Annotated in this window: 35 protein-coding genes, 9 tRNA genes and 1 pseudogene; 28 read left to right on the top strand and 17 right to left on the bottom strand. The window is 38.1% G+C overall.

Annotated features, from left to right (window positions below):
* The first annotated feature begins 347 nt into the window (after positions 1-347).
* Complete coding sequence (locus tag I6F49_RS16780) at positions 348-4,253, top strand: YobI family P-loop NTPase (RefSeq protein WP_197181386.1); 3,906 nt, start codon at positions 348-350, stop codon at positions 4,251-4,253.
* 63 nt (positions 4,254-4,316) lie between these two features.
* Here I6F49_RS16780 and I6F49_RS16775 read toward each other — a convergent pair.
* Positions 4,317-4,499: pseudogene (locus I6F49_RS16775) on the bottom strand (hypothetical protein); the annotation flags it as partial.
* A gap of 214 nt (positions 4,500-4,713) precedes the next feature.
* On the opposite strand from I6F49_RS16775, the gene I6F49_RS16770 reads away from it, so the two are divergent.
* The 3 genes from I6F49_RS16770 to I6F49_RS16760 all read left to right on the top strand — a co-directional run bounded on the left by I6F49_RS16770 (position 4,714) and on the right by I6F49_RS16760 (position 6,335).
* Complete coding sequence (locus I6F49_RS16770; RefSeq protein WP_197181385.1) at positions 4,714-5,220, top strand: DUF3087 domain-containing protein; 507 nt, start codon at positions 4,714-4,716, stop codon at positions 5,218-5,220.
* Between the two features lie 56 nt (positions 5,221-5,276).
* Positions 5,277-5,726, top strand: coding sequence for a low molecular weight protein-tyrosine-phosphatase (locus I6F49_RS16765; RefSeq protein WP_165727237.1), 450 nt, complete (start codon positions 5,277-5,279; stop codon positions 5,724-5,726).
* 99 nt (positions 5,727-5,825) lie between these two features.
* Positions 5,826-6,335, top strand: coding sequence for a hypothetical protein (locus I6F49_RS16760; RefSeq protein ID WP_197181384.1), 510 nt, complete (start codon positions 5,826-5,828; stop codon positions 6,333-6,335).
* A 57-nt stretch (positions 6,336-6,392) separates the two neighbouring features.
* Here the strand turns inward: I6F49_RS16760 and I6F49_RS16755 are convergent, their stop codons facing one another.
* The 3 genes from I6F49_RS16755 to I6F49_RS16745 all read right to left on the bottom strand — a co-directional run bounded on the left by I6F49_RS16755 (position 6,393) and on the right by I6F49_RS16745 (position 10,220).
* The gene (locus I6F49_RS16755) at positions 6,393-7,766 is read right to left on the bottom strand and encodes an IS4 family transposase (protein ID WP_197181383.1); all 1,374 of its coding nucleotides are present in this window, start codon (positions 7,764-7,766) and stop codon (positions 6,393-6,395) included.
* 132 nt (positions 7,767-7,898) lie between these two features.
* Positions 7,899-9,014 carry an energy transducer TonB gene (locus I6F49_RS16750; protein WP_197181382.1) on the bottom strand — a complete coding sequence of 372 codons (1,116 nt, stop codon included), beginning with the start codon at positions 9,012-9,014 and terminating at the stop codon, positions 7,899-7,901.
* 93 nt (positions 9,015-9,107) lie between these two features.
* The gene (locus tag I6F49_RS16745) at positions 9,108-10,220 is read right to left on the bottom strand and encodes a TonB family protein (RefSeq protein ID WP_197181381.1); all 1,113 of its coding nucleotides are present in this window, start codon (positions 10,218-10,220) and stop codon (positions 9,108-9,110) included.
* Between the two features lie 251 nt (positions 10,221-10,471).
* Between I6F49_RS16745 and I6F49_RS16740 the strand changes: the two genes are divergently transcribed.
* The 6 genes from I6F49_RS16740 (at position 10,472) to csrA (ending at position 16,544) form a co-directional block, all read left to right on the top strand.
* The gene (locus I6F49_RS16740) at positions 10,472-11,095 is read left to right on the top strand and encodes a GTP cyclohydrolase II (protein WP_024594512.1); all 624 of its coding nucleotides are present in this window, start codon (positions 10,472-10,474) and stop codon (positions 11,093-11,095) included.
* Positions 11,096-11,176: 81 nt separating this feature from the next.
* The gene (locus I6F49_RS16735) at positions 11,177-11,965 is read left to right on the top strand and encodes a BPSS1780 family membrane protein (RefSeq protein WP_024600767.1); all 789 of its coding nucleotides are present in this window, start codon (positions 11,177-11,179) and stop codon (positions 11,963-11,965) included.
* Positions 11,965-12,417 (top strand): regulatory protein RecX, encoded by a 453-nt coding sequence (locus I6F49_RS16730; protein ID WP_007583805.1) that lies wholly within the window; start codon positions 11,965-11,967, stop codon positions 12,415-12,417. Before I6F49_RS16735 ends, I6F49_RS16730 begins: the two co-directional genes overlap by 1 nt.
* 19 nt (positions 12,418-12,436) lie before the next feature.
* A complete protein-coding gene (alaS, locus tag I6F49_RS16725) occupies positions 12,437-15,037 on the top strand; it encodes an alanine--tRNA ligase (RefSeq protein WP_165727242.1) in 2,601 nt (866 codons plus the stop codon).
* Between the two features lie 6 nt (positions 15,038-15,043).
* Entirely contained in the window at positions 15,044-16,261 is a 1,218-nt protein-coding gene (locus tag I6F49_RS16720; RefSeq protein ID WP_165727243.1) for an aspartate kinase, read from the top strand.
* Between the two features lie 91 nt (positions 16,262-16,352).
* A complete protein-coding gene (csrA, locus tag I6F49_RS16715) occupies positions 16,353-16,544 on the top strand; it encodes a carbon storage regulator CsrA (RefSeq protein ID WP_004587515.1) in 192 nt (63 codons plus the stop codon).
* Between the two features lie 50 nt (positions 16,545-16,594).
* Here the strand turns inward: csrA and I6F49_RS16710 are convergent, their stop codons facing one another.
* The 3 genes from I6F49_RS16710 to I6F49_RS16700 form a co-directional block, all read right to left on the bottom strand.
* Positions 16,595-17,062: a YcxB family protein gene (locus tag I6F49_RS16710; protein WP_165727244.1), complete on the bottom strand. Its 468-nt coding sequence runs from the start codon at positions 17,060-17,062 to the stop codon at positions 16,595-16,597.
* Between the two features lie 132 nt (positions 17,063-17,194).
* A complete protein-coding gene (locus I6F49_RS16705; RefSeq protein ID WP_007378921.1) occupies positions 17,195-17,386 on the bottom strand; it encodes a hypothetical protein in 192 nt (63 codons plus the stop codon).
* Positions 17,387-17,444: 58 nt separating this feature from the next.
* Complete coding sequence (locus I6F49_RS16700) at positions 17,445-17,618, bottom strand: DUF1328 domain-containing protein (protein WP_002961939.1); 174 nt, start codon at positions 17,616-17,618, stop codon at positions 17,445-17,447.
* Between the two features lie 519 nt (positions 17,619-18,137).
* Between I6F49_RS16700 and I6F49_RS16695 the strand changes: the two genes are divergently transcribed.
* From I6F49_RS16695 to I6F49_RS16675, 5 genes are all read left to right on the top strand, one after another.
* Positions 18,138-18,380 (top strand): OadG family protein, encoded by a 243-nt coding sequence (locus tag I6F49_RS16695; protein WP_007583814.1) that lies wholly within the window; start codon positions 18,138-18,140, stop codon positions 18,378-18,380.
* 11 nt (positions 18,381-18,391) lie between these two features.
* Positions 18,392-20,173, top strand: coding sequence for a sodium-extruding oxaloacetate decarboxylase subunit alpha (gene oadA / locus I6F49_RS16690; protein ID WP_197181380.1), 1,782 nt, complete (start codon positions 18,392-18,394; stop codon positions 20,171-20,173).
* A 14-nt stretch (positions 20,174-20,187) separates the two neighbouring features.
* Positions 20,188-21,318 carry a sodium ion-translocating decarboxylase subunit beta gene (locus tag I6F49_RS16685; protein WP_007378925.1) on the top strand — a complete coding sequence of 377 codons (1,131 nt, stop codon included), beginning with the start codon at positions 20,188-20,190 and terminating at the stop codon, positions 21,316-21,318.
* 126 nt (positions 21,319-21,444) lie between these two features.
* A complete protein-coding gene (locus I6F49_RS16680) occupies positions 21,445-22,416 on the top strand; it encodes an aldo/keto reductase (protein ID WP_197181379.1) in 972 nt (323 codons plus the stop codon).
* A gap of 13 nt (positions 22,417-22,429) precedes the next feature.
* Positions 22,430-22,606, top strand: coding sequence for a hypothetical protein (locus I6F49_RS16675; RefSeq protein ID WP_197159772.1), 177 nt, complete (start codon positions 22,430-22,432; stop codon positions 22,604-22,606).
* Positions 22,607-22,696: 90 nt separating this feature from the next.
* Here I6F49_RS16675 and I6F49_RS16670 read toward each other — a convergent pair whose 3' ends face one another.
* Positions 22,697-24,010, bottom strand: coding sequence for a peptidoglycan DD-metalloendopeptidase family protein (locus I6F49_RS16670; protein WP_149593972.1), 1,314 nt, complete (start codon positions 24,008-24,010; stop codon positions 22,697-22,699).
* Between the two features lie 334 nt (positions 24,011-24,344).
* On the opposite strand from I6F49_RS16670, the gene tyrS reads away from it, so the two are divergent.
* A complete protein-coding gene (gene tyrS, locus I6F49_RS16665; RefSeq protein ID WP_197181378.1) occupies positions 24,345-25,544 on the top strand; it encodes a tyrosine--tRNA ligase in 1,200 nt (399 codons plus the stop codon).
* A 94-nt stretch (positions 25,545-25,638) separates the two neighbouring features.
* Here the strand turns inward: tyrS and I6F49_RS16660 are convergent, their stop codons facing one another.
* The 4 genes from I6F49_RS16660 to folE2 form a co-directional block, all read right to left on the bottom strand.
* A complete protein-coding gene (locus I6F49_RS16660) occupies positions 25,639-26,583 on the bottom strand; it encodes a cobalamin biosynthesis protein CobD/CbiB (protein WP_197181377.1) in 945 nt (314 codons plus the stop codon).
* Positions 26,584-27,291, bottom strand: a complete 708-nt coding sequence (mtnN, locus tag I6F49_RS16655; RefSeq protein ID WP_024607949.1) for a 5'-methylthioadenosine/S-adenosylhomocysteine nucleosidase — start codon at positions 27,289-27,291, stop codon at positions 26,584-26,586.
* Positions 27,292-27,412: 121 nt separating this feature from the next.
* Positions 27,413-28,009: a DUF2726 domain-containing protein gene (locus I6F49_RS16650; RefSeq protein WP_197181376.1), complete on the bottom strand. Its 597-nt coding sequence runs from the start codon at positions 28,007-28,009 to the stop codon at positions 27,413-27,415.
* Between the two features lie 116 nt (positions 28,010-28,125).
* Positions 28,126-29,046 carry a GTP cyclohydrolase FolE2 gene (gene folE2, locus I6F49_RS16645; RefSeq protein ID WP_197181375.1) on the bottom strand — a complete coding sequence of 307 codons (921 nt, stop codon included), beginning with the start codon at positions 29,044-29,046 and terminating at the stop codon, positions 28,126-28,128.
* Positions 29,047-29,278: 232 nt separating this feature from the next.
* Between folE2 and arcB the strand changes: the two genes are divergently transcribed.
* Entirely contained in the window at positions 29,279-31,597 is a 2,319-nt protein-coding gene (gene arcB, locus I6F49_RS16640; protein ID WP_197181374.1) for an aerobic respiration two-component sensor histidine kinase ArcB, read from the top strand.
* A 16-nt stretch (positions 31,598-31,613) separates the two neighbouring features.
* Here the strand turns inward: arcB and arcA are convergent, their stop codons facing one another.
* From arcA to trmB, 4 genes are all read right to left on the bottom strand, one after another.
* Complete coding sequence (gene arcA / locus I6F49_RS16635) at positions 31,614-32,330, bottom strand: two-component system response regulator ArcA (protein WP_002962549.1); 717 nt, start codon at positions 32,328-32,330, stop codon at positions 31,614-31,616.
* A gap of 491 nt (positions 32,331-32,821) precedes the next feature.
* Positions 32,822-34,426 (bottom strand): sensor histidine kinase, encoded by a 1,605-nt coding sequence (locus I6F49_RS16630; protein WP_197181373.1) that lies wholly within the window; start codon positions 34,424-34,426, stop codon positions 32,822-32,824.
* A gap of 151 nt (positions 34,427-34,577) precedes the next feature.
* Positions 34,578-35,603: a methyltransferase gene (locus I6F49_RS16625; RefSeq protein ID WP_197181372.1), complete on the bottom strand. Its 1,026-nt coding sequence runs from the start codon at positions 35,601-35,603 to the stop codon at positions 34,578-34,580.
* 65 nt (positions 35,604-35,668) lie between these two features.
* Positions 35,669-36,394, bottom strand: a complete 726-nt coding sequence (gene trmB / locus I6F49_RS16620; RefSeq protein ID WP_197181371.1) for a tRNA (guanosine(46)-N7)-methyltransferase TrmB — start codon at positions 36,392-36,394, stop codon at positions 35,669-35,671.
* A gap of 161 nt (positions 36,395-36,555) precedes the next feature.
* On the opposite strand from trmB, the gene mutY reads away from it, so the two are divergent.
* Positions 36,556-37,617 carry an A/G-specific adenine glycosylase gene (gene mutY, locus I6F49_RS16615; RefSeq protein ID WP_197181370.1) on the top strand — a complete coding sequence of 354 codons (1,062 nt, stop codon included), beginning with the start codon at positions 36,556-36,558 and terminating at the stop codon, positions 37,615-37,617.
* 35 nt (positions 37,618-37,652) lie between these two features.
* Positions 37,653-37,925 (top strand): oxidative damage protection protein, encoded by a 273-nt coding sequence (locus tag I6F49_RS16610; RefSeq protein WP_166419311.1) that lies wholly within the window; start codon positions 37,653-37,655, stop codon positions 37,923-37,925.
* Positions 37,926-37,984: 59 nt separating this feature from the next.
* Here the strand turns inward: I6F49_RS16610 and I6F49_RS16605 are convergent, their stop codons facing one another.
* Entirely contained in the window at positions 37,985-40,768 is a 2,784-nt protein-coding gene (locus tag I6F49_RS16605; protein ID WP_197181369.1) for a hybrid sensor histidine kinase/response regulator, read from the bottom strand.
* 338 nt (positions 40,769-41,106) lie between these two features.
* Between I6F49_RS16605 and I6F49_RS16600 the strand changes: the two genes are divergently transcribed.
* From I6F49_RS16600 to I6F49_RS16560, 9 genes are all read left to right on the top strand, one after another.
* Positions 41,107-41,182 (top strand) — tRNA-Phe (locus I6F49_RS16600).
* A gap of 71 nt (positions 41,183-41,253) precedes the next feature.
* Positions 41,254-41,329 (top strand) — tRNA-Thr (locus I6F49_RS16595).
* A 67-nt stretch (positions 41,330-41,396) separates the two neighbouring features.
* Positions 41,397-41,472: transfer RNA gene (locus I6F49_RS16590), tRNA-Phe, on the top strand.
* A gap of 71 nt (positions 41,473-41,543) precedes the next feature.
* Positions 41,544-41,619, top strand: a tRNA-Thr gene (locus I6F49_RS16585).
* 67 nt (positions 41,620-41,686) lie between these two features.
* Positions 41,687-41,762, top strand: a tRNA-Phe gene (locus I6F49_RS16580).
* Between the two features lie 59 nt (positions 41,763-41,821).
* Positions 41,822-41,897 (top strand) — tRNA-Thr (locus I6F49_RS16575).
* A gap of 45 nt (positions 41,898-41,942) precedes the next feature.
* Positions 41,943-42,018 (top strand) — tRNA-Thr (locus I6F49_RS16570).
* Positions 42,019-42,069: 51 nt separating this feature from the next.
* A tRNA-Phe gene (locus tag I6F49_RS16565) sits at positions 42,070-42,145 on the top strand.
* Positions 42,146-42,247: 102 nt separating this feature from the next.
* A tRNA-Thr gene (locus I6F49_RS16560) sits at positions 42,248-42,323 on the top strand.
* Positions 42,324-42,469 lie beyond the last annotated feature (146 nt).

The raw sequence follows: 42,469 nt of genomic DNA, 5'->3' as shown, positions 1-42,469 counted from the left end.
GGAAGTCAGGGCTCAATCTACGTCACAGCATTTTCACACTCTGGTTGGGTACGAGCTCACTGTCTTCCCGATGTGACAAGTGCTAGCTAAACACTCATCAAGAAGAGATACAAGGTTGGGTTGAGTAACACGAAACCCAACGGATCGCCAATGCAATGAGCACACCTAAAGCTAGTTATATGTAGTGTTTTTGTAGGCGCTTAGCTTGCTGGCGCGTCGGGCTAACTTATTTTTTCTTTCCAAACAATATGTTATTAACTTAATTATATGGCTGATAGTTTTGTTATATTAAAAACTGAGATATGCTAGCTTAAAATTTTTAAGCTATTTTAAAAGGATTTTATACGATGATTGTTGAAGATATTTCAGCTGAAAAAAAGAGTGATGGATATACGCCATATTTTCTCAGCGCAACAGACGAAGCTGAAATTGATAAAGATGTATCGAATGTTTTTGACCAAGTAATTGCATCAGATAAAGCATACAATATAGCGATAACAGGGCCATATTCATCTGGAAAATCTAGCTTTGTAAGCTCATATAAAAAGAATAATACTGAGTTTTCTGATTCGTCAATTGATGTTTCACTAGCTTCTTTTCAGGTTGATGAAATGGTGGTTGGGGAAGAAGCTCTAAATAAGCCAGATGTGTTTGCAAATATAGAAAAAAGTATTATTCAACAAATTATTTATAAAGTGCCTTCTTCAACAATTCCAAAATCTCGCTTTAGTAAATTAGCTACTTCCAAAGATACTACCAAGTGGAAGAGCTACATATTTGCTTCGCTTTGGCTTCTGTCTATTTTTTATATTTTTAATCCAAAAAGTTATATTTTTATTGATCCTATTAGGCCAATACTTGGGAAATATTTAGAGTTTTTTAACATTGGTTTATCCTTAGTTATGCTTGTAGGTTGCCTGCTTGGTATTGCATTTATATTTAAGTATTTAAAGAGTACCCTACCACTTTCTAAAATCAGCTATTTAAACCCGACCAGTGCAGAAATCAGTTTTTTTTCAGAATCGGACTCTGTATTAAATAGGACCCTTGATGAACTGGTGTATTTCTTTTCTAGTTCACAATACAATAAAGTGATATTTGAGGATTTAGAAAGGTTAAATAAGCCTGAGATTTTTACAAAACTACGTGAAATAAACATCATTTTAAATAATAGTGATGCAGTCAGAGAGAAGCATAAAAAAGGGGTTAAGTTTATTTATGTAACTAAAGACGATTGCTTTTCAGCTACAGAAAGAACTAAATTCTTCGATTTTATTCTACCCATAATTCCGATTATTCATTCAAATAACTCATATGATAAAATTCTTGAATTAATTTCTACAATTAAAAATGAAAAACTTTCTCGAAGATTTTTAAGGGATGTTACTGTTTTTATTGCAGATATGAGGGTTTTGCAAAACATAGTTAACGAATTTTACTTTTACAGAAAGCTAGTTAGTCATGATCAAAGTTTATCTGACGATAACTTATTTTCGCTAGTTCTATCTAAAAACATGTTCCCCAATGAATTTGAGCTTCTTCAGCAAAATAGTGGGAATATATTTTCTGCTTTTGATACATCAAAAATAAAAAAAGAAGTAGTTGAATGTAAAAAAGCAATTATTCGTGAGTGCGAAGAAAAAATTGAAAAAATTCAAAATGCGATAAAATTTACTGAAGATGAGTATGAAGCGCTCATAAGATGGAAGCTTCAAATAATTACAAGGCAATACCCTGGACTGCGTGGTTGGAAATTTGGACAAGAGACTATTAATAGTAACGATTATGATTCTGTTTTAGTCAGTTTGCGAGAAGGTCTTGAACTAAAATTGTCTGACTATGGCACACTAGTATCATTAGCTGAAAATGATGAATATTTGGAGATCCAAAGTTACTTAGAAAAGCTAAAGATGCTAGATGAGCCGAATGAAAAAGTTGAGCAACTTAATCGTAAAATAAATGAAATTTCAATATTAATAAGCAAAGTTGAGAGTGCTTCACTCAAGGAAATGTGTTCTCTTTTTGAGGAGGAAAGAGAAAATCTTACAGGTTATAAATCAGATCATATTATTCACTACTTGTTGCGTGAAGGATATATCTATGAGGACTATCAAAAATATATTTCAATATTTTATGAAGGTGAATTAACTCGAAATGACTTTAACTTTAGAAACAATATTGTTTATGGGAAGAGGCCTAATTTTGAATATTCATTAAACAATCCTGCAGGCATTGTTGAATTACTAGATGAAAATAGCTTTTCGCAAACCGCTATTCTGAACTTTGATCTTTTTGAATATTTAATCTCCGAAAAACACTCATTTTTAAACCAAATCTGCATCATATTAGATAACAATCCTAAGCTTCTTATTGAGTTTATCGATAAGTTAGAAAGTAGTAAGTTTATTGATATATCATCAATGCTCGAAATTTTAGTATCCAATAGGCTTAATTTTTTAGAGTTAAGTAAGAGTTATACCGATAAGTTTGGGCAGTGGTGCTTTAAATTATGTAAGAGTAAAGGTTTTTCTAATGTAGATTTTAATCATTATCTTTTTTTGGCGAATCATTTAAATGAAAATACCAAAATTGTTGTAGAAATAGCAGGCGAATCAAAGAGGCTGAGAGAAGTAATTCTGGAAAATATATTTTCTCTTGACCCTTTGTTTGAGTATGTCGAATTTGATCATAAAAACGATGAGCAGATTGAAGTTTATACAACTATGTTTAAAGCTAGGTGCATAAGAGTTAACTCAGATAGCTTACATAGTTATTTTAAATGTGTTTATAAAAGAGAGAAATTTTCTTTAGCTTTTATCCTCAAAGCTGAAGATGAACTGCTAAGCGTAGGTATCGCTGATACTGATATACTTCAGCTTTTAGTTGTAAAGTATTGGATAGAGACCATTAAAGAGGGTATCGAGGACGAGAACTCAATAATTCACATGCTAAAGTCTGATATTGCCTTCGAAATAAAAAAGCAGTTAATAAGCAGTATACCTTTTCAACTTACACATATAACTAGCTCTAAACTAGATGAAACCACTCATTTGGAATTATCAAAACAAGATAAAGTTATACCTACTATTGAAAATTTAGTCACTATATTCGCTTATTTTGATCATGATAGTGAGTACTTTGAAGATTTTAGTATAGAAGCCGATAGGGTGGTTTCAGCTAATCTTGAAGATTTACTTTCAGAGGTCAAAATATTGAGTAATGATGATGGAAATGACAAGCTACTTTTTGATTTCACAGGTATTATTTTGTTTAATATTGGAAAGCAATATACATTCCAGTCATTAGTTCATCCTCTGAGTAAGCATATAGACGGTTATGATTTAGATAATCTAACCGATCAGAAGTATGAGTATTTAATTAAAGAACGTTTAGTAATTTACTCTGATAAACTTAAAAGTGAACTTGAGGAAGATAGGCCTGAACTTCTTCCGTTACTAATTTCGTACAATAAAGATGAGTTTTTAGAAACAAATCAGTTTTACGATCTTAGTGATGAAACGCTTTGCTCTATTGCTAAATTAGAGGTTCTTAGCAATGCTGAAATATTGACTATTTTTGAAGGCTTAAGTGAAAGTAGTTTCTTTTCTTCTGATGAATTAGCTTCTTGTTTTGCTGATTTGTTAGTTATTCAGCCTTCTGATAAGGTATCTGATAAGTTGTTTGGGCACTTAGTTGAGTATGTAGAACCTAAATCAGATAAAGGTCAGGACTTAATTCGTGCAATGCATAATAAGTTCGATCCCATTTATCTAGTAGAATATATGACTTTTGATTGTATTCCTTTTTTCTCACTAGAAGACAGAATCCATATTTTTGAAAGTGGTGAAGTGAGCGATGAAAACAAGTTATCGGCAATTGCTAGTTTAAGTGATGAAGAGTTTAAGAGCCCTTTAATAGATACTATTTATTTAAGCTCTTTAGCTTGTGAAATGAAGTTTGATGGAGTTAAAGAAGTTAACATAATTAAGTTAGCTTCAAAACTAAATGACGACTCTGATTTAATTACATTTTTAACTTATCAAATAGACCTATTATCTGAGGATGGAGTAAAAGAAATCTGTGGTTTCTCTACAGAGCAGATTGCAAAAATTAATATAGCTAAAACTCACTTTGAATTACCTAATACAAAAGAATACGATCTCTTTTCTTCATTGATGACAGACAAAAAATTGGTTAAGAGAAAAAAAATCACTAAAACAGATAAAATTAGAGTTGATTTAAATAACTCATAAATAGCATGTACTCGGTGGTAATTTTTATTTAAATTACCACCAACCTCAACTGGACCAAACCATCTAAGCCCCACACTGCCTAATCCCAGCTCGCGCATGTTTAAGCGCAATAATCTGCCCCTTACCGTTATGCGCCATAGCGAGCATATCACCGGTATTTAGACCACTTTCAACTGCGTGTTTACCCTTTAAATCACTTAACAGTGAATGCTTAATTTGCACTAGCACCTCAAGATTACAGCTGGAAGCTGCGCAGTTGATGTTTTAATAAATACTGGGTTGTTAGGTACTTCAAGTGTGTGCATAAGCCGCTCCTAATTTTATTGAGCACAACAATTAGGGTGTTTTCAAAGCTATAACGGGTGGCAAATCAAAAAGGGGTGAAATAATTTTATAAAAAATGTGGGGTTTAGTTACAATAGCCATTCGCAAATATTAAAACTTACATTTTTAGGCTGTTATGCAACTCATTGAAATAAATAAAGCGCGTTACCGTAAACATTTAAACCGTGTTATTGCAGGGTGTGGTATTGGTTTAGCTGTAGGCAGCTTGGCTATATCGCAAACGCTAATTGCTTTATTTCCTGATGAAAGTGGTAGCCATTTTCATTGGAACTTAATAGGTGTTGCTATTACTAGCGTTGGGCTTGCGTGGTTACTTAATAAATACCGTACACATAGTTTTATGACAGAAGTTGTTTATGTGTGGGAGCTTAAAAAAGCACTTAATAAAATAACCCGCAAAATGGCTAAGTTAAAAGCAGCAGGGCGCGAGGGTAATGCCGATGCGTTATTAGCGATTCATTATAGTTACGCAGGCTCTCGGTTATTGTGGCAGCTAGACGATAATCTAATCACCATGGACGATTTAGCCATTAAACAAGCTGAGCTTGAATCTGTTGCAACGCAACATAATGTAACGCTTAACGTTGAAGATTACGAAGAAAGTATTTTAAAACAGTTTTAAAACAGTTTTAAAACAGTTTTAAAACATAGGTTTTTAAATTAGTTAGAGGAGCCTTAATGAAAAAAATACTCATAGTGTGTTTAGGTAATATTTGCCGCTCGCCAACCGCAGAAGCGGTATTAAAAGCCCGAGCTAAAAAACTAGGCGTTAACGTTAAAGTTGATTCGGCAGGGACTATTGGTTACCACGAAGGTAAAACGCCTGATAGCCGCTCAATGGCAGCAGGCGAAAAACGTGGTTATAGCTTTAAAGGTATTTGTTCACGTAAAGTACGCAGTAGCGACTTTACTGAGTTTGATTTGATTTTAGCGGCCGATACGCAAAACTTAGCTGATTTAAAAGCCCAGTGCCCTGAGCATTTACGCTACAAGCTGGCGCTATTTTTAGAATATGGCGAGCAAACCCAAAGCGCTATTCCTGATCCTTATTACGGCGGCGATGATGGCTTTGAAAATGTGCTCGATTTAATTGAAGCGGCTAGCGATAAAATACTCGCTAAAATTTAATCCCTATTTTATTACTAAAGCTAAATTTAACGAGCTTTTTGTCGTATTGCACAGTGTCCCTAAAGTAAGTACATTTTATGCTTACTCAAAGGGAACTTTATGAAAATAAAAATATTACTACTCACTTTATCTATCGCTTCTTGTTCTACTTTTGCTAACGATGTTAGTTTTTCGATTGGGGGTGGCTATCCTTACTTAGTTATTCCTGAAGTGTCTTTATCGGCTAACGACGGCACACAGCGCTGGTATGCAAACTACAAAATAGGCCTTGATGATGGATTTTCAGCAGGTTTTGAACAAGCGGTAAGTGATAATAAAAAACATGCTTTTGGCGCGCTTGTAGGTGCAATTGGCGCAAGAGATACAGACCAAGAGTGTGAAAGTTCAACAAATGATGTAGCAACTGACTTTGCTAATACGCTAGGTTGTGTAATTGGCGGTATTTTTGATGATGAAACAACAAACGGCATAGGGCTTACTTATAGCTATAACTTTAACGGGTTGAATAGTGCCGGTTTTAGATTAGAGCTAGATGTGGGCTATGGCAAAACAAGCGACAGCAACGAAGAAAGAGCTGATGGCGGTATTAGCGTAAGTTACGAATTTTAACTACGTGAGTTTTGTATTAGTTAGTTTAAAAAAAAGGCGCATAAAGCTGTCTCTTGATCACAAGTCTGGCTCAAGAGATTTTGCTAAATCGTAGCCTTCCAGGATGGCTTGTAACTTAAGCCATCCTTGCCATAACACTTTCACAGATGCACGCCCTGTGCGCTTGGTATCTTTCCAGCCTCCTAACTTTGCCAGTTCCTGATACGCCCATGACATATTTGGAGCAGTTTCAGGCAATGGTGTTTTTATTCTCTTTAACCACAATAACTTCCATGCTTTGGGAGATAACAGTTGTTCACAACTTGGAGAATCAGGCTGCTCATTGGTGAACTTTAGTTGCAATATTCGCGTCGCAATAAAGCCATTAATCGTCACCAATCTTTCCATGTTACCTTGGCTTTGAAGGCGTAAACTTTCGATATCCGTACCATCACTTTTCCAGACTTTATGGTATTCCTCTACAAGCCAACGGTGCTCATAGTAGGTGATGATAGCTAAGGCGTCTTCTTTGCTGGTGACTGGTTCACTGGTTAATAGGTGCCAGCTTAAGCCGTTCTTAGCGTTTCCTCGCTCTGCACAGCCGACATAGTAAACTGGGAGGGAGTGTCCTTTCTTATTGTAAGGCGCTTTGAGTGTCACTGGCGCATAGGTGATATCCAGTGTTGCGCTTCGGGCTTTTCTTCCTCCTTTTTGTGCAATGTGGATGTGTTTGGTGCCTGCACTCATCAGCTCGCTTGCAAACGCATAGAGCTTATCCTCACCTTCTTCAATATGACGACTTTGCATCGAGCGTACGACGAATCGTTGCTGCTCGGTTAGTTTATACTGCAAGTATTCGTAGATGTCCGCTTCGCGGTCACACACCGATATCACGTTCGCCATTTGTCCTTGCAGCCGCTCTGCCATCGCTCGTGACGCTGACTCCCACTTGTAACTTTCTTTTTCTTCGTAAGAAGTCGTCGCGTGTTTTTCTCTTTTTCCAATCGTGTTGATATCACGACTCCAGCGAGACTGTTCAATTAATCCCACAACTTGCTTTGTGTCTGGCGCAAACAGTAATACGCTATGAGCTAACAAGCCTCGTTGTTTTGCTCCTCGTCCGACATGACCCAAATCATCTCGAATGGAGGAATGTTTATAAACTAGTGTGGTCGTGTCTTCTAATGCGAGCAATAAGTTATGACTTTTTGCTTGTTCAACCGTGGCTTTAAAGCCTGACTCTGCTATAGCCGTTGCGTCAATATTCTCGTTGCGAATAAAGCGGTAGGCACCTTCCATATCGGCGGGGGATTGAGTGATGTTCACAAGTGGTTTTCCTGGTTCATTTGCAAGCGTTGATGCTAACTTTACCAGACGCGCTGTTCTTCTTGGATCACCTAAGTCCGATTTACCGAATTGTTGTTTTGCCCAATGAGTATGTTCGTTAATCATAATGTGCCCTCAAACAAGATTTGAAGATCTGATCATGACATTGAGATTTAGTTCAAAAAAATCCCCGCTAATTTCTTAGCAGGGATTTGTGTATAAGAGACAGCATAAAGCGCCTTTTTTAATGAACCGCTTTTAGTGGCGGTTAATTTTAAAGTCGAGTTGTACCTGAGAAATAGCGCTAATGGGTTTGCCATTTTCGAACTTTGGTGCGTAACGCCATTGCTCAACGGCTGCTTGGGCTGACTTTTCAAATGCGTTGCCACCTTCAGAACTAAGCACTTTTAGGTTTTTTACAAAGCCTGCAGTGTCTACCTCAAACTCCATAACAACGCTACCATCGGTACTAAATCTGGCTTTATGCGCTGGGTATTTAGGATTAACACGATAGAGAGGTGTTTGCTCTTGCGATTCTTTCCATGGCACCATTTGAGCGATAGCTAGGCAATGTTTAGTTGCTTCTTCGCTTTTACCTTGTTTTTCGTACAGACCCACAAGTTTTGAATGAGCAGTTAGCTCAGCACTGTGATCAAAGCTTAAGTTATCGTCAAATGCAGTAACTATATTATTTAAGCGCTCAATTGCTCGGTTATATTTTTTGCTACCTTCGGCAAATGCGGCTATTAAAAAATTAGCTTTAATTTGCTCTACCGAGCTACTCGGAATATTTTCACGGTAGTATTCGTCGGCTTCTTCTAGGTAGTTTTTAGCTTCGCGATATTTTTTAGAACTAAACTTTTTAGCCAGTAGCGTTGCCGCTTCTAGTTTCATGTCGGCTACAAACTTAGGCTTATTTTGTGTTTTAGCTATTTCAATTACTTGTTCTAAAAAGTTAGCTGCTTGATATGCCGATGTTGTGTAGTTAGCTTGGCCGAGCAGTGCATCAACTGTTTCTATTGATTGTTTGCCGTGGTTTGCAGCTAAAATAGTATGAGCTTCGTTATAAAGTGTATAACGCTGCTCGTTTAGCTCATCGTCGTAGCCTTTAATGGCTTTAGCGTAATTAATAGCTAAGTTGGCAGTATTGTCGTCGCTTTTACCGTAAACGGCTTTACCTGATGTGTAAGCAAGTTTGGCAGTTTGTTGTACGTTTTTGTTTACTTTAACTGCTGCTAAATAGCTTTGGTATGCCTGGCTAAATAACGCTTGAGGATCGCTTGCTTGGCTGGCGAGTGCTGTAGTACTTAAAGTTGTTGCGCTTAGAGCAGATAAACTTAAGCCTATAAATAAAGCGAGTTGCTGACGTTTCATAATAATCCCTATTGACTTTTAAATTGAAATTAGGTTGACGTAATTACAATTGTTTTCTTATTAATATAATTCTTGGCTGAATGGTAAAACTACTTAAAGCCGTTCAAAATACAGTTCAGCTTGAGTTGTTGCATTTACAGGTTTTCCATTTTTAAACTTTGGAGCGTAACGCCATTGTTTAACAGCGGCTATCGCTGATTTTTCAAACGCTTTAGAACCTTCAGAGCTAATAACCTTAGGATTTTTCACAAAGCCATGGGTATCAACAGTAATCTCTAATATAACTATTACATGACTTTTAGTTTCACCGCGAGGGTATATAGGCTCGGTTATGTAGAGTGGATTTTGCTCTGAGGTGTTTTTCCAGTGCGTATTTTTAGCAAAGGCTAAGGCGTGTTTAGTCGCTTTATCGCTTTCATCTTGTTTTTCATATAGCTGAACTAAGCCAGCATGCGCATTAAGCTCAAAGCTTTGATCTAAATTTTTATATTTATCAAATAAGCCAACTATACGGTTTAGCCTTTTAGTTGCTTTGTCGTAATCTTTACGGCCACTCTCAAATGAAACCATTAAAAAGTCAGACTTTATACGCTCTACTGCATTATCAGGTAGCTGGGCTTGGTAATATTTATCTGCATCTTGAGCGTATATTTTCGCTAAAGAATATTCGCTATGGCTAAACCCATAAAGTAATGTTTCTGCAGCTTCAAATTGCATATTGGCGACAAGGCCTGGGTTATTTTGTAATTCAGCGATTTTGATGAGTTGCTTAAAGTTTTTGACTGCGGTATCTGATTTATTCGTATGAGTGGCTTTGGCTAGTAGCGTATCCATAGTCTCTATTGAGTTTTCACCATAGTTTTTAACTAAAATACGGTGGGCCTGTGAATACAAATCAAACCGTTTCTCTTCATTGCCATTCCCTATAACCATAATGTTCTTTGCAGTATAATTATTGATGGCTTCGGCGTAGTTAATAGCAAGCTTTGCCGTTTCATTGCTATTTTCTCCATATAGAGCGAGCCCTTTTTGATAGGCAAGTTGTGCTTCTTTTTCAGCTTGTTCTTTGGCTGCAACAAATGCTGAGTCAGTTTCTTCGGCGTTTGCAGATACAACTTGAATGCTATTTACTTGGTTTGCGAAAGTGGAGTTAGCAAAGGCTAATAAGCTTAATCCTATCGATATGGCGAGCTGTTGGTGCTTCATAATAATCCCTATTATTTATTAGCCCATAAAATTACCAAAACTATCAAGGCCTGTCATTATTTTAGGTAAATTAAAGTAAACAAGCGAGGTTGTAATATTCGGGTTATTAATTGCTTAACAATCATTGAAAATAACGCCTGTCGTCGCCATATATTTGCCATAAACAGTCTTGTACTACGGTGTATTCATCCTATCTTGTGATATTATCACTTTATTATCGTGTCGTAGTTATTTAAATATTTGGATTTGTCGTGGCGCAAGTAAGAGCAAGAGTCCAGCTTAATGTTGGCAAAAATAGTGATATCCCTGCAGAAATAATCTCATTTACTGATTTAAAAGATGGTAAAGAACATATTGCTATGGTGTTTAACAACGCTGATACAGAGCAAGATGTACCGCTTATTCGTATGCATTCTGAGTGTTTAACAGGTGATGTATTTTACTCATCGCGTTGTGATTGCGGCGAGCAGCTAAATGAATGTATTGAAATGATGCACGAGCAAGGCGGTATTTTATTGTATTTACGCCAAGAAGGTCGTGGCATTGGTTTATACAACAAAATTGATGCTTACGTATTGCAATCGCAAGGTATGAACACCTACGAAGCTAATAATCATTTAGGCTTTGCTGATGATTTACGTGACTTTTCGGATGCTGTGTTAATGCTTAATGCGCTTAATTTAAGCCACGTTAAATTAATGACCAATAATCCTAAAAAGCTTAACGCATTAAAAGATGCCGGTATTAATGTTGACTCGGTTGTGGGCACGCATGCGCACATTAAAGCGGGTGTTGCGGGTAATAAATCGTACCTAGAAACAAAAATTAAGCATGGCGCGCATATGTTAGATATTAAGAAAATTAAAAAACCTTAATCATTTAATTACGTTTCGTCTATTAATACCCCCTCACGCCAAGTTATACTTGGCGTGTTTCGTTTTAAATTAAGAGCAAGTATGTCTACACAATTACGAATTTTTAAAGCCGATGCAGGGCTAAAGTGGTTAAAAGCCGGATGGCTTATTTTTAAAACCCAGCCAGCAACCTTTATTTTTATGCATTTATTTATTGGCATTGTAGGGCTGCTGTCTTTATTTTTACCTTTACTGCAAGTTGTGGCAGCGCTAGCTACGCCATTTTTAACCGCAGGCTTTTACCAAGCGGTGCTTAGTAAGCAGCAGGGCGGAAAAATTATGCTAGCCGATATTCTCAAGCCATTTACGGCTAAGGGAAATCGTTTAGGGTTACTACGTTTAGCACTTTACCAAATGGGTGCGGGCATTTTAATGGCGCTACTCGCTAATGGCTTATTTGCCGATGCAGTGGCTGTTATGAGCCAACCAGGACTTGATCCAAATGTAGCACTTGAGCAAATGCTTGATAGTATTTCGGGCGCGAATGTCATTTTGTTTTTTATGGCAATGCTAATTTACTTAACAGCGTTTGCTTACGCTGTACCGCTTGTTTATTTTAGTAAAGAAACACGTATTTTAACGGCACTTAAAAAATCGTTAATGGTGTTTTATCATAACATTTTGCCACTTGGCGTTTTTGGCCTTATTTGCGCATTATTTATGGCGCTTTCGATGTTCTTATCGTTCTTACCACTGTTGATTTTAATGCCAATTTGCTACATTAGCTTTTTTGTATCTTATCAAGCCATTTTTATGCCTGTTGTACCACCAAGTGACGACATTAATGTTAAGCCACTTAGCAGTGAAACAAGCGGGCGTTTTGACGCTTAATGGATGATAAATTAAAGCAAAAACTAAAAAACTATGTACTTTGGTTACTAGGGCGCCAAGAATATTCGCGTCGTGAGTTAACGCTTAAGCTACAGCAAAAAGAAGCTACAGAAGAGTTTATTGAAACGCTGCTTGATTGGTGCGAAAAGCATAATTTTATTAACGAGCAGCGATACTGTGAAGGCTTTGTAAGAAAACACATATTTAAATGCCACGGGCTTAAGCGAATACAAAGCGAAGCTATGGGCAAAGGGATTGATCGTTCGCTACTTGAATTGGTAGTTGAAGAGCTTGAAGTAGATTGGTTTGAGCTTGCGCAGGATGCGTACAATAAAAAATATTCGAATACACCGGCCGATCTCGATTACAAAGACAAAGCTAAGCGCGTGCGCTACTTAATGTATCGGGGTTTTAGCTACGATGAAATTAATTTTGCAATGCAAGCACAGTAAATACAGGTGAGACTTTCAAATGCAGCACATGACTACCGCACAAATTAGGCAACAGTTTTTAGACTTTTTTGCCAGCAAACAACACCAAGTTGTACCTTCAAGCTCGCTTATTCCGGGTAACGATGCCACGTTGTTATTTAACAATGCCGGCATGGTGCAATTTAAAGATGTATTTTTAGGCGCAGAAAGCCGCCCTTATACACGTGCGACTAGCTCGCAGCGCTGTGTACGTGCTGGCGGTAAGCATAACGATTTAGAAAATGTGGGCTACACTGCTCGCCACCATACATTTTTTGAAATGTTAGGTAACTTCAGCTTTGGTGATTACTTTAAGCAAGAAGCTATTAAGTTTGCATGGGAGTTTTTAACTGAAGAAGTAAAACTACCAAAAGAAAAGCTTTTAGTAACTATTTACCACGATGACGAAGAAGCGTTTGAATACTGGTCAAAAGACATTGGCTTATCTGAGGATCGTATTATTCGTATTGCTACCTCAGACAACTTTTGGTCTATGGGGGATACCGGTCCGTGTGGTCCGTGTTCTGAAATATTTTATGATCATGGCGAACACATTTGGGGCGGACCTCCGGGCTCTCCAGAGGAAGACGGCGACCGTTTCATCGAAATTTGGAACCTTGTATTCATGCAGTACAACCGTCAAAGCGACGGCACAATGTTGCCTCTACCTAAGCAATCTGTTGATACGGGAATGGGCCTTGAGCGTATTTCTGCTATTTTGCAGGGCGTGCATTCAAACTACGAAATTGATTTATTTCAAGGCTTAATTGCCGCTGCTGCAAGTGTTACTAATGCACAAGACATGGACGATAAATCACTACGCGTAGTGGCGGATCATATTCGTTCGTGTGCGTTTTTAATCTCAGACGGTGTTATGCCATCTAACGAAGGCCGTGGTTATGTACTGCGCCGTATTATTCGTCGTGCTGTGCGCCACGGTAACAAGTTAGGTGCACAAGGTTCGTTTTTCTATAAATTAGTTGCTGCGCTAATTGAGCAAATGGGTCAAGCGTACCCTGAGCTTGCTAAGCAACAAGAAATTATTGAAAAAGTATTACGCATTGAAGAAGAACAGTTTGGTAAAACACTTGAGCGTGGCTTAGCTATTTTAGAAGAAAGCTTAAGCGACCTTAAAGGCGATATTATACCGGGCGACTTAGTATTTAAACTTTACGATACGTATGGTTTCCCTGCTGATTTAACAGCCGATGTTGCGCGTGAGCGCCAGATGACAATTGATCATCAAGGCTTTGAAGAGTGTATGGCTGTACAACGTAAAACAGCGCAGCAAGCAGGTAAATTTGGTGCAGATTACAATGACCAATTAAAATCAGATAAACACACTGATTTTAAAGGTTACGACAGTACACATTACAGCGCGACCGTTATTGAAATTTTTGCCGGTGGCGAAGCTGTTCAGTTATTAGAAGATGGTCAACAAGGTATTGTAGTACTAGACCGCACACCGTTTTACGCTGAATCAGGCGGTCAAACGGGTGACACGGGTACTATTACAGTTGCTGGTGGCGAATTTAATGTTACTAATACCACTAAGCTTGGTAATGCTTTTGCTCACCACGGTACTGTACAAGGCCGTATTGGTGTTAATGACAAAGTTGACGCAACTATTGATGATACGCGCCGCGACAGCATTAAGAAAAACCACACAGCTACGCATATTTTACACGAAGCATTACGCCAATTATTAGGTGACCATGTAGGCCAAAAAGGCTCGCTTGTTCAGCCTGATCGTTTACGTTTTGACTTTTCGCATTTTGAAGCGGTTACTAAAGATGAGCTACGTGAAATTGAGCGTGTAGTTAATGACGAAATTCGTCGTAACTTTGCACTTAATACTGAGCTTATGGCTATTGATGATGCTAAAGCGAAAGGTGCTATGGCATTGTTTGGCGAAAAGTACGATGACGAAGTACGTGTAGTTACTATTGGCGACTACTCTATTGAGCTTTGTGGTGGTACTCACGTTGAGCGCGCTGGCGATATTGGTTTATTCAAAATTGTATCTGAAAGCGGTATTGCCGCAGGTGTTCGCCGTATTGAGGCCGTAACTGGTGCAGATGCTGTAGCGTACGTTAGCGAGCAAGAGCAACAACTTAGCGATGTTGCAGCTTTAGTTAAAGGCGATAGCGCATCGGTACTTGAAAAAGTAACTGCGTTGCTTGAAAAATCTAAAGGCCTTGAAAAGCAAATTGCACAGCTTAGCGATAAGCTAGCAAGTGCAGCGGGCGCGTCTTTACTTGATTCGATTGTTGAAATTAATGGCGTTAAGCTACTTGTAGCAAACGTTGAAGGTACTGAATCTAAAGCGCTTCGCGGTATGGTTGATGACCTTAAAAACAAGATTGGCTCAGGTGTTATTGCACTGGGTGTTGCCAGTGGCGACAAAGTAAGCCTAATTGCCGGTGTAACGAAAGACTTAACAGGCAAGGTAAAAGCCGGTGAGTTAGTTAACCATATGGCAGGTCAAGTAGGTGGTAAAGGTGGCGGACGTCCAGATATGGCACAAGCCGGTGGTAGTGAACCACAAAACCTTGCTGCTGCACTAGATAGCGTTACAGCTTGGTTAACTGAGCGTACTTAAGCCTAAGTGGCGCTTATTGTTCAAAAATTCGGTGGCACTTCGGTCGGCTCAATAGAGCGAATTGAAGCAGTCGCCGACCTTGTTGTTAAAACCAGACAACAAGGACATCAAGTGGTTGTGGTTCTCTCTGCTATGTCGGGAGAAACCAACCGCTTAATTAACCTCGCCAAACAAATTGATACTCGCCCGAGTAGCCGTGAACTAGATGTACTTATTAGCACCGGAGAGCAGGTTTCTGTATCACTGCTTGCTATGGCTATTATCAAACGTGGCCACTCAGCGGTGAGCTTATTAGCCGATCAAGTCAATATTCAAACCGACAACATGTTTGGTAAAGCCCGTATTGAAGAGGTTGCTGCTACGCGCTTAAAGCATGAGCTTGAGCATAATCGTATTGCTATTATTGCTGGGTTTCAGGGACGTGATATTGAGGGCAATATTACAACGCTTGGACGCGGCGGCACCGATACATCGGCTGTAGAAATAGCAGCGGCTATAAAAGCCGACGAATGCCAGATCTATACAGACGTTGACGGCGTATATACTACAGATCCTCGTGTTGAACCAAACGCGCGCAGAATGAGCCAAGTTACTTTTGCCGAAATGCTGGAGCTGGCAAGTTTAGGCGCAAAAGTTTTGCATATTCGCTCGGTAGAAGCTGCAGGTAGACACAATGTGCCACTTAGGGTGCTTTCTAGTTTTAATCCTGATGAAGGCACATTAATAAGTTTTGAGGAGAACGATATGCCAAGCAAGGTGGTATCGGGGATTGCGTTTAATTGTGACGAATGTTTAATTAAAGTAGATGGTGTGCCAAGCGGTACGCAATATCTTTCAAAAATATTGAAACTTTTTGCTGATAATGGCATCGAAATAGATATGATTAATCAAGTTAATCATATCTTTGAAAAAATAGACTATGCTTTTACTGTGCACTCGAATGATTATCTGCAAGCACTTGAATTATTGAGCGAAGATCAAGCTCAACTCAGTGCTCAAAATATAAGCGGATTACCAACAGTAGCTAAAGTTTCTGCTGTTGGAATGGGTATGAAATCGCATTCTGGTGTAGCAAGTTTATTTTTTGATGCATTAGCGCAGGAAAATATTAATGTAGTTTTAGTCTCGACTTCTGAGATTAAAATTTCAGTTTTAATAGATGAAAAGTACCTAGAGTTGGCAGTTCGTGCATTACACAAAGCATTTTTAACAGAAAATGGATAGATTGAGAGTTTTTACTTACTTTTCAGTCTAATTTTCATTAGTATGTTTAAGCGGAATCTTATAATTTTTATTGGAACATGGGAGCAAGAGAATGCTAATACTAACTCGTAGAGTAGGTGAAACCCTAATGATTGGTGACGAAGTAACAGTTACTGTTCTAGGTGTTAAAGGAAATCAAGTTCGAATCGGTGTTAATGCACCAAAAGACGTATCAGTGCATCGTGAAGAGATTTACATGCGCATACAAGCTGAAAAGTCGAACCCTAATCCGGGCAATGCTTAATCAACACGTATACGTAGTTGAGTAATTAGCTCAACTAGACTAAAAGCCACTCACTGAGTGGCTTTTTTGTTTATAAAAGCGAGTATTTCAGGGGTTAGTATTTGTTTTGAAATGTACTGCATTCCGCTTTTATTTTTAATAATAATACCTTGCTGAGTATCTATTACTTCGCTTATGTTTTGCCAAGTTAGCTCAAAACTTTTGTAATGATTAGCCGACTTAATGCCTTCTTCATCAAAGGTAAGTGTTACCTCAGAGCCTGACGCTCTGCTGAGCATTTGTCTGGTTACCCACCAAGGTCTGCGATAGTAAAAAGCGACGCACTCTAGTACACCTAGCATGATCATAAACGATCCTAAGTAATGATCGTTTAAAACATAAATGCCAAATAAACCAAGCGCAACGAGGAGTACAAGTAAAAAGTACTTAGGTTTGGCGCGCTTACTGTAGGGGAGTGACTCGTCAAAGCACTCGTAAAAGTAAGGTTTATCTAGTGTGTAGGTTGTTGTAAATGCCATATTGCCTTGCTTTAAATATCGTTTTTTTTATTTTAACAAGCTAGCCGCTAAATGAGCAGCTTTATAGTCAGTGATTTTATTACAGACACAAAAAAACGGCCCTAAGGCCGTTTTTTAGCGATACAAGAAGAATTAACAGTTAGTTTCTTCAGCGTTTACGCCTTCTTTAACATTTTCACATGCATCTTCTACTTTGTTTTGCACGTCAGTTACTGCTTCGTCAATACGTTCGCCTGCGTCTTCTGCATGATTGTCTTCACAACCCATGATAAAGAAACTTGCGAATAGACCGATTAGTGCTGCTTTTACAGTTGTTGAATTCATAATGTAATTCCTTGTAAGTGTTAATTAAATTTTAGTGTTTGTTAGTTGAATGCTTTATCTACCTGGGTGATTTACCACGTAGTGCACCTGAAACTAATGAGATCACTAAAAGTACTAAAAATATAAAAAATATAATTTTTGCTATACCAGCTGCGGCACCTGCGATGCCACCAAAACCTAACACTGCAGCGATTAAAGCAATAACTAAAAATGTAATTGTCCAGCGTAACATTGTTTTCTCCTTGGTTATCAAATTTGCTCACAATAACTAATGCCAGTTATATGCCAAAGTTTATTTTTGTTTTATATCAAGTGGTTATGGTTTTTAACTGTGTTTTTAGTTATTAGTTAGTTAGTAATTTTTACGCTTTGTTATGTAAGTTATTCACACTGTTACAAGTTACCGGTAAATATTCACTAAAAATAATCTTTTTGGTAAGACCAATTAACAATTGGTGTGTGTTTTTGTACTTATTATAAAATTTGGCGGTTATTTTTATTAAGTTGAATAGTTAATTAACAACTTCCATATAACTATTAGCTATAGTCGTTATTTTCTGTATGTATTGTAGGGCGCATGATTGCTGGGTTATGGCATGTAAATTTGTTGAGTGTTATGTTGTTTATAGTTTAATTGGTTTTACCAATTTACAAGATGTAGACAAAGCGACTAGTTTTGTTATTATCCAGTGAATAAATATTTAATTAAATCGATTTTTTATTTTCGATATGGGTTTCAAGGGGGAGAAAAATGGATATAGGTGCTCTACTCACAACGGCTGGTAGCTTAATGCTAACTGGTATGGTTGGGGTGTTTGTATTTCTGTCGATATTAATTGGTGCAGTAACGCTTATGTCTAATTTGGTGACGCGCTATAGCGAACCAGAGGCATCACCAGCTAAATCACCGTCTTTTAAATCTCAAGGTGTGCCTAATGAGCACATCGCTGCTATTAGTGCTGCCATTGCTCAGTACAAATCAAATAATAAATAAGGGGCACACACATGGCTAAATTAAAATTAACAGAATTGGTATTACGCGATGCGCACCAATCATTGCTCGCAACACGTATGCGCCTAGACGATATGCTACCTATTGCTAGCAAGCTAGATGATGCAGGTTATTGGTCTATTGAATCGTGGGGCGGTGCTACATTTGATTCGTGTATTCGTTATTTAGGCGAAGATCCTTGGGAGCGTATTCGTGCGCTTAAAAAAGCGATGCCTAATACTAAACAGCAAATGCTATTACGCGGTCAAAACCTATTAGGCTACCGCCATTACGCTGATGATGTAGTTGAAAAGTTTGTAGAACGCGCACATAAAAATGGCGTTGACGTATTTCGTATTTTCGATGCAATGAACGATGTACGTAACCTAGAAACAGCGATTAAAGCGGCTATAAAAGTAGGCGCGCATGCTCAAGGTACTATTTCGTATACGGTAAGTCCTGTTCATACGCTTGATATGTGGCTGACTCTGGCTAAGCAATTAGAAGATTTAGGCTGTCACTCAATTTGTATTAAAGATATGGCGGGTTTATTAAAGCCGTACGATGCTGAAAAACTAATTAAAGCACTTAAAGAAACCGTATCGGTTCCTATTGCTATGCAGTGCCACGCTACAACAGGTTTAAGTACTGCGACTTATCAAAAAGCGATTGATGCAGGCATTGATATGCTTGATACCGCTATTTCATCTATGAGTATGACTTACGGACACACAGCAACTGAAACTATTGTATCGATAGTTGAAGGCACTGAGCGCGATACCGACCTTGATTTAAACCATCTAGAAGAAATTGCGGCTTACTTTAGAGATGTACGTAAAAAATATGCGGCATTTGAAGGCAGCTTAAAAGGGGTTGATGGTCGTATTTTACTCGCTCAAGTACCTGGTGGCATGCTTACAAATATGGAAAACCAGCTTAAAGAGCAAGGCGCGGCAGATAAGCTTAATGAAGTTTTACTTGAGATCCCACGTGTACGTGAAGATCTTGGCTTTTTACCTTTAGTTACACCAACATCGCAAATTGTAGGTACTCAAGCGGTACTTAATGTACTAACAGGTGAGCGTTATAAAACAATCACTAAAGAAACTGCTGGCGTACTAAAAGGTGAATATGGCTTAACACCAGCACCAATGAATAAAGAGCTACAAGAGCGTGTGCTTGATGGAGCAGAGGTTATTACTTGCCGCCCTGCAGATAACATTGCACCAGAGCTTGCAACGCTTGAAGCTGAATTATTAAAAGAAGCGCAAGAGCAAGGCTTAACACTTGCTGATGAGCAAATTGATGACGTACTAACTTATGCATTATTTCCACAAGTTGGTTTGAAGTTTATTAAAAACCGTAACAACCCGGATGCATTTGAACCTATTCCTACCGTTGAAGATAAAAGCAATAAAGCACCTTCTAAATCAACTTCAAACAATAACGGCGTAAAAGCTGAGCAGTACAGCGTAAAAGTAGACGGTAAAGTTTACGACGTAGTAGTGGCGCAAGGTGGTGAGCTAAAAGAAGTAACATTAAAAGACTCTGAGCATATTCCTCAGTCTGCTTCAGTTGCATCGGGTGAAACGCTAAATGCACCTTTAGCCGGTAATATTTTTAAGATTAAAGTAAAGGCCGGGCAAGTTGTTAACGAAGGTGATGTAGTGATTATTATGGAAGCCATGAAAATGGAAACTGAAATACGCGCTATGCACACCGGAACAATTGCTGAAGTGTTAGTTAGTGAAGGCGATGCTGTAACTACCGGCGACGCTATGATTGCATTAGCATAGGGAGTAAATAGAGGATGGACGGTATTTTAAACCTCTGGAATGCTACTGGCATTGCTAACTTTACAATCCCATCGTTAATAATGATTGCGGTAGGGTGTTTATTACTGTTTTTAGCAATAGCTAAAGGCTTTGAACCACTATTGCTGCTACCTATTGGTTTTGGTGCAATTTTAACAAATGTACCTGTGGCAGGTTTGTCAGACCCTGGTGGGCTTTTGTACTATGTTTATTACGTGGGTATTGATACCGGGATTTTTCCGCTATTGATATTTATGGGTGTAGGGGCGCTGACCGATTTTAGCGCGCTTATTGCAAACCCTCGTATGTTATTACTTGGTGCTGCGGCGCAGTTTGGTATTTTTGCTACTTTGTTTGGCGCAATATTATTAAACTACGTGCCAGGCTTTGAGTTTACTCTACAGGACGCATCGGCTATTGCAATTATTGGTGGTGCAGATGGACCGACTGCCATATTTTTAGCGTCAAAACTGGCACCTGATTTACTAGGCGCAATAGCGGTAGCTGCATATTCATACATGGCACTAGTGCCAATTATTCAGCCGCCAATTATGCGTGCGTTAACCACACCAGAAGAGCGCCAAATTAAGATGCCTGAATTACGTAAGGTATCTAAAAAGGAAAAGATTATTTTCCCTCTTATGGTACTTAGTTTAACGGCAATGTTTTTACCGGCTGCTATACCGCTTGTAGGTATGTTTTGTTTAGGTAATTTAATGCGAGAGTCGGGTGTTGTTGACCGTTTAAGTAACAGTGCTCAAAACGAAATTATTAATGTTACAACTATATTTTTAGGCTTAGCTGTAGGCTCAAAGCTTGCTGCAGATAAGTTTTTAACTGTTGAGACGATTGGTATTTTAGTGCTTGGCGCATTGGCTTTTGCAATTGGTACAGCATCGGGCGTATTTATGGCAAAAGGGCTTAACCGTATATCTAAAACACCTATAAATCCATTAATTGGTGCAGCGGGTGTATCTGCTGTGCCAATGGCGGCACGAGTGGTTAATAAAGTGGGCCTTGAAAGTAACCCACATAACTTTTTACTTATGCACGCTATGGGTCCAAACGTAGCGGGTGTACTGGGTAGTGCAGTTGCAGCAGGCATATTGCTAGCACTCGTTGGCTAAAAATGTAATTTAAAATAGATTAACTATTAAGCGCAGTTTACTGCGCTTTTTTTGTGCCTAATTTGTAGCTAGATAAAGCTTTTTTGTTTACAGTGACTATTCTTCAAAACTTTAAGGATAGTTACCATGCTTCACACACCTTTAGCAAAGCACTTACCTCATGTTAGTAAACTTGTATTCGGATGCATGGGCCTCGGCGGTGGTTGGAATAAAGACGCAATTACTGATGCACATGTTAAGGAAACTCATGAATGTATAGATAACGCTATTGAAGGTGGTATTAACTTTTTTGACCATGCTGATATATACACTTTTGGTAAAGCTGAGCAGGTTTTTGGTAAAGCACTAAGTGAACGACCAGAGCTTAGAGAGCACATGTATATTCAATCTAAATGTGGGATCCGTTTTGAAGATGACTTAGGGCCAAAGCGCTATGATTTTTCGGCTAAGTGGATTGAGCAATCAGTTGAAGCATCTTTAAAAAAATTAAATACAGAATACTTAGATGTATTGATGCTGCATCGTCCCGATCCGTTAATGGAAGTGAACGAAATAGCACAAATATTTAGCTGCCTAAAAGAAAGCGGTAAAGTGCGTAATTTTGCAGTATCTAACATGCAGCAACACCAAATGAATTTTTTACAGCATGCACTTGATATGCCTATTGTGGCTAATCAAATTGAGGCTAGTTTACAAAAACACCAGTTTGTTGATGAAGGTGTATATGCGGGTAACGCTGATGGTAAAAATCTCAATTTTACTCCAGGAAGCATTGAATACTGTCGTCATTTTGAAATTCAAATTCAGAGCTGGGGCAGTTTATGCCAGGGTTTATACAGCGGTAGTGATTTATCAAACGCATCGCAGGCCGATATAAACACCAGCCTTTTAGTTAATAAGCTAGCTGCACTTTACGATACTTCTGCTGAGGCTATTGTGCTGGCATGGTTACTTCGCCATCCTGCATCGATTCAGCCAATAATTGGTACTACTAATGCTAAACGTATTAAAGCATCGTGTGATGCTGTAAACGTAAAACTAACTCGTGAGCATTGGTACGCACTTTATGTAAGCGCTAAAGGCCATGAGTTACCATAAGTAGGACATTGATATGAATATATTCGTTATTTTAATTGGGTTGTTTATAGCACTTGCGGTGCTTATACCTTTGCTTGAAAAGTATCAAAGTAAAATGGGGCTTGATGGCGCAACCAAGTACAGCAAATATATTTGGCCGTTAGTGATGGTATCTTTAGTTGTTCAGCTCATTTATGTATTAATGTATTAATGTATTAATGTATTAATGGTTTATAGCGTATACAAAAAAGCCTTTGCAAGTGTAACTTGCAAAGGCTTTTTTAATGCTTATAACTAAACTTTATTTAAGTGCAACTTGTAGTTCGCGGTTGCGCTCAAGTTGGGCAATAAAGTTATCGGCAATAGGTTTAAACTTAGCAAGTTCTGAGCGAGGTAACGGCTCTGACTTAGGAAGTTTTACTGTTTTAGGATTACGGTGAACGCCATTTACTAAAAATTCATAGTGTAAATGCGCGCCAGTAACACGACCCGTAGACCCTACAGTACCAATTTGTTGGCCCTGTTTAACTTTTTGGCCAGTTTTAACTAGTTTCTTATTTAGATGTAAGTACTTAGTTACATATTGTGTGCCATGGCTAATAAATACGTAGTTACCGTTGTATTTGCTGTAACCCGCTTTAATTACTTTACCATTACCTGATGAAACAACTGGTGTACCGGTGCGCGCAGCAAAGTCGATACCACGGTGCGCTCTAACTTGCCCAGTAACTGGGTGTAAGCGACGAGGGTTAAAGCTCGAACTAATATATTTAAAGTTTACTGGTGCACGTAAAAATGCTTTTTTCATGCTACGCCCTTCAGGCGTATAAAAATTGCCGTCGGTATGGCGAATTGCTGCAAAGCGCTGACCTTGGTTTACAAATTCAGCGGCAATAATTTTACCGGTACCAATAAATTCGCCATCAACATAATGAGACTCGTAAATTAAGCCAAACACATCGCCTTTGCGAATATCATTTGCAAAATCAACATCCCAACCAAATATGTCAGCAAAGTTCATTATTTGACGTTCGCTTAAACCTGCCGCAATTGCTGAAGTCCAAAAGTTATTAGATATTTCGCCGCCAGCGGTTTTAGTTAGCGTTTCAATTTCTTTGCTATCGATAGCTGTATCGTAATTACCTTCGTCATTTAAGGTAACAAATAAAGTATCTGTTTTTGAAATTACATAACGCAGTTGAGCTAAAGAGCCATCCTCAGCGGTAGCAAAACTAAGTATTTCACCTGGATGAATTTTAGTTAGCTTGCGGGTCTCTGCATTAGTGTTAATTAGTTTATGAAGCGTTTGAGCTGAAAAACCAGCACGCTTAAAGATAATTGCTAAATTGTCGCCATTTTTAACTTTATGATCGACAAAGTCGTATTCTGGTAACTTTTCTGCTGCTTGCTCTGAATTTAGCTCAGTTAATTTTTCGTTGTCATCAACTTTAACTTGTAACTCATAGCGCTTACCTATCTCTAGTGCATTCGCACTATTGTCTTTGGAAGCAGTGGCTTTTTCAGAAGGAAGAAAGGCTAAGCCAACAATAGCAGAAACCAAACCTAGAATAAGCAATTTGTGTTTTTTGGGGAGCGTGTTAACCACGTGAACCATAACGTGCCTTTTTCTGCTGTCAAGATAATAAATACATAATATTGCAGGATATACTTAATAATGTACGAATACTAGTGTTTTGTAGATTTAAACTAACCTTAAACTGCGCTAAAATCGAGGTTAGAAAGCCTTTTTTAACGTCCTATCTAACTAAGACTCAATTCATTTGGTTTAGTTGCCCTAATAACTTAAAAAGTTATTTTAATTAGATAGAAATTTGTTATGTTAGCTACATATATATGTTCGGTTTAAACCTTAATTAAAACCTTAATTAAAACCGTGATTACAAGTAACTAGTCGCCCCTTCGTCGGCAGAATTTTGGAGTAATACAAAGTGGATTTACAAACCGCTCTAGCAGAGATAAAACGCGGTGCAGAAGAAATATTAATTGAAGACGAACTAGTTGAAAAACTAAAGTCGGGCAAAAAGCTAAAAATAAAAGCAGGCTTTGATCCTACAGCGCCCGATTTACACTTAGGGCACACTGTACTAATTAATAAAATGAAAACCTTTCAGGATTTAGGTCATGAGGTTATTTTCTTAATTGGTGACTTCACTGGTATGATTGGCGACCCAACAGGTAAAAACGTAACGCGTAAGCCACTTACTCGCGAAGACGTACTAGCTAATGCTGAAACATATAAAGAACAAGTATTCAAAATTCTCGATCCTGCTAAAACCACCGTTGCATTTAACTCTACTTGGATGGAAAAGTTAGGCGCTGCAGGCATGATTAAACTTGCTGCTAACCAAACAGTAGCGCGTATGCTTGAACGTGATGACTTTAAAAAGCGTTATGCAGGCGGTCAACCAATTGCGATTCATGAATTTTTATATCCATTAGTACAAGGTTGGGATTCGGTTGCACTAGAGTCAGACGTTGAACTAGGCGGTACTGATCAGCGCTTTAACTTATTAATGGGCCGTGAGCTGCAAAAAGTTGAAGGTCAAAAGCCGCAAACAGTATTAATGATGCCATTACTTGAAGGGACTGACGGCGTTCAAAAAATGTCTAAGTCACTTGGTAACTACATTGGTATTACTGATGCACCAAACGATATGTTTGGTAAAATAATGTCAATTAGTGACGTATTAATGTGGCGCTACTATGACTTACTAAGCGCACTTTCTATTGAAGAGATTGCAGCTAAAAAAGAACGTGTTGAGCAAGGTACTAATCCGCGCGATATTAAAATTGAACTAGCTAAAGAGTTAATTGCTCGTTTTCATAGTGAAGCTGATGCACAAGGTGCACATGACGATTTTATCCAGCGTTTTCAGAAAAAAGCGCTACCAGATGAAATCCCAGAACTAACAGTCACTATTGCAGAAGATACTATTTTAATTGCTAACTTACTTAAAGAAGCAAACTTAGTAGTAAGTACATCAGAAGCAATGCGTATGATTAAGCAAGGCGCAGTTAAACTTAACGGTGAAGATAAAATCACTGATACCAAACTTGAAGTAGCAAAAGGTACAACGGCTATTTACCAAGTAGGTAAGCGTAAGTTTGCAAACATCACTGTAGCTTAAATACAGTTTGAAACTAAAAAACCAGCCTAGGCTGGTTTTTTTGTGCTTGTATTTTGGGTCTGTAAATAGTTACGAGGTATTCACTAAATAGTCACTAAATCACTTTTAATATTTCGATGCTTATAATTACTAACAACCAGAATACACGCGCCTGATTTAATCTATTAATTATTACGGGCACATCTTCGGGTGTAGGTAGTCTATCAGCACCAATACGCATTTTATTAAAGCGAGTACCAAAGTAAACCGCAGGCCCGCCTAGTTGCACGCCAAGTGATGCAGAGCATGTACTGAGTAGCCACCCAGTATTCGTTTGATAAAAGTGCCTGCCATAATGCTTTGTGTAATGCATGCTTTGCTTACTTGCTCTACTTGCTGCAATAGTTAAAGCAAGCAAGCGCATTGGAATATATTCAATAATAAATAGGAAAATTTTAAGTGGTTTTAAAAAGTGACTATTAGGAAAAACATCATTACGCCATGCCTGTTGTATTAAGGTAAGTAAGCGGTAGGCGAGGGCTGCAATAGGGCCAAATGCTAAAAATATAAATATGACTACGAAATAATATCGAGCAGTGCGTAGTATTAAACTCTCTATTAATGCTTTGATAATGCCTGAGGATGAAAGTCTATTAACTTCACGAGCAAGTAGCGGCTTTAGCAATTCGCGTGCAGTCGACTTTTGATTTTGTTTAGTGAGCTTTGCAATACGGAGCGCTTTTTTATCAACACTTTTGCTTTCAAGGCATAAATATAAAATAAGGCCTGCGAGCAACTCTGGGTAAAAAGCAAACTCGAGCAGTAACACTACAATAATGAGAATAACACTTAAAATAAGCGTGCTTGCGAGTATAGCTGCTAAATATTGATAACTTTTAGGTTTTTTGCTTTTGTATATGCGTTTGCCAATAGCACTAAAAACAGCATTTAACGCTGTATTGGGGTGATACCAGCTAACAAGAGGAATAAAGCGCTCAGCAAGGAGCGCTACTATAAAGGCAATAAAGTCCAAGTGGTTTTGAACAATATTGCTAAGCATTTACAAAGACACTGCAGTTAGCTTTTCTAAAAGTGCGACAACCATTTTAGATGAGTTAATTGATGCTGTTTCTAGGTATTCTTCAAATGATTGCGGTGATTCTTTACCTGCAATATCAGACATTGAGCGAATTACAACAAATGGTGTGTTAAGCGTAAAACACGTTTGCGCTATTGAAGCACCTTCCATTTCAACGGCAAGCATTGTAGGAAAATCGCTACGTGCTTTATCAATACGTACAGGGTCACACATGAATGTGTCGCCAGTACAAATTAAACCAACAAGTGTTTTAACATCACTGATTTGTTCGATTGTTTGTTGTGCTGCTTCAACTAATTTAGGGTGAGCTGCAAAGCCTGCTGGCATTTGTGGTACTTGGCCAATTTCGTAGCCAAAAGCAGTAACATCTACATCGTGATGACGTACTTCTGACGAAATTACTACGTCGCCAACACTTAGTGATGGATCGAATCCACCGGCAGAACCAGTGTTAATTACGCAATCAGGTTTAAAGTTATCAATAAGCAAGGTAGTTGCAATCGTTGATGCTACTTTACCAATACCAGATTGAACAAGTGTCACTGTGTTACCAGCTAATTCGCCAGTATAAAAAGTAAAACCTGCTTTAGTTAAAATTTGTGGATTTTGCATAGCTTCACGTAAAATTTTAACTTCTGGCTCCATTGCGCCAATAATACCAACATTCATAATGTTTAATTCCTGAGTTTGAATCATTTGATTATACGTGAAGTTAGCAATAAAAAACAAAAAAGCGAGCTTGTTTATGAGCTCGCTTTAAATACTTTTAGGAGAGTATTTAATTCAGTTTTTAAATTTCAGCTAAGGCGGTGGTTTGCGCTTTAGCTTGTGACGGTGAAAGTACCGCAGGTTTTTGAGATCTATTACGAACAGGGCGCTGCGTTTGTGTTGTAGCAGGCTTACCTATTTTAAACATAATTGCGTCGCGTACTTCTGAAGGACGGTAGCCCGATTTAACTTTCATACGAATATGTGGAATACCAGCAGACTCTAATGCACCGTTTACAAACCAGTCGCGTTGAGCTTTATGGCCGTCTTTGTTGGCATTGTTAACTAGGTCAACAGCGGCAACAATAGTCATTTTTTCTTTGTCGATTAATACAAAGTCGAGTTGTTTATTTTTAGCTTTAGCTAAAGCAGCTCGCTTGGACTTAACCGATAGGCCTTGTTTACAATCAATCACGTCAATTAACTTAACGCGACTAACAACTTTATATTGATCGCCAACAGCACGTTCTAGAAGATTTAAAAAAGCGCCTTCAACCTGCGTAAAAACAGTTTGCTTGCGGGTAAAAGGATACGGATTTCCGCCATCGTCATTAAATTTTGACGCAACAACAGAGGCCCCGACAACTAACACTAGGATTAATAATAAAGCGAATTCCATACGGTAACTCCATAACAACAAATTGACACTGCTTAAACAAAGCAATTTACGTGCCTAAAAAGTATGGGTTATAAAATAATTACCGACTGATTTTACAAGTAATAGCTACACAGCGATTAAGCTTTGTAGCCTCCTTTAATACCCTTTACCGCAATAGCTACAGCGTCATGAGCATGGAGTGATTCATAATGGTTTATTTGCAGCCAATAATCGCTGTAAGCGTCTGCTTCTAACAATGCTTTAATTTTACGTGCAGCATCTTCACAAAACATCAGGTTTTGACCATTCAAACGGGCAAATTCTTGCTCATCTTCACGCTTAACTGCCGCTTGTACTGGTGTTTTTAGCTCAGCTTCAAGGGTATTAATTAGCGTCACAACGTCAAATTCTTGAATATTGCTATCAAGTTTTACTTTTACGTTGGCAATAGAGCGCTGCGAGTGAGGTGTCGCTACAATGCCTTGTGTAGTGCCTAGCCATTCGTGCACATCTTTTTGGCTTAAGGTTTCTTGGTTAAACTTTTCGTTAAACGCATTTTGTATAAGCTGGCGCGCAAGTGCTGCAGAGCAAGGGCACGTTGAAGAATAGGTAACATCTACCGTTAGCTCATAACTAATAACGTTATTTTCAATTGTGCTAGTTAGTAAAACAGGGTAGCTTTTCCAACCTGCTTTGCCACTTAATAATGATTTACGGCGTAGCGGTAATTCAAATTTAAATTCAATTTGTGCTTTATCGCTCAGCCCTTCGTGGCTCGTTATAAAAGTATCGAGTGCTTGCGCTATTGTTTGCGGATTGACTTGCTGCTCGGTTGAAAGCAGATCAAGTGCCAAAAATAAGCGCGACATATGAATGCCTTTCGCATCTTCTTTATGCAAATTTACAAATGCACGCGCTTTAGCATTAACTGTAACTGGTGATAAGTCTCGTGACTCAAAAATAAATGGCAGTTCTATTTCGCCCATGCCCACCCAGTCTAATTTACCTGTTTGTAAAGCGGGTGCAGTGTCTGCTATATCTGGCATATTGGTTTGCATGTGCGCTACTCATATTTTGGAGATAATAAAGCGGGGCATTTTACACTAAATAATTTATTGCTGAAATGATGAGTTGAGGAGAGAAGCAAAATCAAACATGAAAAATTCTGTTTTTATCGCACAACATGAATATAGGAAGAAGAAAAATGCTAAAATCTGGGGAAATGGTATGTTTATACATGCGCATTGCCTTCTTTATATTTAAGCACACAGCTAAGAGATAAAATTACGTATGACCGATTATTCTTTGAGCCCTTGGGCTCGGGTACTTTCCAGCTCAATAACGCGATTTGGTGAATTTAAAACCGCAGCTATTTGTTACACCTTATTTTTAACGGTATCTCTTATTTTATCGAGCATGTTTTATTATGTTGCGATTGGTGAATTAAACCTTGTTGATATTTTGGCTGTGGTGTTTTTTACTGCTGTGGTTTCCCCTTTAATTATAAGTGTATTGCTTAATTCAATTCGCCAATTAGATGCCTCGTATGCTTATTTAGATAGCGCAACCAAACAAGAAAAGCTTTTAAATCAAACCTTAAAAGATAATATTAGTCGTTTAAATATTGAAATCGATGAACGTAAAATGGCGTTTCATGCCAAGCACCGCGCTATTGAAGAACTACGACGAGAAATTGCTGAGCGTAAAAAAACACAACAAGAACTTGCTCAACAAAGTATGTTGCAACGCTCAATAGTTGATTCATCTCCTGATTTATTTTATTACCGCGATAACAACGGTGTATTTGCCGGTTGTAATAAAATGTTTGAAGAAGTAATGGGGAAATCAAGCAGCGAACTCATTGGCAAAACGGTTGAGCAAATATTTCCGAGTCATTTTTTAGCTGAAGTTTTAGCAACCGATAAAGAAGTAGAGCAAAGCCATAAAGCGCTGACTATAGATGTAGGCTATGAAGTGGACGGTGAAACACGTTGGTTTGAGCTTCGTAAATTACCTTTTATAAATGATGACGGTGACTACATTGGTTTACTGGGTTTTGGTCGTGATATTACTAGCCGTAAAGAAGCGGCTCAAGCACTTGAAACTGCCTACAAAGATAAAGGTAAGTTTATTGCCACGCTGAGCCATGAGCTGCGTACTCCGCTTAATGGTATTGTTGGTTTAACACGAATGCTGCTTGATACCGATTTAAACAAACAGCAGCGTAGTTGGGGTAATACTATTTTTTCGAGCGCTGAAACACTCGGTAATATTTTTAACGATATTATTGATTTAGATAAAATAGACAGAGATCAGCTCGATATAGCGACCAACTCTATTAATGTGTCAGACTTTATAAACGATGTTGTTAACTTTGCAGGCCTAATAGCAGAGCAAAAAGAACTTGAGTTTGATATTAAGCGCAATGGCATGCTTGATATTTATGCACAGCTCGATCCGACTCGTTTACGCCAAGTTGTTTGGAACTTAATTAACAATGCCGTTAAGTTTACTCAGCAAGGCAAAGTAACACTCGAATGTAGCCGAGAAAATCGTGTAGAGGGTCCATGGTTAGTTATTAAAGTGTCGGATACCGGTCAAGGTATTCCACCAGAGCAGCTTGCGCATATATTTGATATGTATTACAAAGCGCCGGATTTAAAAGGTACTAATGCCATAGGCTCGGGTATTGGTTTAGCTGTAACTAAGGCACTTGTAAGTGCAATGAAAGGGATAATTACAGTAAATAGTACTGAAGGCGAAGGCAGCTGCTTTACAGTGCAAATACCACTTAGTTTATGTGTTGCACCAACAGAGCAAAGTTATGTTGGCCGTGGTTTGTATATTCTACTAGTGGAAGATGTGCCGCTTAATGCCGAGATTGCTACAAACTTATTAGAGCAACGCGGCCATGAAGTGTTATGGGCTGAAACGGGTGAGGATGCACTCTCGTTTGTCGAAACCGAAGATGACTTAGATTTAGTATTGCTCGATATGCAATTGCCAGACATTAACGGTGACGTAGTTGCTAAACAAATACGCTCAGACAGCCACTTTGATAAACTTCCAATAGTTGCTTTAACAGCCAATGTGCGCAGTGCTGAAAAAGAGCTTGAAGGTATATCAATACAAGGCGCACTGGCTAAGCCAATTAATACCGTGAAGCTTGATAAAATGCTGGCTGACTTATTTGGTATTAAACAAAGTGAATGCACAGAGCCACAGCTAAAAGTGAGTGAAGAAGCGCTTGAAGGAATTGATGCACACTTATTAGATATTGAAACAATAGAAGACTTTGTAAATTCGATGGGCTTAGTTGTGTTTAGACGCAGTAGCCAGCTATTCGAAAAGCTAAGTCCGCAGTATCAGCAAGAGTTACTTACTTCATTAACTGCCGGTGATAGAGAAGAATATGAATCAGTAGCGCATAAGCTTAAAGGTGCGGCTGGATCAGTCGGCCTAAATGATGTGCAGCTTCATGCCAAAATAATGGAACATGGTGCGATTGATGAATCTGATGAAGTGTTAAAGCAGTGGTTAGATGTTCTAGCAGATAAAATAAATGAAGGACAAAAAGCCCTTCATTTATTTTTACAACAATTAGAGTAAAGCTAATTTACTCTAATTAAGCGTCAATTTTACCGATAAAGCGGTAACCTTCACCATGGATGGTGCTGATTAACTCAGACGTTGAGTTATCACTTTCAAAATGCTTACGAATGCGACGAATAGTAACGTCAACAGTACGGTCATTAGCACGAAGCTCACGGCCCGTCATATGCTTAATTAATTGCTCACGGCTGAAAATACGACCTGGAGAATCAAGCATTAAACGAAGTGCTCTGTACTCACCTTTTGGTAAGCGTTTAGCGTCGCCATTTGGAGAAGTAAGACAACGGCTGTTTTCATCAAGTTCCCAACCATTAAATGTAATAACACCATTTGTTTCTAGTGCAGACTCTTCACCGCCTAAAGCAGTACGAGTAATTAGGTTGCGAGCTCTAATAGTTAATTCACGCGGGTTGAATGGTTTAGTAACATAGTCATCTGCACCAATTTCAAGACCTAAAATACGGTCAACATCGTTGTCACGACCCGTTAGGAATATAAGGCCTACTTTACGCTTTTGGCGTAATTCACGGGCTAAAATAAGACCGTTTTTACCAGGAAGGTTGATATCCATAACTACAAGATTAACGTCATCGTTATTTGTAAGCTTGTCATGCATATCATCGCCATCAATGGCTTCAATAACTTTGTACCCTTCAGCTTCAAATAAACTAACTAGGTTCAGTCGAGTTACGTCTTCATCTTCTACGATTAGAATGACTGGCGTTTGCATTATTAATTAACCTTTTGGAATATTTTATTTATAAAAAACCGGCGATGAACTTATAACCGATTACTAGAGATTATAGGATTATACCCATTTGTTAACAAGGAAAAAACAAATTGGATAAAAATAAAACAGCAGGGTGTCCAAAGTCTACTAAAAAGGGCAGTGCAAAAACTACTGTTTAATTGATATATACGTAGATGTAGTCATTTGAATCATAAAGTCGAAGCCATTTTCCTTTAATAATTGATACATCATTCAATCAAGCAAGGTATTTAAAATAATCAGACTAATTCAAAGCAAAACTATATCACTTTCTAACTTTTCATCAATATATGTGATACAGCAAAGATAAAAAAGTTCATAAATCGCTTGGTAATATTTATTTAAGGTAATTAAATAAATATTACGCGCTTATCACATGCCTCATTAATGAGGTCATTAAATGCTAATTCAAGGATAAATTTTAAATATATGTACTTTTTAGTGATCTTTATTTAAGGAATAGTAATTATAAAGCGAGCACCGTGTTTTTCTTCAAGATCAAACATAATTCTTCCACCAAGTGCCTGTGTTACTAGGTTGTATACCAAGTGCATGCCTAAGCCACTTGCACCTTGTCCACGCTTTGAAGTGACAAAGGGGTCAAAAATTCTATTTTTAATTTTTTTATCAACGCCTTGGCCATTGTCAGAATAAACGATTGTTAATTTTTTCCCTACCAGCTCTACGTCAAAGCGAATTTCGTTGTTTTCTTTACCTATAAATCCATGAATTACAGAGTTTATAAGTAACTGTTGAAACACCTGCTGTAGAGGTTCTGACTTACTATGAATGATTAAGTCGTTCGGACAGTTAATAGTAACAATAGGCTTTTTAGGCAGTAAATCAGATTGAATTGATGTTAAAACGTCAGTTATTAATGTATGTACATTAATATAGATATTAACACCGTCGTCTTGAATAACGGCCACTTTTTTAAAGTTGGATATAAGGTCTGCGGCGCGATTTAGATTACGATAAATTAAATCTAAATTTTCAATGCCTTCATCTATAAAGCGTTTTAGGTGGCTTGAAGTCAGTTTTTTATCATTAAAGCTTTGCTGTATATCTGCTAATTTATCGCGAAGTAAGGTTGAGCCTGTAATCCCAAGCCCTATTGGTGTATTCACTTCATGTGCAACACCTGCCACCATTTGCCCTAAAGACGCCATTTTTTCGTTTTCAACAATTTGTGTTTGGTATTGATGCATTCGCTCAAGGGTTGATAAGAGTTCTTGATTTGCTTCTCTGAGAGCGATTGTTCTCTGGTTTACTTTTTCTTCAAGACTTTGGTTTAGCTGTTTTATTTCCTGTTTATCTTTTTCGTGGCGCTCAAGTTGCCTTTTTGTGCGTGCAAGCATGATATTTAAGCTATTTGAAAGAGCGGTTATTTCTTTTACATCAGTTACTGGCGCTCGCGCATCGTAGTTATGATTTTTAGATACATCTTGCAATAACATACTTAATTGTTCTATCGGTTTAGCTATTCGTCGTTGAACTTTTGCTGCGATAAAGTACACAACTATTAATATTAATAGAGTGAGCAATACATCAATAAATATTTTTTGTTCTATATATGCTTCTAAGCTCTCTAGGCTGCCACGCATATAAACATAGCCAATGAGTTTTTCATTATTATAAATAGGGCGAGTTAGCTCTATATGTGCACTCGTAATACGTGGTGTGGCTAGCTCATCGACACTGTCTATTTTTAGTGGAACTGGAGGCGTTTTTTTTGCATTAAAGCTAATAAAAAAAGCAGGTTTTTGAGATGTTTTTTCTATTGAGTAAATATGTATGTTTTTTACAAGAGGGATATTTTCAAAGGACTTGAGGCGTTTCTCTTCTGTTTTTCTATCATCTTCAATTACTGATTTACCCGCATCAAAAGCTACAATTTCAGAAAGTATAACGAGTTTATTAATAATTAATTGCTTTTGCTCTTTAACACTCAAGTACGTTGAAATAGAAATAGATAGCGATAAACAAATAGCTGTAATAAGCATAATTAAATTTATGAGTGCTTTACGAATGCTACTTTGATGAACTTTTTTAGGCATTATTTCATTATCGCCTGAATTGATTTTAATTATTTAGAATTTTAGTTTAGCAAAAAAGAAGGAAAGTGAAGGGTAAAAACTAAATTAATTCTTATATTTATTCGAAAGTTAGCTTGAGCACATTTGTGCTCAATCATTTTACAAAGTTAAATTAGCTACTGTACACAGCAAATTTATTGTTCTTAAAAACGGTTTGATAGCTTTCAAATTGCGTTTCTAAAATAGGTGGGTATTTTAAAAAGCTGTTAGCGACGATATTTAGCTTTCCAACTTTAGTTAAATGCTGTTTTGCATTTGCTAAAAATGTTTCTGCTACTGTGTAGTCGGTTGCAATACCAGTATGAAAAGGTGGATTGCTAATAATTAAATCAAATTTACCGGTGATACTTTTAAGGCCGTCGCTTAATATAGCTTCGCCTTTGATGTTGTTAAGCTTTAAAGTTTGCTCTGTTGCATAAGTTGCCAGTGCACTTACATCACTACACACAAACTCAAGAGATGAGTTGTGTAGCCCTAAAAAGGTCGCGATTAAGCCAGCACCACAACCAAAGTCGAGAACCCTACCTTGCTTAATTGTTGGTGCGTTCTCGAGTAGAACTTTCGTTCCTATATCTAAACTACCGTGATTAAACACTCCAGGAATACTGATCGCTGTAAACTCGGTGTCGGCAACATTAACGACAAACTTTTTATGATAAGTCGTAATATCAAAGTGAGGGTGTTTAGAAATTTCAGCAAATGAATAAAGAACGCAATGCTTAGCCGAATCAATTTTGTTACTAAACTCAGCTTTACCCGCTAATTGCTTTTCAATTGATTTAACACCACTTTTGTTTTCACCAACAACTAATAGCTCTGCATCATCAGTAATAGCAGAACGGATATTATCAAGTGCCATTAGTAATTCTGGTTTAGATTTAGGGTAGTAAAGAATAACTAAATCGTAGCCGCTACCAGGTATTGTGTGATTTACATGGATATCAACGTCTTTGGTGTTTTTAGCAAACTCGCCGTTAGCATGGTTATAGCTAAACGCAGTTACCTTGCTTTGCGAGTTAAGTTTTTTAAGCTCGGCTAAAAAGCCATCTTGAACAAAGTTGACCACCAAGATAGATTTGCCCGTTAGTGCCTCGCTATTACGAAGTAACAGTAAACTTGGGTTGGTTAGTACGCTCATAAATGGCTTTGCCTTACAGTATGTTTAGTTTTATAAAAGTAAAAATGAGTGCTTAAAGTTACTAATTACTCAGTACGTTCAAACATTAGATCCCACACGCCATGACCTAGGCGATGTCCTCGCTGCTCAAACTTAGTAAGCGGGCGCAAATCTGGACGTGGAACATAATCGTTCGTTTGAGATTGGTTTTTAAAACCAGGGGCTACGTTCATAACTTCGAGCATATGCTCTGCGTAGTTTTCCCAATCCGTTGCCATATGAAAAACGCCACCCATTTTAAGTTGGGTTCTTAGTTTTTCAACAAACTCAGTTTGTACAATACGGCGTTTATGATGACGCTTTTTATGCCAAGGATCAGGGAAAAACAACTGTAGTGTTGTTAAGCTTTCGTCAGGTATACAGTCTGCAAGAACTTCAACAGCATCGTGTTCAAAAATACGTAAGTTTGTAATGCCCGCTTCATCAGCGTCCATTAAACACGCACCAACGCCTGGGCGGTGTACTTCAATACCAATAAAGTTTAGGTGAGGGGCATTTGTTGCCATTTCGACAAGTGATTTACCCATACCAAAACCAATTTCTACTACTACATCGTTGTTGTTGCCAAAAACTTCGCTTAAATCAAGCATCCCGTTTTTATGCTCTAGGCCCATTGTTGGCCAGCATTTTTCGATTGCAGCGGCTTGGCCTTTGGTTAATCGACCTTCGCGTTTTACAAAACTGCGAATGGTGCGGATGTATTTACCTTCTTGCTTAGCTTGCTCAAGGTTAGTGTTGCTTGATTCACTCATATTATTGGCCTGACAAAAACAATGTGTTTAAAAATGGTTGCATATTATCCCTGACGAAGCCGGCAATCACAAGTATTAGCTGGTTTTACACGCCCTATAGCTTGATCTTTTTATTAACTACAATAGACTGAGCCGCCATTGAGCATCAGTAAAAGTACAATATGTTGGATTTAAATAAAGAACAGTCTAATTCGTTTTCTAACCAAGTCGTTGATTGGTATCACCTTCATGGGCGTAAAACACTTCCATGGCAGTTGGGTAAAACACCTTATAAAGTGTGGGTGTCTGAGGTGATGCTCCAGCAAACTCAAGTTATTACTGTTATCCCATATTTTGAAAAATTTATGCAAAGCTTTCCAGATATTATTGCTTTAGCCGATGCTGATGAAGATTTAGTACTGCATCACTGGACTGGCTTAGGGTATTACGCTCGTGCGCGTAACTTACATACAACAGCTAAAATAGTACGTGACAAGTACCAAGGTGAGTTTCCGCAAACACTTGATGAAGTAATGGACTTGCCGGGAATAGGGCGCTCTACCGCCGGAGCTGTTTTATCATTGTCGCTTGGGCAACATCATCCAATTTTAGATGGGAATGTTAAGCGAGTATTAGCGCGCTACTTTATGATTGAAGGTTGGTACGGCGTTAAAAAGGTAGAAAACCAGCTTTGGCATCTATCAGAGCAATTAACGCCTAAAAATAACGTTACTGAATTTAATCAAGCGATGATGGATTTAGGGTCGAGCGTTTGCTCACGCAGTCGGTTTGATTGCGAGGCTTGCCCATTAAACTCAGGCTGTGGTGCTTTTAATACAGGTAAAGTAAAAGAGTTCCCACATTCAAAACCCAAAAAAGCAGTACCTAAAAAGAGCTGTCATCAGTTAATTGTTCAGTGCGGCGATAAAGTGCTTATGGAGAAGCGCCCTAATAGCGGTATTTGGGGTGGGTTGTTTGGTTTTTTTGAATTTAATGAATATAAAGAGCTTGAGGTGTTTTTAGCTCAGCAAGGGTTAGAAGTTGATTTGGAAGAACTTGAAGCATTTATTCATGTGTTTTCACACTTTGAGCTGACTATTAACCCGCATGTGCTCAATGTTAGTAAAATACCTGATGTAGTAAATGATAAACAATTGGTGTGGTATCCGCTTGATCAATCAATAGAGGTTGGCCTAGCAGCGCCAACTAAAAAGTTGGTTAAACAAATTACAGCAATAGTATAGAATAGCCTCATATTTAGCGTTAGAGAGAATCAATCATGGCACGTACAGTATTTTGTCAAAAGTTACAAAAAGAAGCCGAAGGCCTTGGCTTTCAGTTATACCCTGGTGAAATTGGTGAAAAGATTTTTAATAACATCTCTAAAGAAGCTTGGGGTCAGTGGCAACATAAGCAAACAATGCTTATTAACGAAAAACATTTGAATATGATGGATCCAGAGCATCGCACGTTTTTAGAAGAACAAATGGTTGGTTTTTTGTTTGAAGACAAAGATGTAGAAATTGAAGGTTATCGACCGCCTGAAAAGTAGTTTTTAGACATAAAAAAGGGCTGATTAGCCCTTTTTTTTATGTCTAAAGCATGGCCATATTAATCTGCAAGTTCATCTTCTTGCTTTGCTTGGGCTGTTCTAACTTGTTCTTTTAAAAATTGAGCTGCCTTGGAGTATTCAATTTCTAACTTATCTCTTAAGTCTATTAATTCATCGGTTGTGAGATCACCTTCTTTACATTTATCTTCAAATGCACTTGAAAGATCGGCCACCGTTTGGGCACCAATGGTTTTGGAGATAGATTTTAATTGATGACAGCCTTCAATAATCTCATCTAAATCGTTAACCATTACCCCTGAGTTAATACTCTTAATTAAGCTTTGGCTTTGTTCTAAATACATTTTGAAAAAGCGGATTTGCTTAGCGTCATCACCATTTATGTATTTAGCAACTGCTTCCATATCAATAGGTAGCGCAGTTGTTTGGTGAATAATCACATTTTGATTTTGGCTTTGCTTATCGCTCCAACGTTTTAGGGTGTCTTCTAACGCGTTTAGCTCTATGGGTTTGGTAATGAAGTCGTTAATACCTACCGCTAAACAACGTTCTTTTTCGCCTTTAAGCGCATTTGCTGTTACAGCAATAATGTAAGGCTGTGCATCAATAGACTCTAATAGCTCGGCTTCATTACGAATTTTTTCAACCATATCGTAACCTGACATTTTAGGCATGTGTAAGTCGGTTAAAATAAGCGAATAATCACCTTTTCTCCACATATCTAAGCCTTCTTCACCGTTGTTGGCTATTTCAACGCCAAAGCCTAGTATGTGTAGTTGATCTGTCAGCACTTGCTGGTTTAGGAGGTTATCTTCAACCAGTAAAATCAATTTATTTGATTTACGAGCCTGCTCAACATTTAAATAGTTATTAAGTGTTTTGGTTTTTTTAATTTGCTTAGGAGTATGCAGCCCAGCAGCCACCAAAATAGACAGCATAAAGTTAGACTTACATAAAGGAGAGGCATTAATATAAAAAATATTTTTATGATTTATAGCCGCTTCATCAAGCTTGCTTAGTACAACAACCTGTTGGTTATAATCTTCTAATGAATAAAATAAACGTCTTAGCAGCGCGTTTGTTTTATCCATATTGTCTATGCCATCAGCCACCCAAATAATATCTTGCGTATGCTGATATTCTTCAGCTTCTTCTTCAGTATGTACATAAGTAATTTTAGCGCCCATAAAAGATAAGTAGCGGTACATTACTTTTTCACGTTCTAGATGATTACTAACTACAATAATCCTCTTACCATTTAATGCACCTTTGTGTGCGTACTTAATTTTTCCTGATGTGCTAAATGGTAATTCAACAGTAAATTCACTGCCAATTCCTGTATGGCTAGTTACATGAATAGTCCCTAGCATAAGCTCAGTTAAGCTTTTACAAATAGAAAGACCTAAACCTGTCCCTCCGTATTCTCGGGTAATCGAATTTTCGGCTTGAATAAACGGATTAAATATTTCGCGTAGTTGTGCCTGCGACATGCCTTTACCGTTATCAGTTACGCAAAAGCGTAAAGTAAAGTGATCGGTCGTATTATGTACCACCTCTACTGATATTTTTACATGGCCTTGAGTTTTTTCATCAGTGCTCGTAAATTTAATTGCGTTGCTACATAGGTTATAAAGAACCTGACGTACACGTACGCTATCACCGGTAAGATTTATAGGAATGTCGGGTGCTATTGCTAGCTCTAAATCAAGCTCACGTTTTTTAGCAACAGAGGAAAGCACTCGGGCAACTTCTTCAATAGTATCGGTTACCGAAAACGGGATAGGGTCAATATTTAGTTTTCCAGCCTCAATTTTAGAAAAGTCTAAAATATCATCCAAAATGCTCAATAGCGAGAATGCTGATTCACGAATAATCGTACTTAAGCGATGCTGGGCGCCATCAAGTTCGGTCTGGCGCAGTAAATCAATAGTCCCTATAACGCCGTTCATAGGTGTTCTTATTTCATGACTCATTGTTGCTAGGAAGGTTGTTTTAGTTTCGCTTGCTCGCTCAGCTTTTAATGTGGCTTGCTCAAGCGCTAAAGTACGATTTTGTACTTCGCCTTCTAGACTATTTTGTAATTTATAAAGCTCTTTTTGTGCAGCTTCATTTTCACTCATTGCAGTTTGTACCTTTCGTAGCAATAAGTTGATGTGTTTTGCAACTACACCTAGGCCAATATCGAGTTGCTCGTCAACATTACTATTGTAATTGGCATCGTCGGTGATTGCCTGCAGCTCTTGCGTAAGGGTGTCAGTGCTTTTACGTAAGCGAGTATTAATGTACATATTAAACATTAAAGTAAGTATAAATAATGCAGCAACACACGCTATAGCAATTATATAAGCAATTACTTGAGAATCTTGAGTGCTTAAAGGTGTGGAAGGTAAATTTTGCTTAATGATAAGCTCGCCAATTGGCTCATCATTTAACAATAGTAGGTGGTGGATAATACCTTGCTCCACTAAGTGCTTTTCAGCTCTAACGGAGTCGATAGCAGGCTTACTACTGCTGTATACTAACTGAGTATCAGATGTAGCATTGAAGCGATATAAAGTATATTCAAAGTCATTATCTAATAAATGTGTTAAATCGAGTAACTGCTTTACTTTACCTTGACCGTACATAGTTAATGCATCAACCATAGGCAAATCTAATCTATCGGCGAGCGTTACTATATTAACCGGCGGTCTGGGTTGAGCTGTGCTAACTTCAGTTTGTGCGTAGAATGAATGGGCAACAATAGCAAGTGCTGTTACAGCAATATTAATGATCAAAAAAAGAGGTAATAAGCCTTTTACCGGTGAAGAGAATTTACTCTGCATTTAACGTTCCCTGGTTGCTATATTTAAATACAATAAGTCTTTATTGTATAATTGTTGTAATCGTAACATTTACGAAAAATAATTCACTACGTTTTTAGTCTGATTTAGTTATATTTATTAATCGTTATAGTCTGCTTTGTGGTAAAAATGAACGTTATTAATGAAAAATGCACTGAGTTGCTTGAAAACCGTTCAAACAGTTATAAAGAATAAAAAAAAAGTTGACTTGTAAGGGCAAAACTCGTTTAATACGCCGAACGCCAAGATAGCTCAGTCAATAGAGCTGAGTGGGAATTGCATTAAAGATCCTTAAGATTTTTAATTAGCACTGTTAAAGTGCCTCGATAGCTCAGTCGGTAGAGCAGAGGATTGAAAATCCTCGTGTCCGTGGTTCGATTCCGCGTCGAGGCACCATTTATTAAAGTAGTGGTGTTTAATAAAAAGTTTAAACATTATTACGCGTGCCTTAGCACACAGTTTTGTGTGCCGACTTAGCTCAGCTGGTAGAGCAACTGACTTGTAATCAGTAGGTCAACCGTTCGACTCGGTTAGTCGGCACCATTTATTTACTAAACTAGTTTAGTAAAAAGTTAACTTAGAAAATTTAGTTAACTAGCACAGTTTATGTGCCTCGATAGCTCAGTCGGTAGAGCAGAGGATTGAAAATCCTCGTGTCCGTGGTTCGATTCCGCGTCGAGGCACCATTTATTAAAGTAGTGGTGTTTAATAAAAAGTTTAAACATTATTACGCGTGCCTTAGCACACAGTTTTGTGTGCCGACTTAGCTCAGCTGGTAGAGCAACTGACTTGTAATCAGTAGGTCAACCGTTCGACTCGGTTAGTCGGCACCATTTATTTACTAAACTAGTTTAGTAAAAAGTTAACTTAGAAAATTTAGTTAACTAGCACAGTTTATGTGCCTCGATAGCTCAGTCGGTAGAGCAGAGGATTGAAAATCCTCGTGTCCGTGGTTCGATTCCGCGTCGAGGCACCATTTATTAAAAGTTATCAATCTTTAAAATTGATAAAGTGCCTTAGCACGCAGTTTTGTGTGCCGACTTAGCTCAGCTGGTAGAGCAACTGACTTGTAATCAGTAGGTCAACCGTTCGACTCGGTTAGTCGGCACCATTTTTAAAGCTAGAGTTAAATATTTTTACCTTTNCAGTTTTGTGTGCCGACTTAGCTCAGCTGGTAGAGCAACTGACTTGTAATCAGTAGGTCAACCGTTCGACTCGGTTAGTCGGCACCATTTTTAAAGCTAGAGTTAAATATTTTTACCTTTAGTTAGCACAGTTTATGTGCCTCGATAGCTCAGTCGGTAGAGCAGAGGATTGAAAATCCTCGTGTCCGTGGTTCGATTCCGCGTCGAGGCACCATTTATTTAAAAGCCTTGCTTATGCAAGGTTTTTCTATTTTAAGTGCTTTATAAAAGTTCTCAATCTTTAAAATTGAACGTGCCTTAGCACACAGTTTTGTGTGCCGACTTAGCTCAGCTGGTAGAGCAACTGACTTGTAATCAGTAGGTCAACCGTTCGACTCGGTTAGTCGGCACCATTTATTTAAAAGCCTCGCTTATAGCGGTAACACCATTCAGTTAAGCATGTTTTGACTTAATGGTGTACCGAGTTTTTGAAATTCGAACGGTCCTACTTTTGGGCCGTTTTCTTTTTTCTGGAAGAATATAACGTTTCACTCGTTCT

The sequence above is a fragment of the Pseudoalteromonas sp. SWN166 genome (assembly GCF_015864485.1).
Classification (GTDB): domain Bacteria; phylum Pseudomonadota; class Gammaproteobacteria; order Enterobacterales; family Alteromonadaceae; genus Pseudoalteromonas.
This window is presented reverse-complemented; position numbering and strand designations above follow the sequence as displayed.

What these genes read in the sequence shown, in the direction of transcription:
- I6F49_RS16735 (WP_024600767.1), top strand. Translation starts at nt 11,177, where the DNA reads ATGTCTACACAATTACGAATTTTTAAAGCCGATGCAGGGCTAAAGTGG.
- arcA (WP_002962549.1), bottom strand. Translation starts at nt 32,330, where the DNA reads ATGCAAACGCCAGTCATTCTAATCGTAGAAGATGAAGACGTAACTCGA.
- I6F49_RS16610 (WP_166419311.1), top strand. Translation starts at nt 37,653, where the DNA reads ATGGCACGTACAGTATTTTGTCAAAAGTTACAAAAAGAAGCCGAAGGC.
- I6F49_RS16705 (WP_007378921.1), bottom strand. Translation starts at nt 17,386, where the DNA reads ATGAATTCAACAACTGTAAAAGCAGCACTAATCGGTCTATTCGCAAGT.
- I6F49_RS16700 (WP_002961939.1), bottom strand. Translation starts at nt 17,618, where the DNA reads ATGTTACGCTGGACAATTACATTTTTAGTTATTGCTTTAATCGCTGCA.
- I6F49_RS16745 (WP_197181381.1), bottom strand. Translation starts at nt 10,220, where the DNA reads ATGAAGCACCAACAGCTCGCCATATCGATAGGATTAAGCTTATTAGCC.
- I6F49_RS16710 (WP_165727244.1), bottom strand. Translation starts at nt 17,062, where the DNA reads ATGGCATTTACAACAACCTACACACTAGATAAACCTTACTTTTACGAG.
- I6F49_RS16650 (WP_197181376.1), bottom strand. Translation starts at nt 28,009, where the DNA reads ATGGAATTCGCTTTATTATTAATCCTAGTGTTAGTTGTCGGGGCCTCT.
- I6F49_RS16685 (WP_007378925.1), top strand. Translation starts at nt 20,188, where the DNA reads ATGGACGGTATTTTAAACCTCTGGAATGCTACTGGCATTGCTAACTTT.
- I6F49_RS16730 (WP_007583805.1), top strand. Translation starts at nt 11,965, where the DNA reads ATGGATGATAAATTAAAGCAAAAACTAAAAAACTATGTACTTTGGTTA.
- I6F49_RS16780 (WP_197181386.1), top strand. Translation starts at nt 348, where the DNA reads ATGATTGTTGAAGATATTTCAGCTGAAAAAAAGAGTGATGGATATACG.
- csrA (WP_004587515.1), top strand. Translation starts at nt 16,353, where the DNA reads ATGCTAATACTAACTCGTAGAGTAGGTGAAACCCTAATGATTGGTGAC.
- I6F49_RS16670 (WP_149593972.1), bottom strand. Translation starts at nt 24,010, where the DNA reads ATGGTTCACGTGGTTAACACGCTCCCCAAAAAACACAAATTGCTTATT.
- folE2 (WP_197181375.1), bottom strand. Translation starts at nt 29,046, where the DNA reads ATGCAAACCAATATGCCAGATATAGCAGACACTGCACCCGCTTTACAA.
- arcB (WP_197181374.1), top strand. Translation starts at nt 29,279, where the DNA reads ATGACCGATTATTCTTTGAGCCCTTGGGCTCGGGTACTTTCCAGCTCA.
- I6F49_RS16765 (WP_165727237.1), top strand. Translation starts at nt 5,277, where the DNA reads ATGAAAAAAATACTCATAGTGTGTTTAGGTAATATTTGCCGCTCGCCA.
- I6F49_RS16750 (WP_197181382.1), bottom strand. Translation starts at nt 9,014, where the DNA reads ATGAAACGTCAGCAACTCGCTTTATTTATAGGCTTAAGTTTATCTGCT.
- oadA (WP_197181380.1), top strand. Translation starts at nt 18,392, where the DNA reads ATGGCTAAATTAAAATTAACAGAATTGGTATTACGCGATGCGCACCAA.
- mtnN (WP_024607949.1), bottom strand. Translation starts at nt 27,291, where the DNA reads ATGAATGTTGGTATTATTGGCGCAATGGAGCCAGAAGTTAAAATTTTA.
- trmB (WP_197181371.1), bottom strand. Translation starts at nt 36,394, where the DNA reads ATGAGTGAATCAAGCAACACTAACCTTGAGCAAGCTAAGCAAGAAGGT.
- I6F49_RS16675 (WP_197159772.1), top strand. Translation starts at nt 22,430, where the DNA reads ATGAATATATTCGTTATTTTAATTGGGTTGTTTATAGCACTTGCGGTG.
- I6F49_RS16660 (WP_197181377.1), bottom strand. Translation starts at nt 26,583, where the DNA reads ATGCTTAGCAATATTGTTCAAAACCACTTGGACTTTATTGCCTTTATA.
- I6F49_RS16770 (WP_197181385.1), top strand. Translation starts at nt 4,714, where the DNA reads ATGCAACTCATTGAAATAAATAAAGCGCGTTACCGTAAACATTTAAAC.
- I6F49_RS16625 (WP_197181372.1), bottom strand. Translation starts at nt 35,603, where the DNA reads ATGAGCGTACTAACCAACCCAAGTTTACTGTTACTTCGTAATAGCGAG.
- I6F49_RS16630 (WP_197181373.1), bottom strand. Translation starts at nt 34,426, where the DNA reads ATGCCTAAAAAAGTTCATCAAAGTAGCATTCGTAAAGCACTCATAAAT.
- I6F49_RS16760 (WP_197181384.1), top strand. Translation starts at nt 5,826, where the DNA reads ATGAAAATAAAAATATTACTACTCACTTTATCTATCGCTTCTTGTTCT.
- I6F49_RS16680 (WP_197181379.1), top strand. Translation starts at nt 21,445, where the DNA reads ATGCTTCACACACCTTTAGCAAAGCACTTACCTCATGTTAGTAAACTT.
- I6F49_RS16605 (WP_197181369.1), bottom strand. Translation starts at nt 40,768, where the DNA reads ATGCAGAGTAAATTCTCTTCACCGGTAAAAGGCTTATTACCTCTTTTT.
- mutY (WP_197181370.1), top strand. Translation starts at nt 36,556, where the DNA reads ATGTTGGATTTAAATAAAGAACAGTCTAATTCGTTTTCTAACCAAGTC.
- I6F49_RS16755 (WP_197181383.1), bottom strand. Translation starts at nt 7,766, where the DNA reads ATGATTAACGAACATACTCATTGGGCAAAACAACAATTCGGTAAATCG.
- alaS (WP_165727242.1), top strand. Translation starts at nt 12,437, where the DNA reads ATGCAGCACATGACTACCGCACAAATTAGGCAACAGTTTTTAGACTTT.
- I6F49_RS16695 (WP_007583814.1), top strand. Translation starts at nt 18,138, where the DNA reads ATGGATATAGGTGCTCTACTCACAACGGCTGGTAGCTTAATGCTAACT.